This window comes from Mycolicibacterium vulneris (genome assembly GCF_002104765.1).
In the GTDB taxonomy this organism is placed as follows: Bacteria; Actinomycetota; Actinomycetes; order Mycobacteriales; family Mycobacteriaceae; genus Mycobacterium; species Mycobacterium vulneris.
Genome location: NZ_NCXM01000001.1, coordinates 227,794 through 283,631, shown reverse-complemented (window position 1 = coordinate 283,631; position 55,838 = coordinate 227,794). Strand labels below are relative to the sequence as shown.

The 55,838-nt window shown below is 67.8% G+C and carries 56 protein-coding genes, 3 pseudogenes and 1 riboswitch (2 of these 60 only partly in view); of the genes and pseudogenes, 30 read left to right on the top strand and 29 right to left on the bottom strand.

Annotated features, from left to right (window positions below; translation table 11 throughout):
- Positions 1-128: the beginning of a phosphomethylpyrimidine synthase ThiC gene (thiC, locus tag B8W69_RS01355; RefSeq protein ID WP_085288155.1), read on the bottom strand. The gene continues 1,525 nt to the left of window position 1, outside the view; the window shows 128 of its 1,653 coding nt (coding positions 1-128); it begins with the start codon at positions 126-128; its stop codon lies beyond the left edge, outside the window.
- Positions 120-230, bottom strand: a riboswitch (TPP riboswitch). It overlaps the preceding gene by 9 nt.
- Positions 231-404: 174 nt before the next feature.
- Between thiC and B8W69_RS01350 the strand changes: the two genes are divergently transcribed.
- From B8W69_RS01350 to B8W69_RS01340, 3 genes are all read left to right on the top strand, one after another.
- A complete protein-coding gene (locus B8W69_RS01350) occupies positions 405-1,046 on the top strand; it encodes a PAS and ANTAR domain-containing protein (RefSeq protein WP_245843035.1) in 642 nt (213 codons plus the stop codon).
- Positions 1,047-1,175: 129 nt separating this feature from the next.
- Entirely contained in the window at positions 1,176-1,535 is a 360-nt protein-coding gene (locus B8W69_RS01345) for an STAS domain-containing protein (RefSeq protein ID WP_085288153.1), read from the top strand.
- Complete coding sequence (locus B8W69_RS01340; RefSeq protein ID WP_085288152.1) at positions 1,535-5,404, top strand: SpoIIE family protein phosphatase; 3,870 nt, start codon at positions 1,535-1,537, stop codon at positions 5,402-5,404. Before B8W69_RS01345 ends, B8W69_RS01340 begins: the two co-directional genes overlap by 1 nt.
- 4 nt (positions 5,405-5,408) lie before the next feature.
- On the opposite strand, the gene B8W69_RS01335 is transcribed toward B8W69_RS01340, so the two are convergent.
- The gene (locus B8W69_RS01335; RefSeq protein WP_110881811.1) at positions 5,409-5,684 is read right to left on the bottom strand and encodes a hypothetical protein; all 276 of its coding nucleotides are present in this window, start codon (positions 5,682-5,684) and stop codon (positions 5,409-5,411) included.
- Between the two features lie 72 nt (positions 5,685-5,756).
- On the opposite strand from B8W69_RS01335, the pseudogene B8W69_RS31155 reads away from it, so the two are divergent.
- A pseudogene (locus tag B8W69_RS31155) lies at positions 5,757-5,969 on the top strand (Rv1535 domain-containing protein); the annotation flags it as partial.
- A gap of 68 nt (positions 5,970-6,037) precedes the next feature.
- Here the strand turns inward: B8W69_RS31155 and B8W69_RS01325 are convergent.
- From B8W69_RS01325 to B8W69_RS01310, 4 genes are all read right to left on the bottom strand, one after another.
- A complete protein-coding gene (locus tag B8W69_RS01325; RefSeq protein ID WP_085288328.1) occupies positions 6,038-6,484 on the bottom strand; it encodes a hypothetical protein in 447 nt (148 codons plus the stop codon).
- A gap of 131 nt (positions 6,485-6,615) precedes the next feature.
- Positions 6,616-7,422 (bottom strand): exodeoxyribonuclease III, encoded by an 807-nt coding sequence (locus B8W69_RS01320; protein WP_085288327.1) that lies wholly within the window; start codon positions 7,420-7,422, stop codon positions 6,616-6,618.
- A gap of 53 nt (positions 7,423-7,475) precedes the next feature.
- Positions 7,476-8,387, bottom strand: a complete 912-nt coding sequence (locus tag B8W69_RS01315; RefSeq protein ID WP_085288149.1) for an N-acetylglutamate synthase, CG3035 family — start codon at positions 8,385-8,387, stop codon at positions 7,476-7,478.
- Entirely contained in the window at positions 8,387-8,980 is a 594-nt protein-coding gene (locus B8W69_RS01310) for a peptide deformylase (RefSeq protein ID WP_085288148.1), read from the bottom strand. Before B8W69_RS01310 ends, B8W69_RS01315 begins: the two co-directional genes overlap by 1 nt.
- 202 nt (positions 8,981-9,182) lie before the next feature.
- Here B8W69_RS01310 and napA point away from each other — a divergent pair, with 202 nt between their 5' ends.
- Genes napA through B8W69_RS01275 form a run of 7 tightly spaced genes read left to right on the top strand, consistent with a single transcriptional unit; the run spans position 9,183 to position 14,293 of the window.
- Positions 9,183-9,491 carry a nucleoid-associated protein NapA gene (gene napA, locus B8W69_RS01305; RefSeq protein ID WP_007768412.1) on the top strand — a complete coding sequence of 103 codons (309 nt, stop codon included), beginning with the start codon at positions 9,183-9,185 and terminating at the stop codon, positions 9,489-9,491.
- A gap of 19 nt (positions 9,492-9,510) precedes the next feature.
- Complete coding sequence (locus tag B8W69_RS01300; protein ID WP_085288147.1) at positions 9,511-9,987, top strand: LytR C-terminal domain-containing protein; 477 nt, start codon at positions 9,511-9,513, stop codon at positions 9,985-9,987.
- 21 nt (positions 9,988-10,008) lie between these two features.
- Positions 10,009-10,674, top strand: coding sequence for a superoxide dismutase[Cu-Zn] (gene sodC / locus B8W69_RS01295; protein ID WP_085288146.1), 666 nt, complete (start codon positions 10,009-10,011; stop codon positions 10,672-10,674).
- On the top strand, positions 10,655-11,794 hold the full coding sequence (locus tag B8W69_RS01290) for a glutamate--cysteine ligase (RefSeq protein ID WP_181447312.1): 1,140 nt from the start codon (positions 10,655-10,657) through the stop codon (positions 11,792-11,794). Before sodC ends, B8W69_RS01290 begins: the two co-directional genes overlap by 20 nt.
- Positions 11,794-12,432, top strand: coding sequence for an LON peptidase substrate-binding domain-containing protein (locus B8W69_RS01285; protein ID WP_085288144.1), 639 nt, complete (start codon positions 11,794-11,796; stop codon positions 12,430-12,432). The genes B8W69_RS01290 and B8W69_RS01285 overlap by 1 nt, the downstream gene beginning before the upstream one ends.
- A gap of 23 nt (positions 12,433-12,455) precedes the next feature.
- A complete protein-coding gene (locus B8W69_RS01280) occupies positions 12,456-13,478 on the top strand; it encodes a TIGR03617 family F420-dependent LLM class oxidoreductase (RefSeq protein ID WP_085288143.1) in 1,023 nt (340 codons plus the stop codon).
- Positions 13,475-14,293: an enoyl-CoA hydratase/isomerase family protein gene (locus B8W69_RS01275; RefSeq protein ID WP_085288142.1), complete on the top strand. Its 819-nt coding sequence runs from the start codon at positions 13,475-13,477 to the stop codon at positions 14,291-14,293. Before B8W69_RS01280 ends, B8W69_RS01275 begins: the two co-directional genes overlap by 4 nt.
- On the opposite strand, the gene B8W69_RS01270 is transcribed toward B8W69_RS01275, so the two are convergent.
- From B8W69_RS01270 to B8W69_RS01255, 4 genes are read right to left on the bottom strand one after another with little or no spacing between them, the layout of a single operon-like run.
- Positions 14,288-14,872 carry a TetR/AcrR family transcriptional regulator gene (locus tag B8W69_RS01270; RefSeq protein WP_085288141.1) on the bottom strand — a complete coding sequence of 195 codons (585 nt, stop codon included), beginning with the start codon at positions 14,870-14,872 and terminating at the stop codon, positions 14,288-14,290. The genes B8W69_RS01275 and B8W69_RS01270 overlap by 6 nt on opposite strands.
- Entirely contained in the window at positions 14,869-15,789 is a 921-nt protein-coding gene (locus B8W69_RS01265) for an SDR family NAD(P)-dependent oxidoreductase (RefSeq protein ID WP_085288326.1), read from the bottom strand. Before B8W69_RS01265 ends, B8W69_RS01270 begins: the two co-directional genes overlap by 4 nt.
- Complete coding sequence (locus B8W69_RS01260; protein ID WP_085288140.1) at positions 15,786-17,243, bottom strand: acyl-CoA reductase; 1,458 nt, start codon at positions 17,241-17,243, stop codon at positions 15,786-15,788. Before B8W69_RS01260 ends, B8W69_RS01265 begins: the two co-directional genes overlap by 4 nt.
- Complete coding sequence (locus tag B8W69_RS01255) at positions 17,240-18,676, bottom strand: long-chain-fatty-acid--protein ligase (RefSeq protein WP_085288325.1); 1,437 nt, start codon at positions 18,674-18,676, stop codon at positions 17,240-17,242. Before B8W69_RS01255 ends, B8W69_RS01260 begins: the two co-directional genes overlap by 4 nt.
- 130 nt (positions 18,677-18,806) lie before the next feature.
- On the opposite strand from B8W69_RS01255, the pseudogene B8W69_RS01250 reads away from it, so the two are divergent.
- Positions 18,807-19,223: pseudogene (locus tag B8W69_RS01250) on the top strand (TetR/AcrR family transcriptional regulator); the annotation flags it as partial.
- Here B8W69_RS01250 and B8W69_RS01245 read toward each other — a convergent pair.
- The 3 genes from B8W69_RS01245 to B8W69_RS01235 are packed head-to-tail and all read right to left on the bottom strand — an operon-like array spanning position 19,197 to position 22,971.
- The gene (locus tag B8W69_RS01245) at positions 19,197-21,392 is read right to left on the bottom strand and encodes an AAA family ATPase (protein ID WP_085288139.1); all 2,196 of its coding nucleotides are present in this window, start codon (positions 21,390-21,392) and stop codon (positions 19,197-19,199) included. The pseudogene B8W69_RS01250 and the gene B8W69_RS01245 overlap by 27 nt on opposite strands.
- Entirely contained in the window at positions 21,389-22,252 is an 864-nt protein-coding gene (gene pssA / locus B8W69_RS01240) for a CDP-diacylglycerol--serine O-phosphatidyltransferase (protein ID WP_085288138.1), read from the bottom strand. Before pssA ends, B8W69_RS01245 begins: the two co-directional genes overlap by 4 nt.
- The gene (locus B8W69_RS01235) at positions 22,249-22,971 is read right to left on the bottom strand and encodes a phosphatidylserine decarboxylase (protein WP_181447308.1); all 723 of its coding nucleotides are present in this window, start codon (positions 22,969-22,971) and stop codon (positions 22,249-22,251) included. Before B8W69_RS01235 ends, pssA begins: the two co-directional genes overlap by 4 nt.
- 65 nt (positions 22,972-23,036) lie before the next feature.
- Between B8W69_RS01235 and B8W69_RS31150 the strand changes: the two are divergent.
- A pseudogene (locus B8W69_RS31150) lies at positions 23,037-23,557 on the top strand (MFS transporter); the annotation flags it as partial.
- Positions 23,558-23,570: 13 nt separating this feature from the next.
- On the opposite strand, the gene moeA reads toward B8W69_RS31150, so the two are convergent.
- The 3 genes from moeA to B8W69_RS01215 form a co-directional block, all read right to left on the bottom strand.
- Positions 23,571-24,776: a molybdopterin molybdotransferase MoeA gene (moeA, locus tag B8W69_RS01225; protein ID WP_085288137.1), complete on the bottom strand. Its 1,206-nt coding sequence runs from the start codon at positions 24,774-24,776 to the stop codon at positions 23,571-23,573.
- 19 nt (positions 24,777-24,795) lie between these two features.
- Entirely contained in the window at positions 24,796-25,734 is a 939-nt protein-coding gene (locus tag B8W69_RS01220; RefSeq protein ID WP_085288323.1) for an SDR family NAD(P)-dependent oxidoreductase, read from the bottom strand.
- A 140-nt stretch (positions 25,735-25,874) separates the two neighbouring features.
- Positions 25,875-26,936, bottom strand: coding sequence for an alpha/beta hydrolase family protein (locus B8W69_RS01215; protein WP_085288136.1), 1,062 nt, complete (start codon positions 26,934-26,936; stop codon positions 25,875-25,877).
- Between the two features lie 99 nt (positions 26,937-27,035).
- Between B8W69_RS01215 and B8W69_RS01210 the strand changes: the two genes are divergently transcribed.
- The gene (locus B8W69_RS01210; protein ID WP_165762527.1) at positions 27,036-27,644 is read left to right on the top strand and encodes a TetR/AcrR family transcriptional regulator; all 609 of its coding nucleotides are present in this window, start codon (positions 27,036-27,038) and stop codon (positions 27,642-27,644) included.
- A 338-nt stretch (positions 27,645-27,982) separates the two neighbouring features.
- Here the strand turns inward: B8W69_RS01210 and B8W69_RS01205 are convergent, their stop codons facing one another.
- A complete protein-coding gene (locus B8W69_RS01205; protein WP_085288134.1) occupies positions 27,983-28,477 on the bottom strand; it encodes a cupin domain-containing protein in 495 nt (164 codons plus the stop codon).
- A 29-nt stretch (positions 28,478-28,506) separates the two neighbouring features.
- Here B8W69_RS01205 and B8W69_RS01200 point away from each other — a divergent pair, with 29 nt between their 5' ends.
- Entirely contained in the window at positions 28,507-29,205 is a 699-nt protein-coding gene (locus B8W69_RS01200; protein ID WP_085288133.1) for a M24 family metallopeptidase, read from the top strand.
- Positions 29,206-29,317: 112 nt separating this feature from the next.
- Here the strand turns inward: B8W69_RS01200 and B8W69_RS01195 are convergent, their stop codons facing one another.
- Positions 29,318-30,232: an SDR family NAD(P)-dependent oxidoreductase gene (locus B8W69_RS01195; protein WP_085288132.1), complete on the bottom strand. Its 915-nt coding sequence runs from the start codon at positions 30,230-30,232 to the stop codon at positions 29,318-29,320.
- A gap of 103 nt (positions 30,233-30,335) precedes the next feature.
- Between B8W69_RS01195 and B8W69_RS01190 the strand changes: the two genes are divergently transcribed.
- The 4 genes from B8W69_RS01190 to B8W69_RS01175 all read left to right on the top strand — a co-directional run bounded on the left by B8W69_RS01190 (position 30,336) and on the right by B8W69_RS01175 (position 34,100).
- Entirely contained in the window at positions 30,336-30,902 is a 567-nt protein-coding gene (locus tag B8W69_RS01190; protein WP_065056042.1) for a TetR/AcrR family transcriptional regulator, read from the top strand.
- A 176-nt stretch (positions 30,903-31,078) separates the two neighbouring features.
- On the top strand, positions 31,079-32,704 hold the full coding sequence (gene groL / locus B8W69_RS01185; protein WP_085288131.1) for a chaperonin GroEL: 1,626 nt from the start codon (positions 31,079-31,081) through the stop codon (positions 32,702-32,704).
- 196 nt (positions 32,705-32,900) lie between these two features.
- Complete coding sequence (locus tag B8W69_RS01180) at positions 32,901-33,245, top strand: heme-binding protein (RefSeq protein WP_245843019.1); 345 nt, start codon at positions 32,901-32,903, stop codon at positions 33,243-33,245.
- 30 nt (positions 33,246-33,275) lie between these two features.
- Positions 33,276-34,100 carry an SDR family NAD(P)-dependent oxidoreductase gene (locus tag B8W69_RS01175; protein WP_085288129.1) on the top strand — a complete coding sequence of 275 codons (825 nt, stop codon included), beginning with the start codon at positions 33,276-33,278 and terminating at the stop codon, positions 34,098-34,100.
- On the opposite strand, the gene B8W69_RS01170 is transcribed toward B8W69_RS01175, so the two are convergent.
- From B8W69_RS01170 to B8W69_RS01155, 4 genes are all read right to left on the bottom strand, one after another.
- Complete coding sequence (locus B8W69_RS01170; protein ID WP_085288128.1) at positions 34,089-34,652, bottom strand: carboxymuconolactone decarboxylase family protein; 564 nt, start codon at positions 34,650-34,652, stop codon at positions 34,089-34,091. The two genes, B8W69_RS01175 and B8W69_RS01170, sit on opposite strands and share 12 nt — an antisense overlap.
- A 72-nt stretch (positions 34,653-34,724) precedes the next feature.
- Positions 34,725-35,120 (bottom strand): hypothetical protein, encoded by a 396-nt coding sequence (locus B8W69_RS01165; protein WP_085288127.1) that lies wholly within the window; start codon positions 35,118-35,120, stop codon positions 34,725-34,727.
- Between the two features lie 31 nt (positions 35,121-35,151).
- On the bottom strand, positions 35,152-35,796 hold the full coding sequence (locus B8W69_RS01160) for a PPE family protein (protein ID WP_085288126.1): 645 nt from the start codon (positions 35,794-35,796) through the stop codon (positions 35,152-35,154).
- Between the two features lie 38 nt (positions 35,797-35,834).
- Positions 35,835-37,577 (bottom strand): N-acyl-D-amino-acid deacylase family protein, encoded by a 1,743-nt coding sequence (locus tag B8W69_RS01155; protein ID WP_085288125.1) that lies wholly within the window; start codon positions 37,575-37,577, stop codon positions 35,835-35,837.
- A gap of 96 nt (positions 37,578-37,673) precedes the next feature.
- Between B8W69_RS01155 and B8W69_RS01150 the strand changes: the two genes are divergently transcribed.
- Positions 37,674-38,186 (top strand): mycothiol transferase, encoded by a 513-nt coding sequence (locus B8W69_RS01150; protein ID WP_085288124.1) that lies wholly within the window; start codon positions 37,674-37,676, stop codon positions 38,184-38,186.
- Between the two features lie 10 nt (positions 38,187-38,196).
- Entirely contained in the window at positions 38,197-39,051 is an 855-nt protein-coding gene (locus B8W69_RS01145) for a hypothetical protein (RefSeq protein ID WP_085288123.1), read from the top strand.
- 9 nt (positions 39,052-39,060) lie between these two features.
- Here the strand turns inward: B8W69_RS01145 and B8W69_RS01140 are convergent, their stop codons facing one another.
- The gene (locus B8W69_RS01140; RefSeq protein ID WP_085288122.1) at positions 39,061-40,803 is read right to left on the bottom strand and encodes a cytochrome c biogenesis protein DipZ; all 1,743 of its coding nucleotides are present in this window, start codon (positions 40,801-40,803) and stop codon (positions 39,061-39,063) included.
- A gap of 122 nt (positions 40,804-40,925) precedes the next feature.
- Here B8W69_RS01140 and B8W69_RS01135 point away from each other — a divergent pair, with 122 nt between their 5' ends.
- The 3 genes from B8W69_RS01135 (at position 40,926) to B8W69_RS01125 (ending at position 45,166) form a co-directional block, all read left to right on the top strand.
- A complete protein-coding gene (locus B8W69_RS01135; RefSeq protein WP_110881796.1) occupies positions 40,926-41,612 on the top strand; it encodes a TetR/AcrR family transcriptional regulator in 687 nt (228 codons plus the stop codon).
- Between the two features lie 114 nt (positions 41,613-41,726).
- Positions 41,727-42,239, top strand: coding sequence for an MmpS family transport accessory protein (locus tag B8W69_RS01130; protein ID WP_085288120.1), 513 nt, complete (start codon positions 41,727-41,729; stop codon positions 42,237-42,239).
- Positions 42,236-45,166, top strand: a complete 2,931-nt coding sequence (locus tag B8W69_RS01125; protein WP_085288119.1) for an MMPL/RND family transporter — start codon at positions 42,236-42,238, stop codon at positions 45,164-45,166. The genes B8W69_RS01130 and B8W69_RS01125 overlap by 4 nt, the downstream gene beginning before the upstream one ends.
- Positions 45,167-45,262: 96 nt before the next feature.
- Here B8W69_RS01125 and B8W69_RS01120 read toward each other — a convergent pair whose 3' ends face one another.
- From B8W69_RS01120 to B8W69_RS01105, 4 genes are all read right to left on the bottom strand, one after another.
- Positions 45,263-45,715 carry a DUF5078 domain-containing protein gene (locus tag B8W69_RS01120; RefSeq protein ID WP_067933987.1) on the bottom strand — a complete coding sequence of 151 codons (453 nt, stop codon included), beginning with the start codon at positions 45,713-45,715 and terminating at the stop codon, positions 45,263-45,265.
- Positions 45,716-45,794: 79 nt separating this feature from the next.
- Entirely contained in the window at positions 45,795-46,706 is a 912-nt protein-coding gene (locus B8W69_RS01115; protein ID WP_085288118.1) for a crotonase/enoyl-CoA hydratase family protein, read from the bottom strand.
- Positions 46,707-46,713: 7 nt separating this feature from the next.
- Positions 46,714-47,025: a hypothetical protein gene (locus B8W69_RS01110; RefSeq protein ID WP_085288117.1), complete on the bottom strand. Its 312-nt coding sequence runs from the start codon at positions 47,023-47,025 to the stop codon at positions 46,714-46,716.
- A gap of 10 nt (positions 47,026-47,035) precedes the next feature.
- Positions 47,036-49,078 carry a prolyl oligopeptidase family serine peptidase gene (locus B8W69_RS01105; RefSeq protein WP_085288116.1) on the bottom strand — a complete coding sequence of 681 codons (2,043 nt, stop codon included), beginning with the start codon at positions 49,076-49,078 and terminating at the stop codon, positions 47,036-47,038.
- A gap of 66 nt (positions 49,079-49,144) precedes the next feature.
- Here B8W69_RS01105 and exaC point away from each other — a divergent pair, with 66 nt between their 5' ends.
- From exaC to B8W69_RS01075, 6 genes are all read left to right on the top strand, one after another.
- Positions 49,145-50,668 carry an acetaldehyde dehydrogenase ExaC gene (gene exaC / locus B8W69_RS01100; RefSeq protein ID WP_085288115.1) on the top strand — a complete coding sequence of 508 codons (1,524 nt, stop codon included), beginning with the start codon at positions 49,145-49,147 and terminating at the stop codon, positions 50,666-50,668.
- A 68-nt stretch (positions 50,669-50,736) separates the two neighbouring features.
- Positions 50,737-51,204, top strand: a complete 468-nt coding sequence (locus B8W69_RS01095) for a DUF779 domain-containing protein (RefSeq protein WP_085288322.1) — start codon at positions 50,737-50,739, stop codon at positions 51,202-51,204.
- 19 nt (positions 51,205-51,223) lie between these two features.
- Complete coding sequence (locus B8W69_RS01090) at positions 51,224-51,502, top strand: putative holin (protein ID WP_181447307.1); 279 nt, start codon at positions 51,224-51,226, stop codon at positions 51,500-51,502.
- The gene (locus B8W69_RS01085) at positions 51,495-52,082 is read left to right on the top strand and encodes a hypothetical protein (protein ID WP_085288113.1); all 588 of its coding nucleotides are present in this window, start codon (positions 51,495-51,497) and stop codon (positions 52,080-52,082) included. The genes B8W69_RS01090 and B8W69_RS01085 overlap by 8 nt, the downstream gene beginning before the upstream one ends.
- Positions 52,083-52,130: 48 nt before the next feature.
- A complete protein-coding gene (gene lpdA, locus B8W69_RS01080; RefSeq protein ID WP_085288112.1) occupies positions 52,131-53,528 on the top strand; it encodes a dihydrolipoyl dehydrogenase in 1,398 nt (465 codons plus the stop codon).
- A gap of 8 nt (positions 53,529-53,536) precedes the next feature.
- On the top strand, positions 53,537-53,818 hold the full coding sequence (locus tag B8W69_RS01075; protein ID WP_085288111.1) for a hypothetical protein: 282 nt from the start codon (positions 53,537-53,539) through the stop codon (positions 53,816-53,818).
- Here the strand turns inward: B8W69_RS01075 and B8W69_RS01070 are convergent.
- Together B8W69_RS01070 and ramB are read right to left on the bottom strand one after the other, a co-directional pair.
- Entirely contained in the window at positions 53,813-54,379 is a 567-nt protein-coding gene (locus tag B8W69_RS01070) for a carboxymuconolactone decarboxylase family protein (RefSeq protein WP_085288110.1), read from the bottom strand. The two genes, B8W69_RS01075 and B8W69_RS01070, sit on opposite strands and share 6 nt — an antisense overlap.
- Positions 54,380-54,425: 46 nt before the next feature.
- A protein-coding gene (ramB, locus tag B8W69_RS01065; protein WP_085288109.1) for an acetate metabolism transcriptional regulator RamB crosses the window boundary here: on the bottom strand, positions 54,426-55,838 show its 3' portion. Its footprint extends 12 nt past the window's final position; 1,413 of the gene's 1,425 nt are visible here — the last part of the coding sequence; the start codon falls outside the window, past its right edge — the gene reads right to left on this strand; it ends in the stop codon at positions 54,426-54,428.

The following is a 55,838-nucleotide window of genomic DNA, read 5'->3' as shown; positions in this document are numbered from 1 at the left end:
ACGCGCCGCAGCGGCACCCGCAGGGTCACGCCGTCCGGACCCTCGATCTCGTGGTAGGCCTTGCTGCTACCCGCGATCGGGCCGGTGGTCACCGACGCGTCGACGATTCCGGAAAGGACATCAGTCATTTTTCATCTCCCTACGCCGGCATTACCCGGTCAGGTTCGTACGGTCGACGGCCCCGAGCCGTCCTCTCAGCGCACTCGGCGTGCGCTCCCGCGTCATGTGGATGGGTCCGCACGCGACGTTACCCCCACCCCGGACCGAGTGACATGGTTGACAGCCTTTTCCGCCCGGGGAGGTAGCCGAGGGCAATCCCGTAGTGGAAAAATGCAGACGTGCAACAGCGCAGGCGAACAGGGGAATCGTCATCCAATGGGGACGGTGCGCGATTTTCCGAGCCGATTGACCCGGCCCCTGGATATCTGAACGTCGGCGCGTTCCGCTTCTGGTTCGTCGGGCAACGCTGGGAATGGTCCGACGAGGTCGCCAGAATGCACGGCTACGAACCGGGGGAGGTCGTGCCGACGACCAAACTGCTGTTGTCGCACAAGCATCCCGACGACCGCGCGCATGTGCAGGAGCTGCTCGACCACGCCCTGCAGTCCGAGGAGTCGTTCTCGAGCAGGCACCGGTTCATCGACACCGCGGGCGCGGTGCACGACGCGATCGTCGTCGCCGACCGCATGCTGGACGAGTCGGGCGCCGTGCGGGGCACCGAGGGTTACTACATCGACCTCACCAACACGTTCGACGAGGCCCGCCAGGAGGTGCTCGACGAGGCGCTGCCGGACCTGTTCGAGAGCCGCGCGGCCATCGAACAGGCCAAGGGCGTGCTGATGTACGTGTACCGGGTCAGCGCCGAGCACGCGTTTCGCGTGCTGCAGTGGCGGTCGCAGGAAACCAATGTGAAACTGCGTGCCCTGGCCAAGCAGCTGCTCGCCGAAGCGACCACCCTGCCGGCACCGGTGGCCGCCCTGCAAAGTCAGTTCGACCATTTGCTGCTGACCGTGCACGAGAGGATTCCTCGCGAGCCCACTGGGTAACCAACGAATCGGTAAACGAGCAGTTCGGGTACGGGTTAATCTCTGGGGGTCTGCGATGCGCGACCGTGCATCCCCGCCGCTCATCGGGCTTAGCGGCTGCAGATCCCGACGTAGGCTGCGGCGAAAGGCATGAAGTTGTTGGCGGTCGAGCACGAGGCCCACGACGACGTAGTGATCGTGAGCGTGAAAGGCGATGTCGACTCCAGTACCGTCGGTGAGCTCACCGCTCACCTGAGCACCGCGCTCGAGCTCGCCTCGGCGCAGCCGGTCCGACCGGTGGTGATCGACTTGCAGGCTGTTGATTTCTTCGGCAGCGCGGCGTTGAACGCGGTGCTCGACTGTCACGAGGATGCGAAATCCGGCGGAACGTCGGTTCGGCTGGTCGCCGAACACGACCAGGTACTGCGACCGATCCAGGTCACCGAGTTGGACCGGATCTTCGAGATTTACCCGACGCTGGCCGCGGCGTTGCAACGAAGACGACAGTGATGGAGTCGCGACTGCCGGCTGACCTGGCCGCTGCTGTTTCGTTGGGCGGCGAGATGGGCCGGCGGTTCGCCGAATACGACTGGGACAGTCATCCGCTGGGGCCGCCGCGGAACTGGCCCGGCGAGATGCGGGCGGCCGTCGCAACGACGCTGGCGTCGCGGTTCCCGCTGGTGCTGTGGCTGGGCACCGAGGACCTGTTCGTGGTTTACAACGACGCCTATATCGAGATCCTCGGCGACAAGCACCCGTCCGCCCTGGGTCAGCCCGGCCGCGACGTGTGGTGGGACATCTGGGACTCGATCGGGTCGATGCTGGCCGGCGTCGTCGCCTCCGGCGAGGCGACCTGGTCACGAGACCTGATGCTGGCGATGGTGACCGCCGGACGGCGCGTCGAAAGGTTCTTTACCTTCACCTACAGCCCGCTGATGGGCGCCGACGGCAAGCCGTTCGGTATCTTCTGCCCCTCGTATGAGACCACCGATCGAGTGTTGAGCGAGCGCCGCCTGCATTTGCTCAACACCATCGCCTCGGCGATCGTCGAGAGCCGCAGCATCGATGACGCGGTCGGCGTCGCGGTCAGGGTGTGCGCATCGCAGCCCGCCGACCTGTCGTTCATCGCCGTGTACGCCGCCGGCGAGACCGGGGACGTCACGTTGCGCGGTGCGACGCCCTCGGTCCTGGCGCTGCTACCCGGCGAACTGGCGCAGCTGACCGACTGGGATGCGGCGACGCGGTCCCGGGCAGAGGGGCAGGTCATCGAGGACCTTGCAGACGCGATCCCCGGCATCGACGAGGTCCTGGGCGCCGATTGCCCGCGGCAGATGCTGGTGTTGCCGCTGGGGGAGGCCTCGACCGCGGGCGCTTTGGTGATCGGAGCCAGCCCGCGGCGCCCCCTCGACACGCAGTTTCACGGCTTCTGTCAGTTGCTGGCCGACCAATTGACGTCAACATTCGCCTCGATCGTTTCCTACGAGCAGGAACGGCACCGAGCCGATGCGCTGGCCGAATTGGACCGGGCGAAGACAGCATTCTTGACCAATGTCAGCCACGAGTTCCGCACCCCGCTGACCCTCCTGCTCGGACCGCTGGACGACGCGCTGTCCGACGCCGCGCCGGAAAGCGTTCTCGCGGAGCGGATTACCACCGCGGGACGCAACGCGCGCCGTCTGCAGCGCCTGGTGGACTCGCTGCTCGACTTCTCCCGCATTGAGGCCGGCCGGGCCAACGCGAAGCTGGTGCGCACCGACGTCGGCGCGCTCACCGCGCAGATCGCGTCGTCGTTCACCGAGCTGTGTCACCGGGCGGGGCTCGAGCTCGAGCTGGACTGCGCGCCGGCCCTGGCCGACGTCGATCCCGGCATGTGGGAAACGATTCTTCTCAACCTGCTGTCCAATGCCGTCAAATACACGCTGCGAGGCACGATTTCGGTGCAGGTACGCACCGAGGCTGGGGACTGCGTGATCGCCGTGCGCGACACCGGGGTCGGGATCGGCGCCGAGGATCTGAAGCTGTTGTTCGAGCGCTTCTACCGGGTCGACAACGTTCGTGGCCGCAGCGTCGAGGGCACCGGGATCGGTTTGTCTCTGGTCCGGGGCCTGGTTGATTTGCACCGCGGCACGGTGCAAATCGACAGCGAGTTGGACCGCGGGACGACCGTGACCATCCGGGTGCCGCGATCAATTTCGGGCGCGGTCGTCGACCCGTCGCCCGCGGGACCCGATGAGACCAACCCGTACGTCGCCGAGGCCAGTCAGTGGGTGATGACGGCCGTCGAACCCGTCGCCGCCGAGCCCGGGAGGGCCCGCCAACTGGTGCTGATCGCCGACGACAACGCCGACATGCGCGCGCATCTGGACCGGGTGCTGTCGGTCCGCTGGGAGACGGCTCTGGTCGGCGACGGCGAGTCAGCGCTGGCGGCAACGCGGAACCTGCGCCCGGACGCGATCGTCACCGATGTGATGATGCCCGGGCTCGACGGCTTCGGATTCGTCGCCGCCATACGCGCCGACCCGGAATTGGCGGCGACGCCGATTTTGATGTTGTCCGCCCGCGCCGGCGCCGAGGCCGTCAACGAGGGCTACGCCGGCGGGGCCGACGACTACCTGCCCAAGCCGTTCCGGTCCCAAGAGCTGATCGATCGGGTGGCGTCGAGGTTGTCTGCCGTTGGCCGTGAGCGTGACCGGCAGCGTCGCGAGGCACAGTCGGGCCTGGCCGCTGACCTGGTGCACCTCGACTCGGCGCTGCAGGGCGCCGGCTCGGTCGGCGAAATCATGGACGCCCTGCTGGCTTCCTCCCTCGGCTCGGGCGACGCCGGTGCGGTCGCGATCGGAGTCGTCGACGGCGAGCAGTCTGTGCGGTTCGAGTACGCCGGCGATCTGCCCTCGGAGTTCCGCGACCGCTACCACGTCGTCGCCCTCGACGCCCCGCTGATCGGCGCCGATGTCGTGCGCACCGGTGAGTCGATGGTCGTCGCCGACACGTTTGAGCTGCCCCCGCGCTACGAGCACGCCGTGGGGGACAGCGCCGCGAGCATCCGCGCCTGCGTGGCCCACCCGCTGCGGGATGGCTCCCACCGCATCATGGGTGTGCTCGCGTTGCTGTGGCCGGCTCCGCGCCAATTCGACGCCGCCGAACTCGAAGCGTTCGCCCGCATGGGCGAGCTGACCTCCTCGGCCCTGGAGCGGGTTCGCCTGATGGCCCGCGAACACGAGATCGCCATCGACTTCCAAGAGCACCTCCTCGACCTGGATCGCGGCTCCACTGCGGCGGTCGTGTCGGCCGTCTACCAGCCGGCCGGGGAAGCGATGCGGGTCGGCGGTGACTGGTATTCGGTCACCCCGCTGGACCACCCCGGCAGGATCGCGATATCGGTCGGCGACGTGGTCGGACACGGCCTGGCCGCGGCGATCGTGATGAGCAGGCTGCGTGCCGCGGTCGCCGCCTCCGCGCTCACCGCGGGTGAGCCGGACGCGGTGCTGGGCGCGCTGGACCGATACGGTGCCAGCGTCGACGGTGCGCGGTGCGCGACGGTGGCCTATGCGCAGATCGACACCGAGGGCCGTGACGGCGCCGCAACTGTCAGCTACAGCTGCGCCGGGCACCCGTACCCACTGCTGGTGCTGCCCGACGGGCGGGCGGTCTATCTGGAATCCGGCCGGCGTGCCCCGGTGTCGGTGACGAGAAACGGCGCCCACGCCCCGGCGGGCGAACCGCCCGGCGACACCGCGACGGCCGACCTGCCGGCGGGCGGGCTGATCCTGCTCTACACCGATGGACTCATCGAACGGCCCGGCGAGACGCTCGACGACGGATTCGACCGGCTGCAGACGGCCGCGGCGCAGTGCGCCGGCCTGCCGGTGGAACAGATCTGCGCGGAGTTGCTGTCCCGGATGGCCCCGCCGTCCGGCTACCGCGACGACGTCGTGGTGCTCGCGTTGCGGCCGAGCCACGTCGCAGCGGGCAGTTTCGCCACCGTGGTGCCGGCCGCACCCGCTCAGATCCCCGTCGCGCGCGAACAGCTGCGGGATTGGCTGAACACCATCGTCGTCGTGCCGCGTCGCGAGACGGACATCCTGCTGGCAACCGGTGAAGCAGTCACCAACGCGATCGAGCACGGCAGCCGCAATGAGCCACGTCAGACGGTGTCCATCGAGGCCTTCCTGCATCAGGGCACTGTCGCGGTCACCGTCAGCGACACCGGGCGGTGGGTCGGCGATTCGTCGGCTAGCCTGCGCAGCCGCCGCCGCGGCCGCGGGCTCACGCTGATGAGCGGATTGGCCGACAACGTGGAAACGCTGCGTACCCCGGCCGGCACCCGGGTCACCCTGCGCTTCGACGACGCCGTCGGGGGGAGCCCGGCGGCGAGCTGACCGGCTAGGCCTCCTCCATCGCCTCGCCGAGCTCCTCCAGCAGCTTGTTGTGGTGGCTGCTTGCCAAAAAGTGTCCGGCGGCGATGACCAGGGCCACCGGCCAGTCGATGAGTTCTAGGGCCGCCAGGGCCGCCAACCCGCCGAAGTACGCCAGCTGCTCTGGCCTGGGGATTTCCACCTGGCCAACCGCTGGCAGGTTAACCACAAAAGTTTCGGCCTCGCGGATCTTCTCCACCGCCTCGCGCTGGGGAGTGCCGCGCCGCGACTTCTTTTCCGCCATCATTTGCCTTTCGGTAACGAAGGGTTTCCCGTCTCGCCGGGTCGTGCGTTCACCGTCGGTCTTATGTCGACGATGACTGACGCCGGGGGCGATCCGCTAGTTTCATCGTTCGCTTTGGTGCTGAAAGTGCCGCTAGTCGAACTCTATGCGCTGTTGTGGCGCGTCGGGGTCGTCGAGATTCGGCACAGCGATGGGGCGTCTCGTCGCGGTGCGAAGGCGCCGTCCCGGACGGTTCGGGGTCCGATCTGCCCGGATCCGTCCGCTCACGAGACGGATCGCGTTGCGCGATGGACATCTCGGCAGGTAGCCCCGGCATGCGGGACCAAACGACCGGCTGATCAGCGGCGGCTCGCCTAGTTGGTGCTGCGCAACCCCGTGGTGCCCGCCCGGCGTCCTGCCGTTTTCTTGGCCGTTGACTTGCTGGCGGCCTTCGCGGGCGCCGGTTTCTCCGGCGCCGGCTCCACCGGCACCGCTTTGAGATTCGCCTTGGCCGCGGGCGGCTCGCCGTTTTGTCTGTGGCTCAACCTCTGGATCAGCAGGGCGCTGCCCCCGACCGCCAGCAGCACCGGCCATTCGACCAATCCGGCGACGCCGAGCGCGCCGAAGGCCAGGGCGGCCGCGGGCGCCGAGTGGCTCCCGCTGCTCATGCCGCGCTTGACGCCCTCCGCCGCTCCGGTCACGCCGCCGATGACTCCGTTGACCGCCGCGCCACCCACGGCACCGGCGGCCGCGGTCGTCGCGGTCGCCGCGCGGTTCACCGCCTGACTCACGCCTCGGACTGCTCCGCCGATGACACTCATGATGACTCCCTGCTTGTGCTGCTGAATATCCAAAGCCTGCCACCTTGCCATGGCGCAGACAACGAGAAGCCGGATCAAATTTGCCTGAGCTTGACGTCGTGTTGAATTTCGTTCGGCCGTTGAGGCCGTGGCTAGTCGCGCCTCACGTCGATGAGCACTGGTGCGTGATCGCTGGCCGCTTTGCCTTTACGTTCTTCGCGGACGATCTGCGCGTCGGTCACGCGGCCCGCCAAAGCCGGTGAGCCCAGGATGAAATCGATGCGCATGCCCTGTCGCTTCGGGAACCGCAGCTGGGTGTAGTCCCAATACGTGTAGACCCCGGGACCCGGCGCGAACGGGCGTACCACGTCGGTGAATTGCGCCTTGACGATGGCCTCGAACGCCCGGCGCTCCGGCTCCGAGACGTGCGTGGCGCCGGCAAAGAACTCCATACTCCAGACGTCGTCGTCTTGCGGGGCGATGTTCCAGTCGCCGGCCAGTGCGATTGCGGCGGTGGGATCGTCGCGCAGCCAACCTTCCGCCGAATCACGGAGTGCGGCAAGCCATTCGAGTTTGTACGTGTAGTGCGGATCGCCCAGGGCGCGCCCGTTGGGAATGTAGAGGCTCCACATCCGGACCCCGCCGCACGTGGCGGCCAGGGCGCGGGCCTCCGCGGTGGCGGCGACTTCTGACTTGCTGCTCCAGGTGGGCTGGCCGTCGAATCCGATCTGCACATCGTCGAGGCCGACCCGCGACGCGATCGCCACGCCGTTCCACTGATTGAAACCGACGTGGGCCACCTCGTAGCCGAGTTCGAAGAACGGCAACGTGGGGAACTGGCTGTCCGAGCATTTGGTTTCCTGCATGGCCAGCACGTCGACGTCGGCGCGGGCCAGCCAGTCGATGACGCGGGGCAGGCGGCTGCGGATCGAGTTGACGTTCCAGGTGGCCAGCCGCAGCGGCCTGCCGCCGCCAATCGGGTCGCCGCCGTCAATCGTTCCGTCGGGCATGGCTAGACGCTATCCCAGCCGCCGGGGCGCACCGGGAAGTAGCGGCGGCGGTGATGCAGCCGGAATCCCAGCGCCGCGGCAAGCGTCGTCGCGCCGGCGTCGGGCACCCGCAGGTAGCCGCGCGTCGCGCCGCGCCAGGCGCCCCACGCCAGCAACGCCTCGCACAAGTCCACCGCCGTCCCCTCGTCGGCGTGGTCCGCGTAGCGCACGCACGAGATGCCCACCCAGCGCGCGCCATCGGGTGCGCCGGTCACCGCGGCGCGCGCGACCGCTGCGTCGCCGTGCCTGGCGAACGCGAGCTCGCCGTCGAGGACGGCGGTGAGCACGTCGACCGGAATGTCGCCGCCGGACATGCGCAGCCACGCGTCGTCGGGGCGCGCTGACAAGGCAACGGACGGGCCGACATCGCGGGCTGGCACGTCGGAAAGATCGCGCACCACAACCAGTTCCGTGCGTTCGCCGTTCAGTCCGGGCGGCGACGGCAGTATCCGGTCGGGAAGGGCCAGCCGGGGCGTCAGGCCGCGGCGTTCATACCAGTCGACGATCGCCGGGACGGCGCCCACCTGGGCCGAAAGATCCAGCGGCACTGCGGAATTGGCAGCGAGCCCAATGTCGTGGCCAGCCCGCAGCAGCCAGCCGTCCAACCAGGAGTGCTCCGCCCCCGGCCAGGCCGCGGCGGCGGCATGCTCGAGCGCGCGGATCTGCGAGGTGCGGATGGGGGTGTCGGTAAGCACCCGCAGCGCGATCGCGTCGGAGGGCGCGAATTCGACGACCGCGCCGGTCTTCGTCCGCACCCGCACCATCGGGTCGACCGCCAGCAGGTGGCCCACCGCATCGGTCAACGGCGGCACTGAACCGGCCGGGCGGCGGTAGCGAACCGTCACCCGGGTTCCCGGGTCGGGCCACGAAACCATCAGTGACCGAACGGGTCCGGTCCCTCGCCGGGCATCCAGGAGAGGCCGGGAACGCCCCAGTTGTGGGATTTGACGGCACGTTTCGCGCTGCGGGCGTGCCGGCCGATGAGGCGGTCCAGATAGAGGAAGCCGTCCAGGTGCCCGGTCTCGTGCTGCAGCATCCGCGCGAACAGGTCGTTGCCTTCGATGGTGACCGGCTGGCCGTCGGCGTCGAGTCCGGTGACGCGGGCCCACTTGGCGCGGCCGGTCGGGAACGACTCGCCGGGCACCGACAGGCAGCCCTCGTCGTCATTTTCCGGGTCGGGCATGGTCTCGGGTATCTCGGAGGTTTCCAGGACCGGGTTGACGACGACACCGCGCCGGCGCTCGGTGTGGCCCCGGTCGTCGGCGCAGTCGTAGACGAAGACCCGCTGGCCGACCCCGATCTGGTTGGCCGCCAGCCCCACCCCGTGCGCGGCATCCATGGTGTCGTACATGTTCGCGATCAACTCGGCCAGATCCGCCGGCAGTGAACCGTCGGCAGCGACCGGCACCGGCTGTGTCGGGGTATGCAGGACGGGATCTCCCACGATGCGGATCGGAACGACTGCCATGGTCGGCTAAGCTACCGCACGCCCGTGGGCTGCCCAGCCTGCGATCGGAGTCTGGGCAATCTTGGTCAATCGGCCGACTCGCGGGTCTGGATGACGGCTTGAGGGTTTGGCGCGTGTTTCAATAATCGCCGAAACAAGCCCATAGCTAAGTCAAGTCATTCGAGCAGTTCGGAATTCGCCGAAAGGGTCCAGGGGAAGCTATATGGACAGCGCCATGGCGCGGGCAAATCGATCGGGGGACGACTCTGAGATCGCAGATGGGCTGACCCGCCGCGAGCACGACATCCTGGCCTTCGAGCGCCAGTGGTGGAAGTTCGCGGGTGTGAAGGAAGACGCCATCAAGGAGTTGTTCTCGATGTCGGCGACGCGTTACTACCAAGTGCTCAACGCGCTCGTCGACCGGCCCGAGGCCCTGGCCGCCGACCCGATGCTGGTGAAAAGGCTGCGCCGGCTGCGCGCCAGCAGGCAGAAGGCACGTGCGGCGCGGCGCCTCGGCTTCGAGGTGACCTGACTCGTTACAGTAGGGCTCGATGAAAGAACGAGTTCCCGACTCCACTGGGCTGCCACTGCGGGCAATGGTGATGGTGCTGTTGTTCCTCGGTGTCATTTTCCTGCTGCTCGGTTGGCAGGCTCTGGGTTCTTCCGGGAGCTCTGACGACGATTCGGCGTCGGCGGTGTCCAGCACGAGCGCCGCCAGCTCGGCGTCGACATCCGCCACCAACAAGCCGGCGAGCACCCAGGCCGATGTGCAGATCTACAACATCTCCTCGAAAGAGGGTGTCGCCGCGCGCACCAAGGACCAGCTGACGTCCGCCGGATTCAAAGTCACCAAGGTCGACAACATGGCCGTGCCCGACGTCTCGGCCACCACGGTCTACTACACCGACGCCGGCGACGAGCACGCAACCGCCGATGCGGTGGGCAAGAATCTGGGCGCGCCGGTCGAACCGCGAATCCCCGCACTCAGTGGCGAGCCGCCGGGTGTCATCGTCCTTGTCGCGGGCTAGGTAGGCGATAGGCTGCTGGCTATGCGTACGCTGCCTCTGGTTCTGGCCGGTGGAGTCGTGCTGCTGGGTGCCTGCTCGTCACCCGAGCACGTGTCGTCGGTTCCGGGCACCACTCCCGCGATCTGGACCGGATCATCGTCGCCCTCGGCCGCCAAAGCTGCGGAGCCCGGGCCCGCGACCGCGCTGAGTATCACCACGCACCTGAAGGCGCCGGACGGCACCCAGGTCGCCACCGCGATGTTCGAATTCAGCAACGGCTACGCCACCGTCACCATCGAGACGACCGCCAACGGCGTGCTCACGCCGGGCTTCCACGATGTGCACATCCACCAGGTCGGCAAGTGCGAGCCCAACTCGGTCGCCCCGACCGGCGGCACGCCCGGCGACTTCCTGTCCGCCGGCGACCACTTCCAGGCGCCCGGGCACACCGCCGAGCCGGCCAGTGGAGCCCTGCCCTCCTTGCTGGTGCGCCAGGACGGCTCCGGCACGTTGATCACCACCACGGACGCGTTCGCCATGGAGGATCTAGTTGCCGGGCAGAAGACCGCGATCATCATTCACGCCGGTGCGGCCAACTCCGCCAACGCCGGAAGCAACAACCAGACCAATCCGGGCCCCAACGATATGACGATGAGTACCGGTGACCCCGGCAAGCGGGTGGCGTGCGGTGTCATCGGTGCCGGTTAGCAGGGCCAACACCCACATCGACTTCGCCCGTTCGCCACGGCCGACCCTCGGGGTCGAGTGGGAGTTCGCCCTCGTCGACGCGCACACCCGCGACCTGAGCAACGAGGCCACCGCGGTGATCGCCGAGATCGGCGAAAACCCGCGTGTACACAAGGAATTGCTGCGCAACACCGTCGAGGTGGTCACCGGCATCTGCCACTCCGCGGGCGAGGCCATGGAGGATCTGCGGCAGACCCTGGGCCCGGCGCGCCGCGTCGTGCGGGAGCGAGGCATGGAGCTGTTCTGCGCCGGCGCACACCCGTTCGCGCAGTGGACTTCTCAGAAGCTGACCGACGCCCCGCGCTACGCCGAACTGATCAAGCGCACCCAATGGTGGGGTCGGCAGATGCTGATCTGGGGTGTGCACGTGCACGTCGGCATCTCGTCGCCGAACAAGGTGATGCCGATCATGACATCGCTGCTGAACTACTACCCGCACCTGCTGGCGCTGTCGGCGTCGTCGCCGTGGTGGACGGGCGTGGACACCGGATACGCCAGCAACCGGGCGATGATGTTTCAGCAGCTGCCCACCGCGGGGCTGCCGTTTCAATTCCAGACATGGGCGGAATTCGAACGCTTCGTCTACGACCAGAAGAAGACCGGCATCATCGACCACGTCGACGAAGTGCGTTGGGACATCAGGCCTTCCCCGCATCTGGGCACGATCGAAATGCGGATCTGCGACGGCGTGTCCAACCTGCGCGAGCTGGGTGCGCTGGTCGCGCTGACGCACTGCCTGGTGGTCGATCTGGATCGCCGGCTGGAAGCCGACGAGTCGCTGCCGAGCATGCCGCCCTGGCATAACCAGGAGAACAAGTGGCGCGCCGCCCGCTATGGCCTGGACGCGGTGATCATCCTGGACGCCGACAGCAACGAGCGCTTGGTCACCGAGGATCTCGACGAGGTGCTGAACCGGCTGGAGCCGGTGGCCAGGAAGTTGAACTGTGTCGACGAGCTGGCCGCGGTGGCCGACATCCCCCGGCAGGGTGCCTCCTACCAGCGGCAGCGCCGGGTGGCCGAGGAACACGACGGCGACCTGCGTGCGGTGGTCGATGCGCTGGTGGCCGAACTGGAAATCTGATGACGGAACCCCTTGAGCTGGCAATGTTTCCGCTGGAATCGGCACTGCTGCCCGGCCAGGACCTGCCGTTGCGGATCTTCGAGCCGCGCTATGGCGCGCTGGTGCGGCACTGCATGGACACCGGCGACCCGTTCGGGGTGGTGCTGATCTCGCGCGGGCGTGAGGTCGGTGGCGGGGATGCGCGCTGCGACGTCGGCGTCCTGTCCCGGATCACCGAGTGCGCCGATCAAGGCGCCGGCCGTTACGTGCTGAATTGCCGCACCGGGGAACGCATTCGGGTGTCGGAGTGGCTGCCTGACGACCCGTATCCCCGGGCGAGGGTCACGACGTGGCCCGACGAGCCCGGCGATGCGGTGACGGACGATCAATTGCTCGACGTCGAAGACCGGGCCATGGCGCTGTTCGAGCGGATCGCGCAGGCGCGCGACATCAAGCTCCCGGGCCGCGAGGTGATCCTGGGCGACGACCGGGGCGGTCCGGCGGGAAAGCGACTGTTCGCGTTGGCATCTCGCATCCCGATCGGCACGGCCGATCGCTATTCGGTGCTGTCGGCGCCGACGGCCGCCGCCCGCCTCGTCGCGTTGCGCGAGGCCGTGGCAGCGGTCGCCGAGGTGGTGGAGTTTCAGCTTTCCGAATGACCGGGCAGGGTAAGGACGGGTGCATGAAGGTACAGCTTCAGGTCAGCGGTTCGCCGGCGCAGGCGGCGGCGAGTGCCGCCGAGATCGCCGCGACGGGCGCGGACGGGTTGTTCACCTTCGAGGGCCAGCACGACGTCTTCTTCCCGCTGCTGATCGCCGCCGGGACGACGGGCCTGGACCTGATGACCAACGTGGCGATCGCCCCGCCGCGCAGCCCGTTACACATGGCGCACTCCGCCTACGACCTACAGCTCTACAGCGGCGGCCGGTTCCGGCTCGGCCTCGGCTCGCAGATCAAGGTGCACATCGAGAAGCGTTATGGCAGCAGCTGGGACAGGCCCGCACCGCGGATGGCCGAAGCCATCGGCGCCATCAAGGCGATCTTCGCCGCGTGGGAAGGCAAGGCCCGCTTGGACTTCCGCGGTGAATTTTACACGCACACCATCATGGCGCCCAACTTCAATCCCGGCCCCAACCCCTTCGGACCGCCGCCGGTGCTGCTCGGAGCGCTGGGTCCGGTGATGACGCGCACCGCCGCCGAGGTTGCCGACGGCCTGTTGGTGATGCCGTTCAACAGCGCCCGTCATTTCGCCGAGCGCACCGTGCCCGCCATTGGTGAGGGGCTGCGCCGCTCGGGGCGGCCCTTGAGGGAGTTTCAGATCATCGCCCAGGCCATGGTGGCCGTCGGCCGCGACGAGGCCGACCTGGCGACCGCGATCGACGGGGTCGCCTCCCTCATCGCGTTTTACGGCTCCACGCCGGCGTACCTGCCCGTGCTGCAGGTCGAGGGTTGGGACGACGTCCAGCCCGAACTCAACGCGCTGTCCAAGCAGGGCCGCTTCGCCGAGATGCGTGGGCTGGTCACCGACGAGATGGTGGCCCGGATCGGGATCGTGGGAACGCCCGAGCAGTGTGCTGAGCAGATCGCCGCCCGGTTCGGTGAGCACGCCGACGAGGTGTGCTGTTACTTCCCGGGCTACACCCCCCGCCCCGCGGACGTCGCTGACATGATCGGTGCCCTGCACCGGGTGCCCGCGCTGCCATGAGCACCGACCTGACCGTCGAAATCGATTCGGGCGTCGCGGTACTCACGCTCAATCGGCCCGACCGTCTCAACGCCTACACCGCCGAGATGGGCGGGCTGCTGGGCCGCGCGTACCGGGAGTGCGACGAAAACGACGACGTCCGGGCCATCGTGCTGACCGGCGCCGGGCGCGCCTTCTGCGCGGGGGCCGATTTCTCCGGCGACGCAAGCCCGTTCGACGCACCCGCGGACGACGGCACGTTCTCGGCCTCGCCGATCACCCCGGCGGCGTTCGAGTTGCGCAAACCGGTGATCGCCGCGGTCAACGGCCACGCCATCGGCATCGGGCTGACCATCGCGCTGCAGGCCGACATCCGCATCGTCGCCGCGGACGCGAAATACGGTGTGGTGCAGGTTCGCCGGGGTGTGCTGCCCGACTGTATGGCGCACTGGACGCTGACCCAGTTGACCACCCTGGGGGTGGCCGCCGACATCCTGCTCACCGGGCGCACGTTCGGCGGTGCCGAGGCCGCCGCGCTCGGGGTCGCCAACCGAGCGTTGCCCGCCGAGCGGGTGCTCGACCACGCGCTGACCGTCGCCCGCGACATCGCGGTCAACGTGGCGCCGATGTCGGCGGCGCTGTGCAAGCGCCTGCTGTGGGACACCGCGATCAATCGCTACACGCCGCGACAGGTCGCCGCGCTCGAAACCCTTCTGCACGAACGGGTGATGGGCGGCGCCGATGCCGCTGAGGGCGTCGCCGCCTTCCTCGATCGCCGTGCGCCACGCTTCACCGCACAGCTGTCCCGCGAATGGACTCCGCTTCCCGAGCTATGAACCGGCGTCCGCGGTGAGCAACTCGGCCAATGCGGCACCGAGGTTGTGCAGGTTGGTATCGAGCGAATAGGTCCGGTCCAGAGTCCAGTTGAGGATGCCGCCGGACAGGGCGCCAACCATGATGTCCGCCAAGGTTTGTGCGTCGTGGCGCGGACTCACCTCTCCGCGCGCGACCCCCTCCTTGACCAGCTCGACAAACGTGTCGTGCAGGTTGGATCCGCGCTGGATGCCGTAGCCACTGGTGGCCAGCATTTCCCCGATCATCTCGCGGTAGGTGTCGCCCGATCCGGCCAGCGTCGCGGCGATGTCGTCGAACACACCCACAAGCCGCGCCGGGATCGCCTCGTCGGCGCGATCGAACACCACGTCGTGCAGGTTGACCAGCCGCTGCTCGGCCAGGGCGCGGACCATGTCCTGCCGGGTGGCGAAATGATTGAAGAACGTTCGGTTCGCCACGTCGGCGCGTTCGCAGATCTCCTCGATGGTGGTGGCCCCGACACCGTGATCCAAGAACAGATCGAAGGCGGCCGTCAGAATCCGCTCCCGCACCTCGCGCTTGCGTCGCTCGATCCTACTCATGCTGTGCCACAGAGCTTCTCGGAGAGGTCCCACAGTTCGGCGGCGCGCCGCTCGTCGCGGGCGTGCGGTGCCGCCGCGCTGACTGCGCAGTCTTCGAGGTAGAGGCCGCCGCGGCCGGCAAGTTCGGGGCTGACGGCGGCCCACACCTGGGTGGCCGCGCCTTGTTCGGGCATGACGAAGTCGAGGAAGCCGTCGGAGGGCTCGGGGCTGTTTTCGGCGGCGAACATACGCAGCTGCGAGAAGTCCTCGCGGGACATGTGGCGCGCGAGCGAGGTGGCCACCGTGCCGGGATGCACTGCGTGGCAGCGGATCCCGAAGTCGCACAGGCGCCGGTCGGCCTCCACCGCGTGCAGGACGTTCGCGGTCTTGGAGGCGCCGTAGGCGACGAACTTGTCGTACTCACGGCGCTCCCAGTTGGGATCGCCGAAGTCGAAGTCACCCATCACATGGCCGCCCGAGGACAGGATGACCACCCGGGCGTTCCCGGCCGCGGCGAGCTGGGGGACGAGCAGCCGGGTGAGTTCGAAGTGCCCGAAATGATTTGTCCCGATCTGTAATTCGAAGCCGTCCCGGGTGCGGCCGAATGGGGTGAACATGACGCCGGCGTTGTTCATCAGGACGTGCACCACCGGCGTGATGTCACCGATCGCGCTTGCCGCCGCGCGAACGCTGGATAGCGCTGTGAGGTCGAGCTGCACCGCAGAGGTCCGGGCGCCGGGTATCTCGGCCGCGATCCACTGGGCGGTCTCCGCGAGCGCATCGCGATTGCGGGCGGCCAGGATGACGTGCGCCCCCGCGGCCGCGAGCGCCCGGGCCGACTCGCGGCCCAGCCCCGACGACGCCCCGGTGATGACACATGTCTTGCCGGACAGGTCGATTCCATCGACGACGTCAAGTGCGGTGGGGCGGTCGGTCATGCCGGTGCGGCCTGCCACAGCGGGACGACGAAGCTCGGATCGCATTCCTCGTCGACGATCCATTTACACATCCGCCGGATCGGCTCGATGGCGTCCTGCGGCATGGCGAGTGCCACGCTGCAGGCATACCCCAGGCTGGTCAGTCGCTGCGCGCCGAACAACGGCAGGGTGTCGCGCAGCCGGCGCTTGAGCGATTCGGGGTAGATGCCGATGGTCTGCGTGTAGGCATTCACGGCGGCGGTCACCTTGTCGATGCTATCCACCGGAACGATGTTCGCGACCCGACCTGACAACATCGGCGAATAATCGACCGGTTCGTCGATTTGCGAGACGACGATGGCACCTTCGCGTTGCTCGCCGCCGACCACGCGATAGAAATCTTCTGCCATTCGCGAGGCCTCGACATGGTCGAGCAGTTCACGGTTGGGGTAGCGCGGCGCGGTGCTGATGACCGCGGGCAGGCGGACAAGTTCGCGGTAGATCAGTTCGCCGAGCCGGTTGGCGTTGGCCAGGCCCGCGGCGTCGGTTCCGGTGAGCACGTAGATGACCCGGGCGTTGGCACAGCCTTCCTGGTTGGCCACGCCGATGTCGATCGCCGCGCGGCGGGCCACCTCGCGCAGTGTCTCGTCGTCCGCGAATGCCTCTGCACCGATGATGGTCGAGCTGCGTTTGGGGTCCAGCGCGATCAGCTCCAGACCGGGTTGAATGTAGCGGGTCACGTGCCTGACCGACGCCAATCCGCCCCAGGCCACGATCTTTTCGATGTGGTGGGGCTGGTAAAGCGTCTCCTCGACGGCCAGATCGCCGCCCTTCCAGTAGCCGACGGCCAGATGTCTGGTGATCGGATGATCCGGTGCGACGTCGGCCAGGGTGCGGGCGATGGCGATCGCGGTGAGGGGATCGTTGGACGGCGCCTTGATGATGACGTCGGAGCGGGTGATCACCGAACGCAGGATGGTCACTGCCGAGACCAGGCCGCCGTTGCCCGCCGGGATGTGCAGCACGCGCGACCCGAAGGCACGCACCCGCAATTCACGGCCGTCGCTCAAGGTCTGCGGCACCCAACCGTTCAAGTAATCCAGCCCGACCTGGGTGTCGGCGATTTCGGTGACGTTGGTGCGGGAAAACAACGGGGGCAGAACGCGATAGCTGTTCTTGAGCATCTCCGCCGGCAACACGTTGGCAACCAACGAGGCCTCGTAGGCCTCCTGCAGGTGGGTGTTCGTTTCGAAGTTCAGCGCGTCGCCGAGGGCGGCGAGGACATCGAGGATCTCGTCGAAGCTCAGCTCGTAGAGGTCGCTCATCTGGCCGGGGCTTTTCAGCGGCAGGCGCTCGACGTGCTTGCTCATGTCCGGCGCCTGGAATTGCGAGGCGCCGATCCGGGTCGCGAATGGCACCAGGTCGTCGGTGATGACCCGGCCCCGCAGGAACAGTGGAACGGTGTACGCGATCACAGCTCCACGCCCTTCATGAAGTTGACCGCCTCGTCGTGCACCTCCTGTGTTGCGGCGCAGGTGATCCGGTCGTCCTCGACGTCCTGCTTCTCGCTGTAGCGGATGATGTCTTTCTCGAAGGCGACGCTGGCCTGCCCGCACGGACAGTGCAGATCCCAGTTGATCGTGACCTCGTCGCCGGAGATGACACCACCCCAGTGGGCACGCAGCAGGATGTCGTAGACGGCGGCGCGGCCGGTCTGCAGGCCGGTCCTGGGCAGCGGCTCGCTGGTATCGGGGTCCAGTACGAAAGGGATGACCCACGGCGCCACGTGGTAGCGGCCCTGGCTGCATCCCCAGTGGAAGGTGCTCGATTCGGAGAAGCCGTAACCGACCTGAATTCGGTCGACGCCGAGGAAGTCTCTGATGACGTCCATGAAATCGTTCGGCAGTGCAACGCCTTTCATGCCGCCGCCGGTGAGAATCGCCGAGTCGGGAGCGAAGACGTTGCGCACGCCGCGGTCCAGTCCGGCCTTGGCGATGTCGTACATCAGGTGGTAGGTGCCCAGCATGAACACCCGCTTGCCGCGCAGCTGGTCGGTGATGCGGGTGAAGAACGCGTCCATGTCCTCGGCCTGGCGCGCCTGCATCGCGATGAACTCGTCCTTGCGGGCGGCCAGCGCTGGATCGATCTCGAGCCGATCGAGTTCGCCGCGCGACGCCGCCGCACGCATCTTGGAGGCCAGGAACATCAAATCGGTGTCCACCGCAAAGGGATACAGCGCGTGAAATCTGGTCTCGTCGCCGCCGGTGAAACCCCGCTTGATCATATCGGCGATGCGCAGATGGCCGAGCTTGCCGCTGGCGAAGTTGGGCCACACCACGTCGACCGACGGGTTGAGCTCTGCCTCCGTCGGTTCGCGACCAAAAGTCTGAAATAGGCAGATCTTCCACAGCGTCATGCCTTCTTCGGCGCCGCGTTTGTCCTTGGGCAAGATCGAGATGGTACCGGTGGTGCCGCTGGAGGTGATGACCTCCAGGGGAGTCTGTTCGTCGAGACGGTCGATCCAGTCGTCGATCCCGGTGCAGCCGGTGGTGTCCACGCCGGCCAGGTCGTAGCTGGTGAGCTTGTCCAGCCACACGGTCATCAGGTCGAAGCGCTTCTTGTCGATCAGCGCCCCCGGGTAGGACTTGAAGGCGGTGTGCGAGAACAGCAGCGGCACAACGTCATTGAATTGACCGAGCGCACTGATGCCCAGTCGGTCGGCCAGCTTGCGCAGGATCTCGATGCTTTGGTAGTGCTCGGCGAAGCGGATGCGCATGGCCTGGCGCTGCAGCCCTTCCAGTTCGGTGCGGCCGATGCTGTGCATCTGCGTGTAGGACTGGCCGAAGAAGCCGATCGGATCGTTCATGAATTCATGCACGGGAAGTGCCGTGTTTTCCGTGACCGTCATCAGGGATTCCTCGATTCGTTGCCGCCCCTGAAAGGCCACCATAGCCACAATATGCAGTTGTAGGCAATATTGCAGTAAACTGCAAAACTAGGCTCGCGTCGCCGGGACGCAACCCCGGCGGGCGCTGCGGCTGCGGGCCCTCGAACGCTTCCAGGCGCGGGCGCTGGCGGCCGAGGGAGATGGCCCGACGCCACCGCCGTGGCGATGGCCGTGGCCGCCGTCGGCTTCGCGCGCCCTGCCCGAGGATGCGCGGCTGTTGTTGATGGTCCGGCCCGGCGACCTGCTCGACGAAGAGCCCGACGCGGCATTCCAGCGGACGCTCGCCGCGATGAACGCCCCACTGACGCAGCGCGTCGCGGCGTTGGCCCGCCAGCTCTATGGCAACGCCAAGCCGCGATCCGTCGACGCTGTCGCGCGAGCGGTGACCGACCTGCCCTACGCCGTGGTGCGGCGCCATGCGCATGACGACCCGATGCCGAGCTGGCTGGAAAAGGATGTAGCGGCGTCGGCGCTGGCCGTGCTACAGAGCTTTGGCGAACGCCCGTAGCGCCTTGACCTGCGTGGCATCCAAAGAGGGACGGACATTTTCGTGCGCCGCCGCGAGGTCGGCGGCCGTCACGTCGGTGGCGTCGATGGATCGGCGCATGGCGCTGAGCGCGGCCTCCCGCAGCAGCGCCACGCAGTCGGCGGCGCTGTATCCGTCGAGTCCGGCCGCCACCTCGTCCAGATCGACATCGGCGCTCAGCGGAATGGATTTGCCTGCTGTGCGCAGGATTTCGCCGCGGGCCGCCGCGTCCGGCGGCTCGACGAAGACCAGCCGCTCCAGTCGGCCCGGGCGCAGCAGTGCGGGGTCAATGAGATCCGGCCGGTTGGTGGCGCCCAGCACGACCACGTCGCGCAGCGGGTCGACACCGTCCAACTCGGTCAGCAGCGCGGCCACCACTCGATCGGTCACGCCCGAATCGAAGCTCTGCCCACGCCGCGGCGCCAGCGCGTCCACCTCATCGAGGAAGACGAGCGACGGCGCCGAATCCCTGGCGCGCCGGAATAGTTCGCGCACAGCCTTTTCCGAGCTGCCGACCCATTTGTCCATAAGTTCGGAGCCCTTGACGGCGTGCACCGACAGCTGTCCGGTGCTGGCCAGCGCCCGCACGATGAAGGTCTTGCCGCAGCCCGGTGGCCCATAGAGCAGCACCCCGCGCGGCGGATCCACCCCCAGCCGGGCGAACGTGTCCGGATGCTGCAACGGCCACAACACGGCCTCGGTCAGCGCCTGCCTGGCCTCGGCCATGTCGCCGACGTCACTCAGGGTGATGTTGCCGACGCTGACTTCCTCGCTGGCCGAGCGGGACAACGGCCGGATGACGGTCAGCGCACCGACCAGGTCCTCTTGTTTCACTTCGGGCGGCCGGCCGTCGGCGCTGGCCCGCGACGCCGCCCGCAGCGCCGCCTCGCGCACCAGTGCGGCCAGGTCGGCGACGACGAAACCCGGTGTACGCGAAGCTATTTCGTCGAGATTGAGTTCGCCGGTGGGCACATTGCGCAGCAGCGACTCCAGCAGGGCTTTGCGGGTGCCGGCGTCGGGGAGCGGCAGGCCCAGCTCGCGGTCGCACAGGTCGGGGGCCCGCAGCCGGGCGTCGAGCTGGTCGGGTCGCGCGGAGGTGGCGATCAGGGCGACGCCCTCGCTGGCGACCGCGTTACGAAGCTCGCCCAGGATCAGCGAGGCCACCGGCTCGGCGGTGGCCGGCAGCAGGGCGTCGACGTCGGTGATCAGCAGCACGCCGCCACCGTCACGGACGGTCTGTACCGCCGAAGCCACGGCCTTGAGCCGGTCCTCGGCGCCCAGCGCGCCGACCTCCGGGCCGTCCAGCGTGACCAGCCTGCGGTCGCCGCACACCGAGCGCACCAGCGTCACCTTGCCCACGCCGGGCGGGCCCGACACCAGAACGCCGAGGTTGGCGCCGGCGCCCAATGTCTTGAGCAGGTGTGGTTCGTCGAGCGCGAGCTTGAGCCATTCGACGAGCTTGGCGGCTTGCGGCTGAGTGCCTTTCAGTTCCTCGACGACCATCTCCGGCCTGGCGACTTCGACCGAAATCCGCGGCGTGGCCCCGGCGCCGGGCGGCACGCCGGTGCCCCAGGTGACCAGCGAGTTGGGCTGCACGCTCACCGGCCCCTCGGGGTCGACGCCGGTGACCGTCAGCAGCTCCGAGGTCCAGCTGATGCCGACCGCGGTGGCCAGCGCGCGGGTGGCCTCCGACGTCGAGGTGCCCGGGCCCAGGTCGCGGGGCAGCAGAGAGACGGCGTCACCTACGGTGAGCACCTTGCCCAGCAAGGCCTGTCGCAGCGTGACCGGCGTGACCGACTGGGTTGCCAGCGCCGAGCCGGCCAGCGTCACCGACCGCGCGCCGTAGACGGTGACCGTGCCGACCACCACCGCGGTGCCCTCGCGCAGTCCCGTGTTGGACAGCGTCACGTCGTCCAGCAGCACGGTGCCGACCGGCGTGTCCGGGCCGGCCAGACCGGCTACGGCCGCCGTGGTGCGCGATCCGATCAGTGACACCGCATCCCATTCCCGAATGCCCAGGGCAGCAATGGCATTCGGATGCAGCCGGATGACGCCGCGGCGGGAGTCGACGGCGGAGGTGTTCAGCCGGGCGACCAGCGTGAGCTGACGGGCCGAGCCGGCGCGGTGTACATCGTCGCCGGAGCGACTCACGGCAAGCGCCTGCCCGGCTTGCGCAGGCCCAGCCGCGCCACCGACCGGCGGTTGGGCTGTGCCCGGCGAATCGCCCGCCGGGTGGCGCGGCGTTGCTTGGGTTCGGCGTCCCACGCCTCGGGGTGTGCGGCCAGCCAGCGCGAGTTGCGGATGGCGAACGGCACGTGGCACAGGTAGGCGACGATGATCACCCAGATCAAGACATAGGGCGCCAGCACCGCCGCGGCCGCGCAGATCGCCAAAACCGCCAGCAAGGGTGCCGCCCAACTCGGGGGCACCGCGACCGCGTGCATCTTGCGCATCGGGATCTTGCTGACCATCAGGATCGAGGTCCCGGTGATCCAGATGCACAGGAACAGCGGCGACGTCCACCAGCCGTCACCGAACTGCAGCTTGAGCCCGATGAGACCGATCATCGAGATCGCGCCGGCCGGCGCGGGCATGCCGACAAAGAACTCGTGCGCGTAGGACGGCTGGCTGCCGTCGTCCTGCAGGGCGTTGAATCGCGCCAGCCGCAGCACCACGCAGACCGCGTAGAGCAGGATCACCACCCAGCCGGCCGGCGACGTGGTCAGCAGCGTCACGTACAGGACGATCGCCGGGGTCACGCCGAAGTTCACCGCGTCGGCCAGCGAGTCGATCTCCTCGCCCATCCGCGACTGGGCGTCCAGGATCCGGGCCACCCGCCCGTCCAGTCCGTCCAGGATGGCGGCCGCCGCGATCAAAGCCATCGCGGCCTTGGGCTGGTGTTCGAGGGCGAACCGGATCGAGGTCAGTCCCGCGCACACGGAGAGCACCGTCATCGCGCTCGGCAGGATCTGCAGGTTGACCGCCGGCCGTCCGCGCGGCTTGCTGATCATGGCAGCTCGGCCAGCACGGTCTCGCCGGCGATCGCGCGCTGGCCCACCTTCACCAGCGGCTCGGAGCCCGCCGGGAGGTAGGTGTCCAGCCTGGAGCCGAACCGGATCAGGCCGTAGGTGTCACCGATCGACAGCTTGTCGCCGACTTGCGCGTCGCAGATGATGCGCCGGGCCAGCAACCCGGCGACCTGTACCGCGACGACGTCCGCGCCGCTGGCGGTGCGCAGGTGCAGGCTGGTCCGTTCGTTCTCAGTGCTCGCCGCGGCCAGGTCGGCCGAGCCGAATCGGCCCGGCCGGTGCTGCACGGCTATCACCTCGCCGCTGACCGGAGCGCGCTGCACGTGGGCGTCCAGCAGCGACAGGAAGATGCTGACCCGCGGCAGCGGCGCGTCGCCCATGCTCAGTTCGGCGGGCGGAGCGGCGAAGTCGATCACGCAGATCTCGCCGTCGGCGGGTGCGACGATCGCGCCGGGCCGGGTGGGCGGCACCCGCGGCGGGTGACGGAAGAACCCCGCGCAGGCCCCGGCGGCCAGCAGGCCCGCCCGTCGCACCCATCGGTGCCTGCGGCCGACCAGCGCCAGCGCCAGGCCGGCGCCGATGAACGGCCGCCCGGCCGGATGCACCGGTGGGACCGCGGAGCGCACCAACTCCAGCGCGTGTTGCGGGCTGAAGCCCGGGTCCTGAGCAGAGGGGCCGATAGTGCGGGGGCGTCGTGCCACGCGGCCATCTTACGGAGCCTGCAGCTGATTCGTAGACGCCCGCGGAGGGAACGCTGCCCTTCGACATGCAATCGAACGATCGGCCGGCAACGCAGTTGCGCCGGGCGAAAGGCACGGTCACCGCCGTATTCATCGCGCACGGTCTGGTGTTCTCGTCCTGGGCCGCCCACATTCCTCACGTCAAAGCCGAACTCGGCCTTTCCGACGCGGCGCTCGCACGGCGCTGTTCGGCGCACCGCTGGGCTCCCTGGTGGCCACGCTGCTCAGCCACTGGGCGCTGCCCAGCTGGGGCAGCCACCGGCTGATCCCGGTGACGGTGGCCGGCTATGTTGCGGCTGGAGCGACGGTGGGCCTGTCCGGATCCGCGGCCGCGCTGTTCGGTGCGCTGGCGCTGTGGGGGCTGTTCCAGGGGGCTCTCGATGTCGCGATGAACACCCAGGCCGGCACGGTGGAGCGGCTCGCCAGGGCTCCGGTCATGGCGCGGTTCCACGGCATGTGGAGCGTCGGGACGTTGGTGGGCGCCCTGATCGGTGCGGCGTGCGTCGGCGCGGGCGTCGGCCTGACCGGCCAGCTGACGGTGCTGGGGCCACGCCCGCGGGCTAGCGCAGATCCCACACCTGCAGCTGGGTCCCCTCGGGCACCTCGACGACGTCCTCGGGGATGTCCAGCAGCCCGTTCGCCGACGCCAGCCAGCGCAGGTGATGTGACGCCGGCGGCCCGTAACTGGTGACCGTGCTCGAGTCGTCGTTGAGCACCGCGCGGCGGAACTGGCGCTTGCCGCGCGGCGACGTCAGCGACTCGGCGAGCACCGCGGTGCGGTGCGGGCGGTCCGGGTCCGGCAGGCCCATCGCCCTGCGCAGCGCAGGCCGGATGAACACCTCGAAGGACACCAGCGCGCTGACCGGGTTGCCGGGCAGCGTGACGATCGTGGCGCCGGCCACCCGTCCCACGCCCTGCGGCATGCCCGGCTGCATGGCGACCTTGACGAACTCCACGCCCTGGTCGCCCTCGCGGCCGAACGCGTCCTTGACCACCTCGTAGGCGCCGGCGCTGACGCCGCCGCTGGTGATGATCAGGTCGGCGTCAGCCGCGTATCGGTCGATGATCGAACTGAATTGGGCCACTTCGTCTTCCGCGGTTGCGACGGCGACCAGAGCGGCGCCCGCGTCCCGAACGGCCCCGGCCAGCATGATCGAGTTGGACTCGTAGATCTGCCCCGGCAGCAGCGCGGTGCCCGGCGTCACCAGCTCCGAGCCGGTCGAGATGACCAGCACCCGCTGGCGCGGGATCACCGGCAACTCGGCGATGCCCAGCGCGGCCGCCAAGCCGAGCACGGCCGGCGTCACGACCTGACCTCGGCGCAGGACGGTGGTGCCGGGGGAGACGTCCTCGCCGGCGCGGCGGATGTGCTTGCCGGCGTCCCGGGGCGCGCGGATCGCCACCACGTCCACGCCGCCGTCGGTGTCCTCCACCGGAACGACGGCCGTCGCCCCGGCCGGCAGCGGCGCGCCCGTCATGATGCGGTGCGCCGTCCCGGGCCGCAGCGTCAGCTCGTCGGTGCGCCCGGCCGGTATGTCCTCGGCGACGGGCAACACCACCGGCTGTTCGGGAGTGGCGCCCGACGTGTCTTCGGCGCGCACCGCGTAGCCATCCATCGCGGAGTTGTCGAAGACCGGCAAAGCCAGCTGCGCCACCACGTCCTCGGCCAGGACCAGGCCTTGGGCCTCGGTCAGCGGCACCGCGACCGGCGGCCGCGCGCGAACCAGCTCGTTGACGACTCGCTGATGTTCGGCGACTGAACGCATCGGAGCCATTATCCGCGCGTCAGACGGGGAAGCTGACGCCGGTGAGTTCTTCGGAGACCGCCCAGAGCCGACGCTGCAATTCCTCGTCGTGGGACTGCGCGCTGGATTCGACCAGTTTCGGGCGGCCGCGCTGCTCGAGGAAGCCGGCCGGGCCGTAGTACTGCCCGCCCTGTCCGGCCGCATCGGTGGCCGCCCGCAGTGTCGGCAGCGCGCCCATGGCCGGGCTCTGGAACAGCACCGGCCCCAACACGGCCTTCACCGGCCGGAAGACGCCGGGCAGGTTGCGGGCCAGCTCGGTGTTGGAGCCCCCGGGGTGTGCCGCGACCGCAATGGTCTTCGCATCGGCCTTGGCGGCCAGCCGGCGCTGCAGTTCGTAGGTGAATAGCAGGTTGGCCAGCTTGGATTGTCCGTAGGCGGCGACGCGGTCGTACCCGTGTTCCCACTGCAGGTCGTCGAAGTGGATCGCGGCCCGTAGCCGGTGGCCGAGGCTGCTGACCGTCACCACCCGCGAGTCCCGCACCACCAGCAGGTTGTCGAGCAGCAGCCCGGTCAGCGCGAAGTGGCCCAGATGGTTGGTGCCGAACTGCAATTCGAAGCCGTCCGCGGTCACCTGCTTGGGCGTCCACATCACCCCGGCGTTGTTGATCAGCAGGTCGATGCGCGGGTAGGCCGAGCGCAGCGCGTCGGCGGCCGACCGGACGGCGTCCAGCGAGGTCAGATCCAGCTGCTGCAGCGTGACATCCGCGCGCGGGCTGGCGGCGACGATGCGCGCCAGCGCCGCGTTGCCCTTCTCCAGGTTGCGCACCGCCAGCACGACGTGGGCGCCGCGGTAGGCCAGCACGGCGGCCGTCTCATAGCCGATGCCGGTGTTTGCGCCGGTGATGACGACGACGCGGCCGCTCTGATCCGGGATGTCATCCTCCGACCAATTGCGGTTCTCTGCGTCGTTGGAAGCCATGGCCCAAAACATACTCATCGGCGGCGGACGGCGCCGGGTTGGGCGATGGCCATCGCGATGGCCCGGGTCGCGGTGAGCCCGCAAAGAAAACCGTTATCCAGACGGCGATTTCCTGGGGTTCGGCGAACCGGCCGGGTGCGTCACCTCACCGGCGACGCCATTTGCCCGCGGAGCCAGGCGATGATCTTGGGCACCACCTCGGGAGCCTTGCTTATGGCGACGTGGCCGGTGCCCTCGATCAGGTGCACCTCGGTGTCGCGGCGGCCCCGGAAGTCCAGCGTGTCGGACTGCGGGATGAAGTAGTCGTCGGCCCCGTTGATCACCAGCATCGCCGAATTACGCTGCTGGGCAAGAAGATCCGCACGGTTCAGGCGCCCCACGCCGGCGCTGAGCTCGTCGAGTGTGGGGGAGTGGTCCCAGTGCATGGCATTGCCCAGGATGTCGTGCATGCCGTAGGGCAGCCTCGCGAGATTCTCCGGACCGAACGCGGCGGCGACCGGGCCGCCGAGATCGATTGCGGCATCGACGATTCCGGACAGCCCGGACATCGCGGAGAAGTTGCCGCCGAATGACGCGCCGAAGTGAGCGACCCGGCCGTCGCTGAGCGTCCGCGCGTAATCGGCGAGGCCGTGGATCACCTCGTCGGCGTGCTCGTCGAGCGGGACCGCGGTCTCGCCGGTTCCGGGGTGGTCGAAGGCCATCGTGGTCACGCCCGCGCCCTGGGTGAATCCGACCCACCACGGGTGGATGTCCATCTTCCAGGTATCCACACCGCCGCTGGCGATCAGCACCGGCCGGGCCGGGTAGTCGCCGTCGGCGGAGTACAGGTGCACCGGCACCTCGACGGACGCGCCGCGGTACCCGACGTTGATGATGCGCCGCTCGAATTGCACCGGAAAATCGCCGGCCGCCAATTGAAACTGCTCGAGTTGGTGCTGCATCGCCTTGGTGCGCGCCGGGTCGGTGAGGCAGGGAAACTTGGCGCACCCGTAGATCAGGGAGGCCATCCGGTGTTCGGCGCGCTCGGCGTATTCGCGTGCCAGGCTTGACCATTCATAAACCCAGCCGCCGGGTGCGTCGGTCCACATGTCGTCGACGGCCGAGCGGACCCGCTCGATGTCGTCGAGTGGGATGCCGAACTTCGCGAATTGATCGGTGCGGTCTTCGAACATGGCCGCGGTGTCGATGTCGTAGGTGTACATGGTGGCCTGCTCCTCATTTTCACGGCCTGTTGAGACTAGTCTCACGCTACGGTGAAACTAGTCTCAACGCAAGAGGAAATTCACGCTACGATGAAACTCATGGCGAAGAGGTCGATAACTCCCGGTCCGCGAGATGAACGCGGGGTGCTGGCCGCGCGGATCGTGGCCGCCGCCCGCGACGAGTTCGCCGAACACGGCTGGGCCGGCACCACCATCCGCGCGATCGCCCGGGCCGCCGACGTCGATCCCGCGCTGGTGTACCACTACTTCGGGTCGAAGGAGAAGCTGCTGGACGCGGCGACGAACCCGCCGCAGAAGTGGCTGGACAACGTCGCCAAGGTTTGGGCTGAACCGGTGGAGCAGCTCGGCGGCGCGGTGCTGAGGCTGATGCTGGACAGCTGGGAGGACGAGGAAGTCGGACCGACGCTGCACGCCATCCTGCAGACCGCGGCGCACGACCCGACCACGCGGGAGAAGCTGCGGCGCGTCGTCGCCGGCAGCCTGATGGGCGCCGCACCGCTCGGCGTCGACGAACACGACCGCCTGATCCGCAGCGGCCTTATCGCTTCACAGGCGATCGGCCTGGCGCTGATGCGCTACGTCTGGAAGATCGAGCCCATCGCGTCGATGTCCGACGACGAGGCCGTCGCGGCCATCGGCCCCAGCCTGCAGCGCTACGTCAACGGCGACCTGGCGCCCGCGACATAGCGACGGACAGTGCGAGGGACAGGCGCGCCCGGCCCGATCGCGGTATCCTCGCCCACCCCGCTGATAGCCACTCACCCGGGTACCGCGTTCCGACACGGCAACCGGTGCGGGTGGCCGCGGCCGAAAGTCCTTTGTGCTCCGGGGTTTTGGGCGGTTGAGCCGCAGGCTGATCATCACCGGGGCGCTCATCGATCAATCGATTCTTTGCCGCATCCAGGCCGCAGCCCGCGTCGACGGCTTCCTCGTCCGCACGGCCACACCCGACGCCCACCGTTGCCAGGGTCGGAGCAAACATCAGAAACGTTACAGCGGAACAAATTTCGCGTTAATACAAGGGTTTACTGCACCCAGAAATTATCGTGTCGGATAAACCACTCCCGGCGCTCGTCGTCGGTCATATCGGCAAGGGCCGCAAAGCCTTCGAAGTAGGTCTCGCGGGGTGCGCCGGGCGCGAACAACATCAGGATCGATGCCGGCGCGTCCGCCTCGTTGCGAAAACCGTGCACCCCCCCGGGCGGCACGTAGAGGAAGTCGCCCTGATGGCCATCCGCCCACTGCGTGCCGTCGTAGAGCTTCATCGTCCCAGACAGGACGAAGAACGCCTCGGACATGGCGCGGTGGAAATGGGCCGGGGGCCCGCCGCCGGCCGGGGCGATGTCGACCCGGTAGAGGCCGTAGTCGCCGGCGGTGTCCTGTTGGTTGGCCAGGTAGTGGTACTTCATTCCGGATGTCTCATAGTCGGGCGGTTGATCGGCCCGCTTGAGCCAGGCGCTGATTTCCGGTTCGTCTTCGGTATATCGGGCGGGCGGGTAGGGCGGCACGACGAGGGACATGGTTCCAGTCTGCGCATAGCATCGCTGTTGTGGACCGATCGACCGCCGAAGATGTTCGCGTGCAACGGCTACTGGATGCCGAGCGCAAAGCCGCGCAACTGTTCGACGAGATCGAGCGGCGGGCCATGATCCGCCCCGGGCTGGCCGAGAAGGAACTCTCCGACCAGATCCACGACCTCGCCGGCGAGATGTTCGGGGTGACCCGGCACTGGCATCGGCGGATCGTGCGGGCCGGGGAGAACACGTTGCAGCCGTTTCAGGAGCGCCCGCCGGATCGGACGATCGTCGACGACGACATCGTGTTCCTCGATCTCGGCCCGATCTTCGAGGAGTGGGAGGCCGATTTCGGGCGGACGTTCGTGCTCGGCGACGACCCGCACAAGACGGCCCTTCGGGACGCGCTGCCACGGGTGTGGGAGGCCGGCCGCGACCACTTCGCCGACCATCCCGAGATCACCGGCGCCGAGTTGTTCGACTACGTCGTCGGGGTGGCCTGTGCCGAGGGTTTCGAGTGGGGCAGTCGGATCGCGGGCCATCTGATCGGCGAGTTCCCGCACAAGAAGATCGCCGGCCCCGGCGTCGAGTGGATCATCATGCCCGGATCGAACAAACCGATGCGCCGCACCGATCCGCGCGGCCGCATCTGCCACTGGATCCTCGAGATCCACCTTGTCGATCGCCCGCGCGGTTTCGGCGGCTTCTACGAGCAACTGCTCGACCTGGGCTAGTGCCGATCGCCAGCGCGGCGCATGCGCCGGGCGCAGCGGGTCGGCACCATCGGGCTAGTGCCGATCGCCAGCGCGGCGCATGCGCCGGGCGCAGCGGGTCGGCACCATCGGGCTAGTCGAGGGGGTAAACCACCCCGGTGAGCTCCTCGGAAATCGCCCACAGCCGGCGCTGCCGATCGACGTCGTGCGACTTGGCGCTGGACCCGACGATCTTGGGGTAGCCCCGCGTCTGGCCGAAGCTATCGGGTCCGTAGTACTGCCCGCCGAGCACCGCCGGGTCGGTGGCCGCGCGCAGGGTGGGCAGCGCACCCATCGCCGGGTTCTGAGCGACCAGCGGGGCGATCCGCTCGAAGGCGCCGACCAGCGGGGCGGGCATGTTGCGCATCAACTCGGTGTCCGACATGCCGGGGTGCGCGGCGGCGGCGATCGTCGTGCCGTGCGGGGCGAGCCGTCGTTGCAGTTCATAGGTGAACAACAGGTTGGCGAGCTTGGCCTGCCCGTAGGCGGCGACCCTGTTGTAGCGGCGCTCCCACTGCAGATCGTCGAAGTGGATGTCGGCGAGGATGCGGTGGCCGATGCTGCTGACCGTCACGATCCGTGAGCCGGCGACCGGCAGCAGCCGATCCAGCAGCAGGCCGGTGAAGGCGAAGTGGCCCAGGTGGTTCGTGCCGAACTGCAGCTCGAAGCCGTCCTTGGTGTTGGACTTCGGCGTATACATCACCCCGGCGTTGTTGATCAGCAGGTCGATGCGGTCGTACGCGGACCGCAACTGCTCGGCCGCGGCGCGGACGGACGCCAGCGACGTCAGGTCGAGCTCGGCCAGCGCGACATCGGCGTGCGGGCTCTGAGCGGTGATCCGGGCCGCCGCGTCCTTGCCCTTGTCCAGGTTGCGCACCGCCAACACCACATGGGCGCCGTGGTCGGCCAGCGCCAGGGCGGTCTCGTAGCCCAGGCCGGTGTTGGCTCCGGTGATGACGGCGACCCGGCCGGTCTGGTCCGGGATGTCCGCGGTGGTCCACTTGGCCATGAGAGGCTCCTTGAACTTGTAGAGTAAACGGGGCGAGCGCTCCGGTTGAATGCCACTATACGGAACGCACGCCCCGCTTTGTCAACCGCTGAGGAGTGAACAGATGGCGCAGCCCGAACGCCGGTTGCGCGCCGACGCGGCGCGCAACCGTGCGCGCGTGCTGGACGTCGCCTACGAAATCTTTGCGGCCGAGGGTCTCTCGGTGCCCATCGACGAGGTCGCGCGGCGGGCCGGCGTCGGGGCCGGCACCGTCTACCGGCACTTCCCGACCAAGGAGGCGCTGTTCCAGGCGGTCATCGAGGACCGGATGCAGCGGCTGGTCGACGACGGGCGGGCCCTGCTGGAATCCGTCGGACCCGGCGAGGCGCTGTTCGCCCTACTGCGGTCGATGGTGCTGCACTGGGGTGCGGCGGATCGCGGCCTGGTCGACGCCCTGGCCGGATTCGGGATCGATATCGCCACCGCCGCGCCCGACGCCGAGGACGCGTTCCTGGCGATGCTCGACGAGCTGCTGCGGGCCGCGCAGCGGGCCGGCACCGCGCGCCAAGACATCGGGGTGCGGGAAGTGAAGGCGATCATGGTCGGGTGCCAGGCGGCGGAGGCCTACAACCCGGACTTGGCCGAGCGGGTGACCGACGTCGTCGTCGACGGTTTACGCGCTGGCCGGTAGGGCTGACCTCTTCTTGCACTCGACATAGGCGAGTGCTAAGAATGACTTGGCACTCGCGACCAGCGAGTGCTAGGTCGGGACGGTGAGACCTAGCCAGAAGACAGCTGCGGTCGTCCGTCGCGGGCACTGCACCCGGCCAGAACGTGTCATCCCCAATCCGGAGGAATCACTTCGCAATGGCCAAGACAATTGCGTACGACGAAGAGGCCCGTCGCGGCCTCGAGCGGGGACTCAACGCCCTCGCCGACGCGGTAAAGGTGACGTTGGGCCCCAAGGGTCGCAACGTCGTCCTGGAGAAGAAGTGGGGTGCCCCCACGATCACCAACGATGGTGTGTCCATCGCCAAGGAGATCGAGCTGGAGGACCCCTACGAGAAGATCGGCGCCGAGCTGGTCAAGGAAGTCGCCAAGAAGACCGACGACGTTGCCGGTGACGGCACGACGACGGCCACGGTTCTGGCCCAGGCGTTGGTCCGCGAGGGCCTGCGCAACGTCGCGGCCGGCGCCAACCCGCTGGGTCTGAAGCGCGGCATCGAGAAGGCCGTCGAGAAGGTCACCGAGACCCTGCTCAAGTCGGCCAAGGAGGTCGAGACCAAGGACCAGATCGCTGCCACCGCAGCCATTTCCGCGGGCGACCAGTCGATCGGTGACCTGATCGCCGAGGCGATGGACAAGGTCGGCAACGAGGGCGTCATCACCGTCGAGGAGTCCAATACCTTCGGCCTGCAGCTCGAGCTCACCGAGGGCATGCGGTTCGACAAGGGTTACATCTCGGGCTACTTCGTCACCGACGCCGAGCGTCAGGAAGCCGTCCTCGAGGACCCCTTCATCCTGTTGGTCAGCTCCAAGGTTTCGACCGTCAAGGATCTGCTGCCCCTGCTGGAGAAGGTCATCCAGGCCGGTAAGCCGCTGCTGATCATCGCCGAGGACGTCGAGGGCGAGGCGCTGTCCACCCTGGTCGTCAACAAGATCCGCGGCACCTTCAAGTCGGTGGCCGTCAAGGCCCCCGGCTTCGGTGATCGCCGCAAGGCGATGCTGCAGGACATGGCCATCCTCACCGGTGGTCAGGTCATCAGCGAAGAGGTCGGCCTGTCGCTGGAGAGCGCCGACGTCTCCCTGCTGGGTAAGGCCCGCAAGGTCGTCGTCACCAAGGACGAGACCACCATCGTCGAGGGCGCCGGTGACTCCGACGCCATCGCCGGCCGGGTGGCCCAGATCCGCAGCGAGATCGAGAACAGCGACTCCGACTACGACCGCGAGAAGCTGCAGGAGCGCCTGGCCAAGCTGGCCGGCGGTGTTGCGGTGATCAAGGCCGGGGCCGCGACCGAGGTCGAGCTCAAGGAGCGCAAGCACCGCATCGAGGACGCGGTTCGAAACGCCAAGGCCGCCGTCGAGGAGGGCATCGTCGCCGGTGGTGGCGTGGCCCTGCTGCACGCGACCCCGTCGCTGGACGAGCTGAAGCTCACCGGTGACGAGGCGACCGGCGCCAACATCGTCCGCGTGGCGCTCGAGGCTCCGCTGAAGCAGATCGCCTTCAACGGTGGTCTGGAGCCCGGCGTTGTGGCCGAGAAGGTCCGCAACTCGCCCGCCGGTACCGGCCTGAACGCCGCCACCGGTGAGTACGAGGACCTGCTGAAGGCCGGCGTTGCCGACCCGGTGAAGGTGACCCGTTCGGCGCTGCAGAACGCGGCGTCCATCGCGGGCCTGTTCCTCACCACCGAGGCCGTCGTTGCCGACAAGCCGGAGAAGGCGGCCGCACCCGCGGGCGACCCGACCGGTGGCATGGGCGGTATGGACTTCTAAGTCCACGACTCAGATACGGGAAAGCCCGGCCCTCACAAGGGGCCGGGCTTTTTCGTGCGCGCCGGCCAGAGGCCACTCGCGGATCCTTCGTGCGGGCTTTGTCCGGGTTATGGGGTAATTGATGTACTGGATATCCGAATAGTCGGCGCGAAGGGAACACGCAATGAGCAAATCGTTATGGCGCACAGTTTTTGGAGTGATCGCCGGCTGCGTTCTGGGCGTAATGATCGCGCCGACCGCGGCGGCGGCACCTGATCCGTGCTCAGCCAGCGGGGTCGCCGCGACCGCCAGCGGCGTCCTGAACACGGCAAGCGGGTACCTCGACGGCCATCCCGAAGCCAACAGCGTGCTGACTGCCGCCGTCAACCAATCGCCCGCTGACGCGAAGTCGTCTGTCCGCGGCTATTTCCTTGGCCATCCCGGTGAAGCGCTCGATCTGAAGGGCATCGCGCAGCCGCTGCTCGACCTGCGCAGCCGGTGCAACACGTCGGTGTCGCCGGATCAGTTGGCGGCCCTGTTCGACGCGCTGTCCGCCGACTGAGCGGGACCGGCGACCTTCTAGGGTAAATCCGTGGCCCTTCCGACTCCCGCACCCGCCAGCACCGCCGTCGTGACCGGCGCGTCGTCGGGCATCGGCGCCGACATCGCGCGCGAGTTGGCCGACCGCGGGCACGGCGTCACGCTGGTCGCCCGCCGCGAAGAGCGGCTGCGCGAGCTGGCCGACGAACTCGCCGGCCGCGTGCGCGTCGAGGTGATCGCCTGCGACGTCGGCGATTCCGCCGCCCGCGCCGGCCTTTTCGAGGAGGTCGAGCGGCGCGGCCTGACCGCCGACATCCTGGTCAACAACGCCGGCATCGGCACCATGGGATCGGTGACCAGAATGCCCGTCGACGACGAGATCGCCCAGGTGCGGGTCAACGTCGAGGCCGTCATCGATCTGAGCACCCGCGCGGTCCAGCAGATGGTGCCGCGCGGCCGCGGCGCGATCCTCAACGTCGGATCCACCGCGGGTTACCAACCCTTTCCGGGACAGGTCGGCTACGCGGCCACCAAGGCGTTCGTCAACAACTACACGCAAGGGCTGCGCGGTGAACTCGCCGGCACCGGTGTCACCGTCGCGCTGCTGTGCCCGGGGCCGGTGCGCACCGAGTTCGTGCAGAGCGCCGGCATGGACGAGCGAGACTTCGCCGACGCCTTCCCCAAGTTCATGTGGAAGCCGTCGCGCGAGGTGGCGCGCGCCGGAGTCGACGCGCTGGACCACGACCGCGGAACGGTGTTACCCGGGCTGCCGAGCCAGATCAGCACCCGCCTGTTTCAGTTCATGCCGCGACGGGTGTTGTTGCCGCTATTGAAGAATCGGCATCCCAGCCTGCGCAGGGACCGCTCAGCGCGTTGACCCGGGCCAGGGCCGCATCCAGCCCTCCACCGGAAGCGCGAGCGCGTTGCACAGCGTGCAGATCGTGCGGTACCAGCCCACGGCCGTGAGCAATTCGATGCGCTGCTCGTCGTCCAGGTCGCGGCCCAGCGCGCCCCATGTCGCCTCCGACCACGAGCCGGTGTGCTCGAGTTCGTCCACCGCCTCGATCAGCGTGCGCTCGGCCGGGCTCCACCGCGGGTCGTCGGGGCCGCCGGTGACCAGCGCGTCGCACTCCTCGTCGCTGACGCCCGCGATCGGGTCCCAGAACGCCGCCTGCCCGCCCCACTCGTATGCACAGCCCACCAACGCGCAGATGCGAAGGATGGCGATGGTCCGCGTCCGGGCCGGCAAAAGCGCTGCAACATAGAGGGATTCGCCGAGCTTACGCAGGCGGGAGGCCAGCGCCGGGTGACGCTGCAGGCAACGCACCAAGAGCAGCGGCTCGTAGCTGCGGTCGGGGTGACCCCAGCTGTTGATGCCAGTGGCATCTTCTTCGCTCCAGGGCGGAGCGAGCGGTGCGACGCGGCTCACGGATGAGACTGTACGACCTAGCCCGATGGCGGCGACCCGCAGCGCCCGGCTCCGCCGCGCTTGCGATCGCCGCTAGGCCGGCAGCGAGAACACCACGCAGTCGTGCAGGCAGCCCTTGGCGGCGTCGGGGGAATCGGCGTCGCGGTGCAGCAGGGCGCGGGTGGGCACCACGGTCAAGCGGGCGGTCTCGGCGCCGGCCTCGGCGACGTCGGCGGTGCCGTCGACGATCAGCGAGTAGCCGCCCGGTTCCGCGGGCGGCCACAGCAGCGTCACGTCGGCGCGCTGGGCGAGGTTGTTGCGGGTCCGCCCGCCGATGAGCCCGACGTCCAGCGTGGCCTCGCGCAGCTGCGGCTCGACCGTCACGGTGTGCACCCGGTACCCGTCGTCGACCGTGATCAAGTACGCATACGGGTAGTCGGCCAGCGCGTCGGCCAGCGCCTTGAGATCGACCTTCTTCTTGGTGCGCATGATCTTCCAGGATAGGCGCGGGATTTCGGCGCTACTGGGGCGGCGAGGGCCGCAGGAACCCGGCGATGCGCGAGGTGTAGCCGCGCGCGACGGCGCCGGAGCTGGCCGGGCGCGTGACGGCGGTGCTGGTGTTGGAGAAGCCGAGGTTCTGCAGCACCTGGTTCCAGGGCGGCAACTTGGCCACGGCCGCCGACGCGTCGGCGTGATAGCCGAACATCGCCGCGACGTCGGAGGCCCACATCTGTTCGTAGGCCGCCTCGATGTCGGCGATGGCCGGGGTGTTCTGACCCAGGTGATTGTTAGCCGCCAACGCCGACACCAGCGCACGGTTTGCCGCCACCACGGCCGGCTGCACGGTGGCGGCAAGGGCCACCTCGAAGGCGGTCGCGATAGCCGAGGCCTGCTGCGACACCTCTTCGGCCTGCGCGGCGGCCGCGCTGAGCCAGCTGACGTATTGACTGGCCACGGACATCATGGCCGCCGACGACGCGCCCTGCCAGGATCCGCTGGCCAGATCTGTCGTCACCGAAGAAAATGACGATGCCGACGATGCCAACTCTTCGGCCAGTCCGTCCCACGCCGCGGCGGCAGCAAGCAGCGGCCCGGGACCAGGACCGGAGAAAATTAGTGCCGAGTTGACTTCTGGCGGCAACCACGCAAAATGCGGGTTCGTCACGGACCCAACTTAGCTGGTATATGCCACTTTTGGTGGCGTTATCGCGAGGCTGCGGGCGCCGGCTGGCGACCGCGCACCAACTTGCCTGGCCGGGCATCGGTGGGAACGCCGTTCTCGGCGATGACTTCCCCGGCCACAATCGTGGCGACATACCCGTCGGCGGTCTGGTCCAGGCGCCGCCCGCCGGCGGGCAGGTCGTAGCTGATGATGGGCTTGTGCAGCCGCAACGCGGCGTGGTCGATGACGTTGAGATCGGCCTTGTAGCCCACCGCGATCCGGCCGCGATCGGCCAGCCCGGCGATGCGGGCCGGCACTGACGTGAGCTCGCGAACCGCCTCGGACACGGTGAACCGCCCAGCCTTGCGGTCCCGTGCCCAGTGCGTCAGGAAGTACGTCGAGTAGCTGGCGTCGCAGATCATCCCGTAGTGCGCGCCGCCGTCGCCGAGGCCGAGCACCACGTCCTCGCGGTGCAGCAGCTCCCCGACGGTGTCCAGCGAATTGTTCTGCAGGTTGCTGGTCGCGACCAGCAGCATGGCCCGACCCTCGTCGTCGAGCAGCCGGTCATAGGCCTCCTCCATCGGATCCACGCCGCGGGCGCGAGCCCGGGCCCCGATGCTTGTCGACGGGTCCGGCTCGTAGTCGGGGGTGTCGCCCAGCGGGAAGATCCAGTCCCACATCTGGGCCACGAACAGGATCGGGTGACCTTGGCCGGGCTTGTCGGCCAGGATGCGGGCCCGGACCTCGGGCTTGCGCATCTCGGCCACCCGCTCGGCCAGCGGCAGGTGCGCGATCTCGCGATAGCTGGGGTAGAGCACGAAGGGGTTGGCGGACAGCTGCAACCCGATGATCAGACCGATCGGCCGCGGCAGCAGCTGCGCCGTGACTCGGATTTCGCCGCCATCGGCGGCGCTGTTGGCCTTCTCGATCATCGTGATGGCGTCCGGCCAGGTCGGGTCGCCGGCGTTGGCGACGACGAGGGTGAATGTGACGGGTAACCCGACGTCCTCGGCGACGTCGAATACCGTCTGCAACACCGGCTGGTAGCCGCCCGACGGGATGTCGGGAACGAACTGCAGCAGGCCGCCGCCGCCGTCCACGACGCCGCGGGCGATCTCCTCGATCTCCTCCCGGGCCGCCTCGTAACTCGGGATGGGGGAACCGCTTTCGGTCTTGTGGATGGTCAGCCGCGACGACGCGAAGCCCAGCGCGCCGACCTCGATCGCCTCCTTGGCCAGCTCCCGCATCTTGGCGAGGTCGTCCGCGGTGGCCGGCTCGCGGTCGGCGCCGCGCTGGCCCATCACGTACACCCGCAGCGGTGAGTGCGGCAGGTACGCGGCCACGTCGATGTCGCGCTTGCCCGACTCGAGCGCGTCCATGTATTCGGGGAACGTCTCCCACGTCCACGGCAGCCCGTCGGTCATGACGACGCCGGGAATGTCTTCGACACCGGCCATGACGTCGACCAGCACGTCGTGGTCGGACTGGCGGCAGGGCGCGAAGCCGACCCCGCAGTTGCCCATCACCACGGTCGTCACCCCGTGCGCCGAGGAGGGAGTCAGGCGCTCCGACCAGATCGACTGGCCGTCGTAGTGGGTGTGCAGGTCGACGAAGCCGGGCGTGACCAGCAGCCCGGTGGCGTCGATCTCCCGCGTGGCGGTCGCGCCGTTGATCGCGCCCACCGCCTTGATGATGTTGTCTTTCACGGCCACGTCACCGACGTACGGCTCACCCCCAAGCCCATCGACGATGGTGCCATTACGGATGATGAGGTCGTAAGTCATTCAAACAATCTACGACCGTGGCGGTGGGTCGTGCCAGGATCTTCCCCATGATCGAGCGGGCGGTCTTCCACGGGATCCTCCCGTAGTGTCGCGGGTATGGCCGACGATGCCGCCGTTTTACAAGAGCTTCTGCGCGACGCGTTCACCCGGTTGATAGAGCACGTCGACCAGATCACCGAGGGGCTGACCGACGAGGTGGCCAGTTACCGGCCGGCGCCGAACGCCAACAGCATCGCCTGGCTGCTCTGGCACAGCGCGCGGGTGCAAGACATCCAACTGGCCGACGTGGCCGGCGTCGAGCAGGTGTGGTTCCGCGACGGCTGGGTGGACCGGTTCGGACTGGACTTGCCGCGCAACGACACCGGTTATGGGCACAAGCCCGATGACGTGGCCAAGGTGCAGGCGCCCGCGGACCTGCTGTCCGGCTACTACCACGCGGTGCACAAGCTCACCCTCGAATACATCGCCGGGGTCAGCGCCGAGGAGCTGGCCCGCGTCGTGGACACCAACTGGGATCCGCCGGTGACGGCCAGCGCACGGCTGGTGAGCATCATCGACGACTGCGCCCAGCACCTCGGGCAGGCCGCGTACGTGCGGGGGATTGCGTAGATTCGCAGGCGTGCGATTCGCGGCGACCGTGCTGTTGTGGCTCATCACCACGCTCGCGCTGGCGGTCGCGATCCCCGCGGCATGGACGCAACTGCACGTCGTTGACGCCGACGGGTATGCCGCGCTGGCGCAGCACGCGGCGACCGACCCGGCTGTGCAGTCGGCCATGTCATCCGAATTGACCACCCGCGCAATGACTCTCATTGCCGAACATGGCGCGGGCCGCTCTCCGGTCGACAGTTCCGAGGTGCATGAGGCCGTCCGCGCCTTCACCACGGGCCCGGCGTTTCCGCCGCTGTTCGCCCGGGCCAACCGGGCGGCGCACGGCTGGCTGTTCAGCGACCCGGGGGCCGGCGATAACGGCACCCAGTGGGCGGTCGACGTGGCGCCGATGCTCAACGACGACGCGATTCAGCCGCTGCTCAGCCGTCACAACGTCACCGTCCCCGCGAAGCTGACTGTCCCGCTGACAGTTTCGGTCCCACACTCGATGCGGCAGGGACGGCTGAGCCGGCTGTCCACCTGGGGCCCGTGGGTGAGCGTGGGCGCGGCGGCGCTGTGCGGTGTCTGCGCGCTGCTGACGGTGGCCGCCGCGCGGCGCCGCGGCAAGGCGCTGAGCAGCCTGGGCGTCTCGGCGCTGCTCGTCGGCGCGGGCGGATGGGCGGGCATCGAGGTCGCCGGGCGCTACGTCAACGATGCGCTCAACCGCACCACCGGCAACGTCCGCAGTGTCGCAGAGGTGATGGTCGACCACGCTGAAGCCGGTCTGCACCAATGGCTCAACGCCACGCTGCTCGCCGGCGCCGCGCTGGTGGCGGTCGGCGTGATCGTCGCGATGCTGGGCAGCCTCGCGAAGAAGTCGTGAGCCCGGCGGCTAGCCGAACGTGAACGAAAACACCTGCAGGCCCTTGCTGACCTGCATGTCCAGCTGATCGCGGTGCGCGGAGTCGTCGGCGACGATCCGGTGCAACGTGGGCGCTCCGCCGATCGGCGTCGTGGTGGTCTTGCCGTCGCGGCTAACGGTGAGCGTCCCGGTGCCGCCGACGACGGCGTACACATCCTTCGCGGTGTAGTTCAGCCGGACGGCGGAGTCGTCGCCGTCGGCGGTGGCCCCCTGGTCGTCCAGGGTCCAGCGACCGCGCAGGGCGAACTTGTCGTCGGCCAGGTTCGGCGGGAAGCTCAGCGTGGCGGCGCCGCCTTTGTAATCCCCGCTGCCGCCGTAGTTTCCGCTCTTGCCGACACCAAGGTACGTCTCGGGTGTGAGCATGGTCCGCGGGGTGGTGTCGGCCCCGTGCACCCCAGCGGGCAGCTGAATGCCGGGATGGGCGTCGGTCAGCAGCTTGCGGATCAGCTTCTCGGTGTCGTCGTAGTCGCCCTCGCCGAACTTGGTATGCCGCACTTGCCCATTCGCGTCGATCAGGTACTCGGCCGGCCAGTACAGGTTCTGGAAGTTGTTCCACGTCGCGTAGTCGTTGTCCAGTGCGATGGGATAGGTGATGTGCAGGTCGACGGAGCCGCTGGCCACGTTGGCGGGCACCCGTTCGAAGGCGTACTCGGGGGTGTGCACCCCGATGACGAGCAGCCCGCTGTCCCGATACCGGTTGTACCAGTCGATCACATGCGGGATGGCGCGCTGACAGTTGATGCACGAGTAGGCCCAGAAGTCGATCAGGATCACCTTGCCGCTCACCGATGCCGGGTCCAGCGGCTTGCCGTCCGGGGTGTTGAGCCACCCGGTGACACCGGTGAGGGCGGGGGCGGGTCCGCACTGTTGCAGTTCGGCGGAGCCGCTGGAGCAATCGCTGAGCGCGCCGTCGACCGTGGTGCCGGGCCGGCTCAGCTGCAGCCCGCTGCCCTGGTTGGGCTGCTGCATGGGGGCCGAACCCAGGCTGCGCTCGATGTCGTTGGCCCCCAGCTTGTTCTGCATTGCGGTCGTGTAGTCGGGGACGGCGCGCTGCAGCATCGCCGGCAGGTTGAACACCAGCGCCACGGCCAGCACGATCATCGCGATCCCGCCGGCGATCTGGATGACACGCTGGCGGCGGCGGAACGCGGCCACTCGTTCGGCGACGCGCCGCCCGGCCAGTGCGAAGGCCAGCAGCGGCAACGCGTTGCCGATGGCGAACGTCGCGGTCAACACCAGCGCGCCGGGCCCGATCGACGACGTCCCGCCGGCCACCACAATGGCGGCCAGCACCGGACCCGCGCACGGCACATACAGGGCACCCAGTGCCAGGCCAAGGCCGAAACCATCTGTCCCAGAACCTATTTGACGCTGCGGGAAATACGTGAACGGCCGCTCGAGCAGGTGCTGCACCGGCGGGAAGATCAACCCCAGGCCGATCAGGACCAACACCACCAGTGCGGCCCACCGGATCGCATCCTGCGGCAGGTGCAGCGCCGTCAGCAGCGCGGAACCGATCAGCGTGGCCAGGCTGAAACTGCACACCAGGCCGGCGATCACCAGGTACGGCCGCGTCGCGGACTTAACGCTGCGGGCGCCGGTTCGGCTGCTGTCCATGCCGGACAGCAGAATCACCGGAAGCACCGGCAGGATGCACGGCGAGATGCCGGTGATCAGGCCGCCGAGAAACCCGATCAGGGCGATGGTCTGCACGCGCTACCCGGAGGGGCTCGACGGGCGCCGGACGATGAGCATGGCTACACCTTTACCTGTTCTGTCGCGGCCGAGTGACCCGGCCACAAATCACGCGTCGTGCGTTATGCAAATCACACAATGTGCGTTACCCTCAGCCGGTGGCGCAACTAACATTCCAGCGCGCCCGCACAGAGGAAAAGAAGCGCCAACGTGCGGAGGCCCTCGTGGAAGCCGCACGCTCGCTGGCAATGGAAACGGGCGTCGCGTCGGTCACCCTGACCGCGGTCGCCAGCCGCGCCGGAATCCACTACTCGGCGGTGCGCCGCTACTTCACCTCGCACAAGGAAGTCCTGCTGCACCTGTCCGCCGAGGGCTGGGTGCGGTGGTCGAATACCGTGTCGCAGAAGCTGACCGAGCCCGGTGTGAAGTCACCCTCCCGCATCGCCGAGACGCTGGCCGAGGCCCTGGCCGACGACCCGTTGTTCTGCGACCTGCTGGCCAACCTGCACCTGCACCTCGAACACGAGGTGGACGCCGAGCGGGTCATCGAGGTCAGGCGGATCAGCACGGCGGCCACACTGTCACTGGCCGATTCGATTGGGAGCGCGCTGCCCGAGCTCGGGCGATCGGGCTCGCTCGACATCCTGCTGGCCGCGTACTCTCTTGCCGCGACGCTGTGGCAAGTCGCGAACCCGCCGGAGCACCTGACCGACGTCTACGCCGAGGAGCCCGAAGTCGTTCCGCCCGAGTGGAATCTGGACTTCGCGTCCGCCCTGACCCGCCTGCTGACGGCCACCTGCATCGGCCTGGTCTCGGAATCCTCATAAACTCAGAAAGGAGGCCGGAGCGCTGTGGCTTGGCGAACTGCAACCGGTGAACACACCCGTGGCGAAGGACTTGAAGCGCCCACGACGACGACTGAGCCAAGGACCGAGCCGCTAATGACGCACGGCTCCGCCGGCAGCGACGGCAACAAGGTCGCCCCACAACGCGCCAAGAAGGGGTTGCTGGGCCGTTTCTGGCTGGTGCTCACGATCGTGGCTGTCGTCGCGCTCTCGGGATTCGTGGTGTACAGGTTGCACGGCGTCTTTGGCGTTCACCGCGGTTCGTTCGGTGGGGGCACGTCGGGCGAGGTGCTCGACGAGTTCAACGCCAAGACGATCACGCTCGAGGTCTGGGGCCCACCGGGCAGCACGGCAACCATCAACTACCTCGACGAAAACTCACATCCGCAACAAGCCCTTAACGTGCCCTTGCCCTGGAGCAAAGTATTGAGTTCAACGAAGCCCGGTATCCCGGCAAACCTGGTGGCCCAAGGAGACGGCAGTTGGATCGCCTGCCAATTCGTCGTGAACAAGCACGACGGGAGCGGTGACGTCATCAAGACTCCGAATCGCTCAGATTCCAACCAAACCGTGAACGCCTTCGTCTATTGCCTGGACAAGTCCGCATGAGCGAGCCGGGCGAGGCCCCGCCGCGCGTCGACCAGCCGCTGATCCCGCCGTTCCTGCCGCGGATGATCCATCGGCTGGCCCTGCCGATCGTCCTGGTGTGGTTGGGCATCGTGTTCGTCACCAACACCGTGGCCCCGCAGCTGGAGGTCGTCGCCAAAACCCACTCGGTGTCGATGAGTCCGACTGACGCGGCATCCTTTCAGTCGATGATGAAGGTCGGATCGACGTTCAAAGAGTTCAGCTCCGACAACTCGGCCATGATCTTGCTGGAGGGCGACAAACCACTCGGGGCCGAAGCGCACCGCTACTACGACGAGATCGTCAAGCGCATCGAGCAAGACAAGAAACACGTTCAGCACGTCCAGGATTTCTGGAGTGATCCGCTGACGGCGGCGGGTTCCCAGAGCCACGATCAAAAGGCCGCGTACGTCCAGGTTTACCTCGCCGGCAACATGGGCGGCGGGCTGGCGAACGAGTCTGCCGCGGCTGTCCGCAAGATCGTGGACTCGGTGCCCGCGCCGCCGGGAATCAAGGCATACGTCACCGGCGCGGGTCCGCTGTTCGCTGATCAGTCCCACGCGGGTGAGAAGGGCGTCGCGAAGGTCACGCTCGTCACCTTCGCAGTGATTGTGGTGATGCTGCTGTTCGTCTACCGGTCGGTGGTCACTATGCTGATCATGCTGCTCATGGTCTTCATCGAGTTGGCAGCGGCCCGTGGCGTCGTCGCAGTCCTGGGAAACTACGGAGTCATCGGGCTTTCTACCTTCGCCAACAACATGCTGGTGCTGATGGCGATCGCCGCTGGAACGGACTACGCGATTTTTGTGGTCGGCCGCTACCACGAAGCACGCGGTTTGGGCGAGTCGCGCGAAAAAGCGTTCTACACCATGTTCCACAGCACTGCGCATGTCGTGCTCGGGTCGGGTCTGACCATCGCCGGCGCGATGTACTGTCTGAGCTTCTGCCGGTTGCCGTATTTCGAGTCGCTGGGTGTGCCGTGTGCCGTCGGCATGCTGGTCGCGGTTCTCGCGGCGCTGACGCTGGGCCCCGCGGTGCTGACGGTGGCTTCGTTCTTCAAGCTCATGGATCCGAAGCGCTCACTGCAGACCCGGGGCTGGCGTCGCATGGGCACCGCGGTCGTCCGCTGGCCCGCACCGGTTCTCGCGGTGACCGTCGCGGTCGCGTTGGTTGGTCTGCTCGCCCTGCCCGGTTACAAGACGGACTACGACAACCGCCACTTCCTGCCGGCGGACACCCCGGCCAATGTCGGCTATGCCGCCGCGGACCGGCACTTCGACCAGGCTCGGCTCAATCCTGAGCTGTTGATGATCGAGACCGATCACGACTTGCGTAACCCGGCCGACTTCATCGTTCTGGACAAGGTCGCCAAGGCGGTCTTCCACATCCCCGGTATCGGCCGGGTACAGACCATCACCCGACCGTTGGGCACGCCGCTCGACCACAGCACCCTGGGGTTTCAGATGGGGGCGCAAGCTGCGGGCCGGATCCAGACCCAGCACTATCAGGACGAGCAGGCGGCAAACCTGCTCAAGCAGGCGGACGAGCTGCACAAGACGATGGCAACGCTGCATGAGCAGATGCAGGTCACCCAGGATCTGAGCAACACCACACACGAAACCACCAGGCTCACCAAGGAAACCGTGCATATCACCGAGAAGTTGCGCGACGACATCGCGAACTTCGACGACTTCCTCCGGCCGATCCGTAGCTACTTCTACTGGGAGAAGCACTGCTACGACATCCCGGCCTGCTGGGCGCTCCGGTCGGTCTTCAACGCGCTCGACGGCATCGATCAGGTGGCCGAGAACATCGTGAACCTCAGCGCGAATCTCGACAAGCTGGATCGGATTCAGCCCAAGCTGGTGGCGCTGATACCGCCGCAGATCGAGAGCCAGCAGCGCAACCTCGACACCATCATGTCGAACTATGCGATCACACAGGGTCTTAACGAACAGGCGAGAGCGCAGTCCGACAACGCCACCGCGCAGGGCGATGCCTTCGACAAAGCGAAGAACGACGACACGTTCTACCTTCCGCCGGAGGCGTTCAAGAGCCCGGATTTCGCGCGGGGTCTCAAGCAGTTCATCTCGCCGAACGGGCACGCCGTCCGGTTGATCATCTCCCATGAAGGCGACCCGGCGACTCCCGAAGGCATCAACCACATCGAACCGATCAAGCAGGCCGTGCACGAGGCGATCAAGGGCACCCCCTGGGAGGGCGCCAAGGTCTACCTCGGCGGCACCGCCGCGACGTACAAGGACATGCACGACGGCTCCAACATCGACCTGATGATCGCCGGAATCGCCGCGGCCACTTTGATTTTCGTCATCATGCTGGTGATCACCCGAAGCGTCGTGGCGGCCGTCGTGATCGTCGGAACGGTGTTGCTGTCGCTGGGCGCCTCGTTCGGACTCTCCGTGCTCTTATGGCAGTACATCCTGGGTATGAAGTTGCACTGGATGGTGCTGGCGATGGCGGTCATCCTGCTGCTGGCGGTCGGCTCGGACTACAACCTGCTGCTGATATCGCGGTTCAAGGAGGAAATCCACGCCGGGCTCAAAACCGGGACGATCCGCGCGATGGCCGGTTCGGGCTCGGTGGTGACCTCCGCCGGTCTGGTGTTCGCCGCGACCATGGCCACGTTCATGTTCAGCCCGCTGCTGGTGATGGCCCAGGTGGGTACGACGATCGCGCTGGGTCTGCTGTTCGACACCTTGATCGTGCGGTCGTTCATGACACCGTCGCTGGCCACCCTGCTCGGGCGCTGGTTCTGGTGGCCGCAGCACGTCCGCCCGCGGCCGGCCAGCACCATGCTGCGACCGTACGGACCGCGTCCCGCCGTGCGCGAGCTCATCCTCAGCGACGTTGACCAGCACCCGGCGGGCGGAGTGGTACAACCGCGCTGACCCTGCGTGGACGAGGGCCGGTCACGCGCAAGACGTGACTTGATGATTGAGAGCTGACCCCCGATCGGGGGACGGATAGCGTTGCAGCCCTGCGGCTTACGCCCAGTTCCACACCGACATGTCGCCGGGCGGGTACTGGTTGCAGATGTCGGTGGCCTTGGCCACCACGCCCTTGTTGTTCCAGAAAATCTTCATGTGGTTAGGCCACGCCACCCACAGCGGATCGGACACGGGCGCGTAGAAGTTCTCGGAGTAGTTCCGGCGGTCCTGCGGCGACAGCGAGTAGAACCAGTGCGCCTTGTCGATGGTCGCCTGCTGCACGTTCGGGTGGTTGTTGAAGTCGATCATGTAGCGCTGGTAGTACACCGGGCTGGTGTCCCGGGAGGCCGCCAGGATCTGCTCGGCGTCGCATGTCGTATTGATCATTCGGCGGGGGATCGGGAAATCCTCCGTGGAGTCGGCTACCGCGGTCGACGGAAAAATCGCAGCGGTAATACCCAGAGCAAGGAACGCGGCGCCTGCACGCAGGCCAGTACTCAGCCGAGACATAGCAATTACGGTAACACTTTTTGGCCCGCCGGGAACAGTTACCAGGTCACTGCGAGGAATTCGCTAGTGCATCTCAGTATCAGTCGCGATCAGGGACGATGACGTGCGTCGGGTCGGGCCGCAGCTCCGGAGGGGCCTGACTGTAGTCGCCGAAGGGGCCGTCGCGGCGTTCGATCGCGGCGCGCACGCCGTCGGTCTCGACGGTCTTGATGAACGCCAGCGCGTCGGGAGTATTGCGCATCAGGCCGTCGAGAATGCCGCCCAGCGTCTGGGTGGACGCCAGCCCCATGTTCTCGTAGGCCTGGTTGACGATCAGCTTCTGCGCCTGTAGCTGCGACAAAGGGATCTGCGCCAGCTCGGCCGCGATCTCGGCGACCCGCGCCTCCAGCCGCTCGAACGGCACCGCCTCGTTGATCAACTCGATCTCGGCGGCCTGCACGCCGGTCAGCGGTCGGCCGGTCAGCGAGTGCCACTTCGCCTTGGCCAGGCTCAGCCGGTAGAGCCACATCCCGGTCAGATACGCCCCCCACATCCTGCTGTAGGGCGTGCCGATCACGGCGTCCTCGCTGGCGACGATGATGTCGGCGCACAGCGCGTAGTCGCTGGCCCCGCCCACGCACCAGCCGTGCACCTGCGCGATGACCGGCTTGGACGCCCGCCAGATGGCCATGAACTTCTGCGTCGGCCCGGTCTCGCGGGCGCTGACCATCGCGAAGTCCTTGCCGGGATCCCATTTCCCGTCGGACATCATGGCCTCGCCCCAGTGCTGGAAGCCGCCGCCGAAGTCGTAGCCGCCGGAGAAGGCCCGGCCTGCGCCGCGCAGAACGATGACCTTGACCGCCGGGTCGCGCTCGGCCAAGCCGATGGCGGCCTCGATCTCGTCGGGCATCGGCGGCACGATGGTGTTGAGCTGCTCCGGACGGTTCAGCGTGATGGTGGCAACCGGGCCGGCCGTCCGGTACAGCAGCGTTTGGAAGTCGCTGGTTGGCATAGCTTCCTTAGGGGTCGGGCTGACGGTTCTCCGGCGAGGACGCGTAGATCCGCCCGCCGATCTTCAGATACGGCGTGGTGAGGTAGGCCGAGAACGCGATGATGGCGGAGAAGACCGCCGCCGCCGCGACGCCGTTCGGCCACAGCCGGCCGGTTCCGAAAGCAAAGCAGACGATGCCGACGATCGCGGTCGCCCAGTAGAACCGCCGGCCGGCGCGGCGGTGCTTGACGAAGCGATAGCGCGCCTGGGCCGCCGCGGCCAGGATGAAGATCAATCCCGTCGCGAGCAGGGTGAGTTCGATGCGTTGGATCGCGGACACGTCGACGATCCTATGGCCGCGCGAGCGTCTGCCATAGGAACGAGTAGGTCAGCGCCGACTTGAAAGCCACCTGCTCGTTGTCCGCCGCGCCGGCGTGCCCGCCCTCGATGTTCTCGTAGTAGAAGACCGGATGACCGGCGGCCTCGAGCGCCGCGGTCATCTTGCGGGCGTGACCCGGATGCACCCGGTCGTCGCGGGTGGAGGTGGTCATCAGCACCGGCGGGTACCGGCGTGTCGACGAAATGTTTTGGTAAGGCGAGTATTCGGAGATGAACGCCCAGTCGTCGGGGTTATCGGGGTCGCCGTATTCGGCGACCCACGAGGCGCCGGCCAGCAGCAGGTGATAGCGCTTCATATCCAGCAGGGGCACGCTGCACACCAGCGCGCCGAACCTCTCCGGGTACTGGGTCAACATGATGCCCATCAGCAGGCCCCCGTTGCTGCCGCCCTGCGCCCCGAGCTGCTCGACAGTGGTGATGCCGCGATCCACCAAATCGGTTGCCACGGCGGCGAAGTCCTCAGCAACCTTGTGCCGGCCCTCGCGCATCGCCTGCGTGTGCCAGCCGGGACCGTATTCGCCGCCGCCGCGAATGTTGGCCAGCACATACGTGCCGCCGCGGGCCAGCCACAGCCGGCCCAGCACGCCGCTGTAGCCCGGGGTGTTTGACGATTCGAAGCCGCCGTAGCCGTAGAGCAGGGTGGGCGCCGGCCCGTCCGAAGCCCGCGGACCGCCGGGGCGCACCACGAAATAGGGGATCGAGGTGCCGTCCTGCGACGTGACGAAATTCTGTGTCACCGAGATGTTTTCGGCATCGAAGAAGCCCGGGGCGGACTTGATCTGCTCGAGTTGCCCATCGTCGGTTCCGCGCATCAGTCGCGAAGGCGAGTCGAAACCGCTGGAATCGAGGAAGAACTCGTCGCCGGTGTCGTCGGCGGAAACCACCACGGTGTTGGTCGCGGCGGGAATGCCCGCCACCGGCTCGCGCCGCCAGTCGCCGGGCGTGACGATCTCCACGCGGCTGGCGACGTCGGCCAGCGAGACGATCAGCAGCCGACCCTCTGTCCACGCGTAGTGGTTCAGGGCGGTGTGCTCGTCGGGCTCGAAGACCACCTGCAATTGTGCTGTGCCGGCGAGGAATTCGTCGTAATTCGCGGCCAGCAGCGACCCGGCGGTGTAGGTGACCTCGCCCAACGACCAGTCGCTGCGCAGCTCGATCAACAGCCACTCGCGGTGCAGGCTCACGCTGGCATCGGTGGGCGCGTCGATCCGGATGAGTTCCGTTCCGCGCAGCTCGTAGACCTCTTCGTTCCAGAAGTCCAGCGCCCGGCCGATCAGCGTGCGCTCGTAGCCGGGGATCCGGCTGGCGCTCGCCACCACGTTGACGTCGGAACGCGCCCCCTCGAACACCGTCTCGGCCTCAGCGAGGGGGGTGCCGCGGCGCCAGCGTTTGACCACCCGCGGATAGCCGGAATCGGTCAGCGAATCGGGGCCGAAGTCGGTGCCCACCAGCACGGTGTCCGGATCGGCCCAGCTCACCTGCGACTTGGCCTCCGGAAGCTGGAACCCGTCGTCGACGAATTGTCTTGTCAGCATGTCGAACTCACGCACGATGGAGGCATCCGAGCCGCCGCGGGACAGGCTGACCAGCGCGCGGGTGTATTCGGGGTAGATGACGCCGGCGCCGGCCCACACCCATTTCTCGCCGTCGGCCCGGCCCAGCTCGTCGACGTCGATCAGCACGTCCCACTCGGGCGACTCGGTGCGGTAGCTGTCCAGCGTGGTGCGCCGCCACAAGCCCCGGGGGTTGGCCGCGTCACGCCAGAAGTTGTAGAGGTACTCGCCCCGGCGGACCACGTAGGGGATGCGGGCGTCGGTGTCGAGCACCTCGAGCGCCTCGGTGCGCATCCGTTCGAAGTTCTCGTCGCGAAAACGCGCCAGCGTCGGCTCGTTACGCGCCCGCACCCAGTCGAGCGCCTCGTCCCCGGTGACGTCCTCGAGCCATAGGTACGGATCTTGGTTGTCTTCGGGGGCGGCGTGAGCTTGCGACGTCATGGAAGCCATTGTGGCTCCGGCGGTAGTGTGAGGTGAATTACACAGCCGAGTGAGGGGTGAGAGCAGATGACTGTTTTCGCACGTCCAGGTTCTGCCGGGGCATTGATGTCGTATGAATCCCGCTACCAGAACTTCATCGGCGGGCAGTGGGTCGCCCCGGTGAAGGGGCGCTACTTCGAGAACCCGACACCGGTCACCGGCCAGACGTTCTGCGAGGTGGCCCGCTCCGATGAGGCCGACGTCGAGAAGGCGCTCGACGCCGCGCATGCGGCGGCTCCGGCGTGGGGCAAGACGGCGCCGGCCGAGCGGGCGGCGATCCTGAACAAGATCGCGGACCGCATCGAGGAGCACACCGCCGCGCTGGCCGTGGCCGAAGTCTGGGACAACGGCAAGCCGATCCGCGAGGCGCTGGCCGCCGACATTCCGTTGGCCGCCGACCACTTCCGGTACTTCGCCGCGGCGCTGCGCGCGCAGGAGGGCTCGCTGTCGCAGATCGACGACGACACCGTGGCCTACCACTTCCACGAGCCGCTCGGCGTGGTCGGGCAGATCATCCCGTGGAACTTCCCCATCCTGATGGGCGCCTGGAAGCTGGCGCCCGCGCTGGCGGCCGGCAATGCGGTGGTGCTCAAACCCGCTGAGCAGACGCCGGTTTCGATCCTCTACCTGATGACTTTGATTGGTGACCTGTTGCCGGCAGGAGTGATAAACGTCGTCAACGGCTTCGGCGCCGAGGCCGGCAAGCCGCTGGCGTCGAACAACCGGATCGCAAAGATCGCGTTCACCGGCGAGACCACCACCGGGCGGCTGATCATGCAGTACGCCTCGCAGAACCTGATCCCGGTCACCCTGGAACTCGGGGGCAAGAGCCCCAACATCTTCTTCTCCGACGTGATGGCCAAGGCCGACGACTACCAGGACAAGGCGCTGGAGGGCTTCACCATGTTCGCCCTCAACCAGGGCGAGGTGTGCACCTGCCCGTCGCGCAGCCTGGTTCAGGCCGACATCTACGACGAGTTCCTCGAGCTGGCCGCGATCCGCACCAAGGCGGTCCGCCAGGGTGATCCGCTGGACAGCGACACCATGCTGGGGTCGCAGGCGTCCAACGACCAGCTGGAAAAGGTGTTGTCCTACATCGAGATCGGCAAGGACGAAGGCGCCAAGGTGATCACCGGCGGCGAACGCGCCGAGCTCGGCGGCGACCTGTCCGGCGGCTTCTACATGCAGCCCACCATCTTCAGCGGCGACAACAAGATGCGGGTGTTCCAGGAGGAGATCTTCGGGCCGGTGGTGACGGTGACGTCGTTCGCCGATTACGACGACGCCATCTCGATCGCCAACGACACCCTCTACGGCCTGGGCGCCGGGGTGTGGAGCCGCGACGGCAACACCGCGTACCGGGCCGGGCGGGACATCCAGGCCGGCCGGGTGTGGGTGAACTGCTACCACGTCTATCCCGCCCACGCGGCGTTCGGCGGCTACAAGCAGTCCGGCATCGGCCGGGAGAACCACAAGATGATGCTCGACCACTACCAGCAGACCAAGAACATGCTGGTGTCCTACTCGGAGAAGGCGCAAGGGTTCTTCTGATGGTCCCGCCCGCTGGCGACGATGCAGAGCGCAGCGATGAGGAGGAGCGGCGCCATGATGTTGCCGGGGTGGTCATCACCGCCCCGGCCGCCGAGGTGCTGACGCGGCTGCAGGCCACCCACGGCCCGGTGATGTTTCACCAGTCCGGCGGCTGCTGCGACGGCTCGTCGCCGATGTGTTACCCGCTCGGCGACTTCCTCGTCGGGGACCGCGACGTGTTGCTCGGCGTGCTCGACGTCGGGACGGACGGCGTGCCGGTGTGGATTTCGGGCCCGCAGTACACGGCCCACTATCGCGACAAGCACACCCAACTGGTCATCGATGTGGTGCCGGGCCGCGGCGGCGGGTTCAGCCTGGAGGCGCCCGACGGGGTCCGGTTCCTGTCTCGCGGTCGCGTCTTCACCGACGAAGAGCAGGCGTCGCTGGCCACCGCGGCGGTGATCACCGGCGCCGACTACGAACGCGGTGAACGCCCCGGGGCGCGGGGCGCGGTGGTGGCTGACACGGCCTCGGCGACATGCCCCCCGCGCCGGTAGCCGCAGTACAGTCGGGGAAGTGATCCCTCTTCCGCGCCCCTGGTTGTTGGCCAGCGCCATGCTGATCGGTAGTGCGGTCGGCCTTTTGGCGGGTGTGGCGTGCAGCGTGGCCGTCCACACCAGCGTCCGCCCGGGCATCGCGATCGCGTCGGTGGTCGGCATCCTCAGCGTCGTCGGGCTGACGACGATCCTGTTTTCCGGACGCCGCTGGGTCACCATGCTGGGCGCGTTTCTGCTGTCGGTGGCGCCGGGCTGGTTCGGCGTGCTGATCGCGTTGCGGGTGACCGCCGGTGCCTGACGACAAGGACGCCTCGCACCCGGGCACCGAGGTATTCGTGCCGGACTTCTCGGATGACGAGGACGACGCCGAGCACACCGGTACCCAGTCCTGGGTCCCCGATTTTGATGACGACACGGGCGAGCACCCCGCCGTAGCCGAGTCCGAGCCTGCGGCCACCGCCGAAGACTCGGCGGCGACGCCCACCCCGGATGCCGGCGAGCCGGAATCGGCCGAACCCGCCGGCCCGGTGCAACCGGTGAACGTGCCCGGCCGGTACCTCTACCTCAAGTGGTGGAAGTTGGTCCTGGTGCTGCTCGGCGTGTGGGCCGCGGCGGCCGTGATCGGGCTGGGGCTGTTCTATTGGTGGTATCACTCGGTCGACAAGACCGCGGCGCTGTTCGTGGTCCTGGTCTATGTGGTGGTGTGCATCGTCGGTGGGGTGATGCTGGCGATGACCCAGGGCCGGCCGCTGATTTCGGCGCTCTCGGTGGCGATGATGTCCGGGCCGTTCGCCGCGCTGGTCGCCGCGGCGCCGCTGTACGGCTATTACCACTGCGAGCGGGTGGGCCACTGCCTTGTCGGCGTCATTCCGTATTGACGCTCGCCCGGGCGGCCACCAAGGGTGGTGGCCAACTAGGGTGGGCTCGTGACTTCTCACTATGACGTCGTCGTCCTCGGGGCCGGTCCCGGCGGATATGTCGCAGCCATTCGCGCCGCGCAGCTGGGCCTGAACACCGCGGTCGTCGAACCGAAGTACTGGGGCGGAGTCTGCCTCAACGTCGGCTGCATCCCGTCCAAGGCGCTGTTGCGCAACGCCGAACTCGCCCACATTTTCACCAAAGAGGCCAAGACCTTCGGCATCAGCGGCGAGGCGACGTTCGACTACGGGGTCGCGTTCGACCGCAGCCGCAAAGTGGCCGAGGGCCGCGTCGCCGGCGTGCACTTCCTGATGAAGAAGAACAAGATCACCGAAATCCATGGCTACGGCCGGTTTACCGACGCCAACACGATCTCGGTCGACCTCAACGAGGGCGGCACCGAGACCGTCACCTTCGACAACGCCATCATCGCCACCGGGAGCAGCACCCGTCTGGTCCCCGGCACGTCGCTGTCGGCCAACGTGGTCACCTACGAAGAACTGATCCTCTCCCGGGAGTTGCCGGAGTCGATCATCATCGCCGGTTGCGGAGCGATCGGCATGGAGTTCGGCTATGTGCTGAAGAACTACGGCGTGGACGTGACCGTCGTCGAGTTCTTGCCGCGCGCGCTGCCCAACGAGGACGCAGACGTCTCGAAGGAGGTCGAGAGGCAGTTCAAGAAGCTGGGCGTCAAGATCCTCACCGGGACGAAAGTCGAGTCCATCTCCGACAACGGCTCGGAGGTGACCGTCGTCGTCAGCAAGGACGGCAACGCGCAAGAACTCAAGGCCGCGAAGGTGTTGCAGGCCATCGGTTTTGCGCCCAACGTCGAGGGCTTCGGCCTGGAGGCGGCCGGGGTCGCGCTGACCGACCGCAAGGCCATCGGGATCACCGACTACATGCGCACCAACATCGAGCACATCTATGCCATCGGCGACGTCACCGGCAAGCTGCAGCTGGCCCACGTCGCCGAGGCGCAGGGCGTGGTGGCCGCCGAAACCATTGCCGGCGCAGAGACTTTGGCGCTCGGTGATTACCGGATGATGCCCCGCGCGACGTTTTGTCAGCCCAACGTCGCCAGCTTCGGTCTCACGGAGGAGCAGGCCCGCGACGAAGGCCACGACGTCGTGGTGGCCAAGTTCCCGTTCACCGCGAACGGCAAGGCTCACGGTGTGGGCGACCCCAGCGGGTTCGTCAAGCTGATCGCCGACGCCAAATACGGTGAGCTGCTAGGCGGACACCTGGTCGGCCACGACGTCTCCGAGCTGCTTCCGGAGCTGACGCTGGCCCAGAAGTGGGACCTGACCGCCACCGAGCTGGCCCGCAACGTGCACACCCACCCGACCATGTCCGAGGCGCTGCAGGAATGCTTCCACGGCCTGACCGGGCACATGATCAATTTCTGAGACAAGAGATGATGCGCACCCTCACCCCCCAGGCCATCGCGGGTGCCGTCGGTGGCCTGGCGACCGGTTATGTCCTTTGGTTGCTGGCCATTTCGAACGGCGATAACGCGACGGCCGGCCAGTGGGCCCCGCTGGTGCTGCTGGCCTCGGTGGTGCTGGGGATCGGCGCCGCGCTGTGGGCCGTGCGGCAGCGCCGGCGCGGCAAGCAGGCATGGGCGGTGTTCGCCTTCGCGCTTCCGGTGCTCCCGGTGATTCTGACGCTGGCCGTCCTCGCCGACGTCTACCTATAGCTGGCGCGGATGGTCCAGCGGGATGTCGAGCGCCGACATGGTCGCTGCGAGGCCGTCGTATTGGCTTGCGAGTAAACAGAATTCGATCAGCTGCCGCCGATCCAGGTGAGTCGCCAACTGCCGCCAGGTGTCGGCGGTGACGGTCCGGTCTTTGACGAACTCGTCGGTGGCCGCCAGCAGCGCCTGCTGACGCACGGTCAGGCGGGCATCGACCGGGTCGAGCTTCTCGGGCCACGCGAAGATGGCGGCCTGCAGGTCCGCATCCAGCCCGGCTTTGCGGGCCATCCGGCGGTGATGTTGCAGCTCGTATTCACACCCGCGCAGATGCGCGACCCGCAGGATCACCAGTTCGGTGTCGATGGTGGGAAGCTTGCCGCGCAGCAGCCGGCCCCCGTACGCCAGCCACGTCCAGAACAGCAACCGGCGCTGACCCAGCGTGGTGAACAGATGCATCTCCGGGGCGGCCACGGTGCGCGCACCCAGCTTCGCGATCACCCAATTGACCGGTCCCAGTTCGCGTAACCGCCCCGGCGGGATGCGTCCCTCCAGCGCGCCGCTCATGCGCCGCTCCTCCTCATCGCTTCGCTCTGCATCGTCGCCGGCGGGCTCACGGTTGGGTCACCAGGTAGGGAGACACCGTGCTGCGGTGCTCGTCGAGATCGAGTGCGCGTCCGAGCGCCGGGAAGGCGCGTTGCGGGCAATTGTCGCGTTCGCAGACCCGGCAGCCCGCGCCGATCGGTGTGGCCACTGTCCCTGGTTCCCCCGAAACGTCTAGTCCTTCGGAGTAGACGAGCCGGTGCGCGTGGCGAAGCTCGCAGCCCAACCCGATCGCGAAGGTTTTACCCGGCTGACCATACCGGGCCGCGCGACGTTCCACGGTGCGGGCCACCCACATGTAGTTGCGCCCGTCGGGCATCTGGGCGATCTGCACCAGGATCTTGCCCGGATTGGCGAACGTCTCGTACACGTTCCACAGCGGGCAGGTGCCTCCGCTGGAGGAGAAGTGAAAGCCGGTGGCGGACTGACGTTTTGACATGTTCCCGGCCCGGTCGACCCGGACGAACGAGAACGGCACGCCGCGCATCGACGGGCGCTGCAACGTCGAAAGCCGGTGCGCGATGGTCTCATAACTGATCGAGTAGAACGACGACAGCCGCTCGACGTCGTAGCGGAAGTTCTCCGCGACGTCGTGAAACTGGCGGTAGGGGAGCACCGCTGCCGCCGCGAAATAGTTGGCCAGCCCGAGCCGGGCCAGCGTGTGCGACTCGTCGCTGGTGAACTTGCCCTCCTCGACCAAAGTGTCGATCAGATCGCCGAATTCGAGGTAGGCCAGTTCGGCGGCCATCTTGAAAACCTGCTGCCCCAACGACAGGTGATTGCTGAATTCCAGCGTCTTGCTCTTGGGGTCGTAGCGGTGCAGCACGGTGTCGCCCAGGTCGATCCGGCGGTTGATGTGCACCCCGTGCACCTCGGTCAGCCGGCGGGTGAGCTCGCGCGCCAGGTCGCCGTGGTGCAACCGCATCTTGATGGTGAGGTCCTCGGCGGCGGTGTCCAGCTCGTGCAGGTAGTTCTGCCGTTGGTAGAAGTAGTCGCGCACTTCCTCGTGCGGCATGGTGATGGAGCCGCTGCCGCTGCCGTCGGAGTACCGCTCCTCGGTGGCGGCCGCGAGCTGCGCCGTGGTGATCCGGTAGCGCCGGTGCAGGTTGACCACCGCGCGGGCCAAGCCGGGATGGGCGCTGACCATCTCGGCCACCTCCGTCGGGTCGACGTCGATGTCCAGATCGCGGTCCATGGTGACCTCGCGCAACTCGGCCACCAGCCGGGTGTCGTCCTGCGAGGAGAAGAAGGTCGCATCCACCCCGAAGACCTCGGTGATGCGCAGCAGCACGGCCACCGTCAGCGGGCGGACGTCGTGCTCGATCTGGTTGAGGTAGCTCGGCGAGATCTCCAGCATCTGGGCCAGCGCGGCCTGGGAGAATCCGCGTTCGTTGCGCAGCTGGCGAACGCGGGAGCCGACGAA

What these genes read in the sequence shown, in the direction of transcription:
- B8W69_RS01345 (WP_085288153.1), top strand. Translation starts at nt 1,176, where the DNA reads ATGAAGTTGTTGGCGGTCGAGCACGAGGCCCACGACGACGTAGTGATC.
- B8W69_RS01340 (WP_085288152.1), top strand. Translation starts at nt 1,535, where the DNA reads ATGGAGTCGCGACTGCCGGCTGACCTGGCCGCTGCTGTTTCGTTGGGC.
- B8W69_RS01335 (WP_110881811.1), bottom strand. Translation starts at nt 5,684, where the DNA reads ATGGCGGAAAAGAAGTCGCGGCGCGGCACTCCCCAGCGCGAGGCGGTG.
- B8W69_RS01325 (WP_085288328.1), bottom strand. Translation starts at nt 6,484, where the DNA reads ATGAGTGTCATCGGCGGAGCAGTCCGAGGCGTGAGTCAGGCGGTGAAC.
- B8W69_RS01315 (WP_085288149.1), bottom strand. Translation starts at nt 8,387, where the DNA reads ATGGTTTCGTGGCCCGACCCGGGAACCCGGGTGACGGTTCGCTACCGC.
- B8W69_RS01310 (WP_085288148.1), bottom strand. Translation starts at nt 8,980, where the DNA reads ATGGCAGTCGTTCCGATCCGCATCGTGGGAGATCCCGTCCTGCATACC.
- napA (WP_007768412.1), top strand. Translation starts at nt 9,183, where the DNA reads ATGGACAGCGCCATGGCGCGGGCAAATCGATCGGGGGACGACTCTGAG.
- B8W69_RS01300 (WP_085288147.1), top strand. Translation starts at nt 9,511, where the DNA reads ATGAAAGAACGAGTTCCCGACTCCACTGGGCTGCCACTGCGGGCAATG.
- sodC (WP_085288146.1), top strand. Translation starts at nt 10,009, where the DNA reads ATGCGTACGCTGCCTCTGGTTCTGGCCGGTGGAGTCGTGCTGCTGGGT.
- B8W69_RS01285 (WP_085288144.1), top strand. Translation starts at nt 11,794, where the DNA reads ATGACGGAACCCCTTGAGCTGGCAATGTTTCCGCTGGAATCGGCACTG.
- B8W69_RS01280 (WP_085288143.1), top strand. Translation starts at nt 12,456, where the DNA reads ATGAAGGTACAGCTTCAGGTCAGCGGTTCGCCGGCGCAGGCGGCGGCG.
- B8W69_RS01275 (WP_085288142.1), top strand. Translation starts at nt 13,475, where the DNA reads ATGAGCACCGACCTGACCGTCGAAATCGATTCGGGCGTCGCGGTACTC.
- B8W69_RS01270 (WP_085288141.1), bottom strand. Translation starts at nt 14,872, where the DNA reads ATGAGTAGGATCGAGCGACGCAAGCGCGAGGTGCGGGAGCGGATTCTG.
- B8W69_RS01265 (WP_085288326.1), bottom strand. Translation starts at nt 15,789, where the DNA reads ATGACCGACCGCCCCACCGCACTTGACGTCGTCGATGGAATCGACCTG.
- B8W69_RS01255 (WP_085288325.1), bottom strand. Translation starts at nt 18,676, where the DNA reads ATGACGGTCACGGAAAACACGGCACTTCCCGTGCATGAATTCATGAAC.
- pssA (WP_085288138.1), bottom strand. Translation starts at nt 22,252, where the DNA reads ATGATCAGCAAGCCGCGCGGACGGCCGGCGGTCAACCTGCAGATCCTG.
- moeA (WP_085288137.1), bottom strand. Translation starts at nt 24,776, where the DNA reads ATGCGTTCAGTCGCCGAACATCAGCGAGTCGTCAACGAGCTGGTTCGC.
- B8W69_RS01220 (WP_085288323.1), bottom strand. Translation starts at nt 25,734, where the DNA reads ATGGCTTCCAACGACGCAGAGAACCGCAATTGGTCGGAGGATGACATC.
- B8W69_RS01215 (WP_085288136.1), bottom strand. Translation starts at nt 26,936, where the DNA reads ATGTACACCTACGACATCGACACCGCGGCCATGTTCGAAGACCGCACC.
- B8W69_RS01210 (WP_165762527.1), top strand. Translation starts at nt 27,036, where the DNA reads ATGGCGAAGAGGTCGATAACTCCCGGTCCGCGAGATGAACGCGGGGTG.
- B8W69_RS01205 (WP_085288134.1), bottom strand. Translation starts at nt 28,477, where the DNA reads ATGTCCCTCGTCGTGCCGCCCTACCCGCCCGCCCGATATACCGAAGAC.
- B8W69_RS01195 (WP_085288132.1), bottom strand. Translation starts at nt 30,232, where the DNA reads ATGGCCAAGTGGACCACCGCGGACATCCCGGACCAGACCGGCCGGGTC.
- B8W69_RS01190 (WP_065056042.1), top strand. Translation starts at nt 30,336, where the DNA reads ATGGCGCAGCCCGAACGCCGGTTGCGCGCCGACGCGGCGCGCAACCGT.
- groL (WP_085288131.1), top strand. Translation starts at nt 31,079, where the DNA reads ATGGCCAAGACAATTGCGTACGACGAAGAGGCCCGTCGCGGCCTCGAG.
- B8W69_RS01165 (WP_085288127.1), bottom strand. Translation starts at nt 35,120, where the DNA reads ATGCGCACCAAGAAGAAGGTCGATCTCAAGGCGCTGGCCGACGCGCTG.
- B8W69_RS01155 (WP_085288125.1), bottom strand. Translation starts at nt 37,577, where the DNA reads ATGACTTACGACCTCATCATCCGTAATGGCACCATCGTCGATGGGCTT.
- B8W69_RS01150 (WP_085288124.1), top strand. Translation starts at nt 37,674, where the DNA reads ATGGCCGACGATGCCGCCGTTTTACAAGAGCTTCTGCGCGACGCGTTC.
- B8W69_RS01130 (WP_085288120.1), top strand. Translation starts at nt 41,727, where the DNA reads ATGACGCACGGCTCCGCCGGCAGCGACGGCAACAAGGTCGCCCCACAA.
- B8W69_RS01125 (WP_085288119.1), top strand. Translation starts at nt 42,236, where the DNA reads ATGAGCGAGCCGGGCGAGGCCCCGCCGCGCGTCGACCAGCCGCTGATC.
- B8W69_RS01120 (WP_067933987.1), bottom strand. Translation starts at nt 45,715, where the DNA reads ATGTCTCGGCTGAGTACTGGCCTGCGTGCAGGCGCCGCGTTCCTTGCT.
- B8W69_RS01115 (WP_085288118.1), bottom strand. Translation starts at nt 46,706, where the DNA reads ATGCCAACCAGCGACTTCCAAACGCTGCTGTACCGGACGGCCGGCCCG.
- B8W69_RS01105 (WP_085288116.1), bottom strand. Translation starts at nt 49,078, where the DNA reads ATGACGTCGCAAGCTCACGCCGCCCCCGAAGACAACCAAGATCCGTAC.
- exaC (WP_085288115.1), top strand. Translation starts at nt 49,145, where the DNA reads ATGACTGTTTTCGCACGTCCAGGTTCTGCCGGGGCATTGATGTCGTAT.
- B8W69_RS01075 (WP_085288111.1), top strand. Translation starts at nt 53,537, where the DNA reads ATGATGCGCACCCTCACCCCCCAGGCCATCGCGGGTGCCGTCGGTGGC.
- B8W69_RS01070 (WP_085288110.1), bottom strand. Translation starts at nt 54,379, where the DNA reads ATGAGCGGCGCGCTGGAGGGACGCATCCCGCCGGGGCGGTTACGCGAA.